This is a genomic window from Stenotrophomonas sp. ZAC14A_NAIMI4_1 (assembly GCF_003086915.1).
GTDB lineage: Bacteria > Pseudomonadota > Gammaproteobacteria > Xanthomonadales > Xanthomonadaceae > Stenotrophomonas.
This window is the reverse complement of sequence record NZ_CP026002.1, coordinates 4,108,635-4,162,666: the sequence shown is the minus strand read 5'-3', so window position 1 is coordinate 4,162,666 and position 54,032 is coordinate 4,108,635. Positions and strand designations below refer to the sequence as shown.

At 68.3% G+C, this 54,032-nt stretch carries 61 protein-coding genes (1 of these 61 only partly in view); 27 read left to right on the top strand and 34 right to left on the bottom strand.

Features of this window, described 5'->3' with window-relative positions; genetic code table 11:
• Window positions 1-79, bottom strand: the beginning of a protein-coding gene (locus C1926_RS19080; protein WP_108760284.1) for a PLP-dependent aminotransferase family protein. 1,301 nt of this gene lie to the left of the window's left edge; only the first 79 of its 1,380 coding nucleotides appear in the window; it begins with the start codon at window positions 77-79; the stop codon falls past the left edge of the window.
• A 133-nt stretch (window positions 80-212) separates the two neighbouring features.
• On the opposite strand from C1926_RS19080, the gene C1926_RS19075 reads away from it, so the two are divergent.
• The 6 genes from C1926_RS19075 to C1926_RS19050 all read left to right on the top strand — a co-directional run bounded on the left by C1926_RS19075 (window position 213) and on the right by C1926_RS19050 (window position 6,647).
• Window positions 213-1,076, top strand: coding sequence for a DMT family transporter (locus C1926_RS19075; RefSeq protein WP_079225111.1), 864 nt, complete (start codon window positions 213-215; stop codon window positions 1,074-1,076).
• Between the two features lie 105 nt (window positions 1,077-1,181).
• Window positions 1,182-1,784, top strand: coding sequence for an ECF-type sigma factor (locus C1926_RS19070; RefSeq protein WP_108760283.1), 603 nt, complete (start codon window positions 1,182-1,184; stop codon window positions 1,782-1,784).
• The gene (locus tag C1926_RS19065) at window positions 1,781-4,468 is read left to right on the top strand and encodes a serine/threonine-protein kinase (RefSeq protein ID WP_159095155.1); all 2,688 of its coding nucleotides are present in this window, start codon (window positions 1,781-1,783) and stop codon (window positions 4,466-4,468) included. The genes C1926_RS19070 and C1926_RS19065 overlap by 4 nt, the downstream gene beginning before the upstream one ends.
• Window positions 4,469-4,538: 70 nt before the next feature.
• On the top strand, window positions 4,539-4,757 hold the full coding sequence (locus C1926_RS19060) for a hypothetical protein (RefSeq protein WP_079220866.1): 219 nt from the start codon (window positions 4,539-4,541) through the stop codon (window positions 4,755-4,757).
• Window positions 4,758-4,842: 85 nt separating this feature from the next.
• A complete protein-coding gene (locus C1926_RS19055) occupies window positions 4,843-5,721 on the top strand; it encodes an SDR family NAD(P)-dependent oxidoreductase (RefSeq protein WP_108760281.1) in 879 nt (292 codons plus the stop codon).
• 38 nt (window positions 5,722-5,759) lie between these two features.
• Window positions 5,760-6,647 carry a LysR family transcriptional regulator gene (locus C1926_RS19050; RefSeq protein WP_108760280.1) on the top strand — a complete coding sequence of 296 codons (888 nt, stop codon included), beginning with the start codon at window positions 5,760-5,762 and terminating at the stop codon, window positions 6,645-6,647.
• 480 nt (window positions 6,648-7,127) lie between these two features.
• Here the strand turns inward: C1926_RS19050 and C1926_RS19045 are convergent, their stop codons facing one another.
• A complete protein-coding gene (locus C1926_RS19045; RefSeq protein ID WP_108760279.1) occupies window positions 7,128-7,922 on the bottom strand; it encodes a hypothetical protein in 795 nt (264 codons plus the stop codon).
• Between the two features lie 122 nt (window positions 7,923-8,044).
• On the opposite strand from C1926_RS19045, the gene C1926_RS19040 reads away from it, so the two are divergent.
• Complete coding sequence (locus C1926_RS19040; RefSeq protein WP_159095154.1) at window positions 8,045-8,878, top strand: hypothetical protein; 834 nt, start codon at window positions 8,045-8,047, stop codon at window positions 8,876-8,878.
• Window positions 8,879-8,934: 56 nt separating this feature from the next.
• Here C1926_RS19040 and C1926_RS19035 read toward each other — a convergent pair whose 3' ends face one another.
• Complete coding sequence (locus C1926_RS19035) at window positions 8,935-9,126, bottom strand: hypothetical protein (protein WP_108760277.1); 192 nt, start codon at window positions 9,124-9,126, stop codon at window positions 8,935-8,937.
• A 341-nt stretch (window positions 9,127-9,467) separates the two neighbouring features.
• Complete coding sequence (locus C1926_RS19030) at window positions 9,468-9,872, bottom strand: GFA family protein (RefSeq protein WP_108760276.1); 405 nt, start codon at window positions 9,870-9,872, stop codon at window positions 9,468-9,470.
• A gap of 172 nt (window positions 9,873-10,044) precedes the next feature.
• On the opposite strand from C1926_RS19030, the gene C1926_RS19025 reads away from it, so the two are divergent.
• Window positions 10,045-11,022, top strand: coding sequence for a DUF4105 domain-containing protein (locus C1926_RS19025; RefSeq protein WP_108760275.1), 978 nt, complete (start codon window positions 10,045-10,047; stop codon window positions 11,020-11,022).
• The gene (locus C1926_RS19020; RefSeq protein ID WP_108760274.1) at window positions 11,019-13,040 is read left to right on the top strand and encodes an alpha/beta hydrolase; all 2,022 of its coding nucleotides are present in this window, start codon (window positions 11,019-11,021) and stop codon (window positions 13,038-13,040) included. Before C1926_RS19025 ends, C1926_RS19020 begins: the two co-directional genes overlap by 4 nt.
• A gap of 54 nt (window positions 13,041-13,094) precedes the next feature.
• Here C1926_RS19020 and C1926_RS19015 read toward each other — a convergent pair whose 3' ends face one another.
• The gene (locus C1926_RS19015; protein WP_108760273.1) at window positions 13,095-14,516 is read right to left on the bottom strand and encodes an MFS transporter; all 1,422 of its coding nucleotides are present in this window, start codon (window positions 14,514-14,516) and stop codon (window positions 13,095-13,097) included.
• A gap of 29 nt (window positions 14,517-14,545) precedes the next feature.
• Here C1926_RS19015 and soxR point away from each other — a divergent pair, with 29 nt between their 5' ends.
• On the top strand, window positions 14,546-14,980 hold the full coding sequence (soxR, locus tag C1926_RS19010) for a redox-sensitive transcriptional activator SoxR (protein ID WP_079220874.1): 435 nt from the start codon (window positions 14,546-14,548) through the stop codon (window positions 14,978-14,980).
• Between the two features lie 46 nt (window positions 14,981-15,026).
• On the opposite strand, the gene C1926_RS19005 is transcribed toward soxR, so the two are convergent.
• Window positions 15,027-15,629: a short chain dehydrogenase gene (locus tag C1926_RS19005; RefSeq protein WP_108760272.1), complete on the bottom strand. Its 603-nt coding sequence runs from the start codon at window positions 15,627-15,629 to the stop codon at window positions 15,027-15,029.
• Between the two features lie 96 nt (window positions 15,630-15,725).
• Here C1926_RS19005 and C1926_RS19000 point away from each other — a divergent pair, with 96 nt between their 5' ends.
• Entirely contained in the window at window positions 15,726-16,598 is an 873-nt protein-coding gene (locus tag C1926_RS19000; RefSeq protein WP_108760271.1) for a LysR family transcriptional regulator, read from the top strand.
• A gap of 102 nt (window positions 16,599-16,700) precedes the next feature.
• On the opposite strand, the gene proC is transcribed toward C1926_RS19000, so the two are convergent.
• Window positions 16,701-17,522 carry a pyrroline-5-carboxylate reductase gene (gene proC / locus C1926_RS18995; protein ID WP_108746089.1) on the bottom strand — a complete coding sequence of 274 codons (822 nt, stop codon included), beginning with the start codon at window positions 17,520-17,522 and terminating at the stop codon, window positions 16,701-16,703.
• A gap of 15 nt (window positions 17,523-17,537) precedes the next feature.
• On the bottom strand, window positions 17,538-18,215 hold the full coding sequence (locus tag C1926_RS18990; RefSeq protein WP_108760270.1) for a YggS family pyridoxal phosphate-dependent enzyme: 678 nt from the start codon (window positions 18,213-18,215) through the stop codon (window positions 17,538-17,540).
• 87 nt (window positions 18,216-18,302) lie between these two features.
• Here C1926_RS18990 and C1926_RS18985 point away from each other — a divergent pair, with 87 nt between their 5' ends.
• From C1926_RS18985 to C1926_RS18970, 4 genes are all read left to right on the top strand, one after another.
• The gene (locus C1926_RS18985; RefSeq protein WP_004147099.1) at window positions 18,303-19,340 is read left to right on the top strand and encodes a type IV pilus twitching motility protein PilT; all 1,038 of its coding nucleotides are present in this window, start codon (window positions 18,303-18,305) and stop codon (window positions 19,338-19,340) included.
• A 96-nt stretch (window positions 19,341-19,436) separates the two neighbouring features.
• A complete protein-coding gene (locus C1926_RS18980; protein WP_079220879.1) occupies window positions 19,437-20,588 on the top strand; it encodes a PilT/PilU family type 4a pilus ATPase in 1,152 nt (383 codons plus the stop codon).
• Between the two features lie 66 nt (window positions 20,589-20,654).
• Window positions 20,655-21,353: a hypothetical protein gene (locus tag C1926_RS18975; protein ID WP_108760269.1), complete on the top strand. Its 699-nt coding sequence runs from the start codon at window positions 20,655-20,657 to the stop codon at window positions 21,351-21,353.
• A gap of 111 nt (window positions 21,354-21,464) precedes the next feature.
• Window positions 21,465-22,448 carry an aldo/keto reductase gene (locus tag C1926_RS18970; RefSeq protein ID WP_108760268.1) on the top strand — a complete coding sequence of 328 codons (984 nt, stop codon included), beginning with the start codon at window positions 21,465-21,467 and terminating at the stop codon, window positions 22,446-22,448.
• An 84-nt stretch (window positions 22,449-22,532) separates the two neighbouring features.
• On the opposite strand, the gene C1926_RS18965 is transcribed toward C1926_RS18970, so the two are convergent.
• The gene (locus C1926_RS18965) at window positions 22,533-23,429 is read right to left on the bottom strand and encodes a LysR family transcriptional regulator (RefSeq protein ID WP_108760267.1); all 897 of its coding nucleotides are present in this window, start codon (window positions 23,427-23,429) and stop codon (window positions 22,533-22,535) included.
• Window positions 23,430-23,778: 349 nt separating this feature from the next.
• Between C1926_RS18965 and C1926_RS18960 the strand changes: the two genes are divergently transcribed.
• Together C1926_RS18960 and C1926_RS18955 are read left to right on the top strand one after the other, a co-directional pair.
• Entirely contained in the window at window positions 23,779-23,991 is a 213-nt protein-coding gene (locus C1926_RS18960; RefSeq protein ID WP_108760266.1) for a DUF4287 domain-containing protein, read from the top strand.
• A gap of 317 nt (window positions 23,992-24,308) precedes the next feature.
• The gene (locus C1926_RS18955; protein ID WP_108760265.1) at window positions 24,309-25,016 is read left to right on the top strand and encodes a YitT family protein; all 708 of its coding nucleotides are present in this window, start codon (window positions 24,309-24,311) and stop codon (window positions 25,014-25,016) included.
• 85 nt (window positions 25,017-25,101) lie between these two features.
• Here C1926_RS18955 and C1926_RS18950 read toward each other — a convergent pair whose 3' ends face one another.
• Window positions 25,102-25,647 carry a DNA-3-methyladenine glycosylase I gene (locus tag C1926_RS18950; protein WP_079220885.1) on the bottom strand — a complete coding sequence of 182 codons (546 nt, stop codon included), beginning with the start codon at window positions 25,645-25,647 and terminating at the stop codon, window positions 25,102-25,104.
• Between the two features lie 78 nt (window positions 25,648-25,725).
• Between C1926_RS18950 and C1926_RS18945 the strand changes: the two genes are divergently transcribed.
• From C1926_RS18945 to C1926_RS18930, 4 genes are all read left to right on the top strand, one after another.
• Window positions 25,726-26,292 (top strand): YqgE/AlgH family protein, encoded by a 567-nt coding sequence (locus C1926_RS18945; protein ID WP_108760264.1) that lies wholly within the window; start codon window positions 25,726-25,728, stop codon window positions 26,290-26,292.
• Window positions 26,285-26,779, top strand: coding sequence for a Holliday junction resolvase RuvX (gene ruvX, locus C1926_RS18940; protein WP_108760263.1), 495 nt, complete (start codon window positions 26,285-26,287; stop codon window positions 26,777-26,779). The genes C1926_RS18945 and ruvX overlap by 8 nt, the downstream gene beginning before the upstream one ends.
• A gap of 16 nt (window positions 26,780-26,795) precedes the next feature.
• Window positions 26,796-27,746: an aspartate carbamoyltransferase catalytic subunit gene (locus C1926_RS18935; protein WP_108760262.1), complete on the top strand. Its 951-nt coding sequence runs from the start codon at window positions 26,796-26,798 to the stop codon at window positions 27,744-27,746.
• 518 nt (window positions 27,747-28,264) lie between these two features.
• Window positions 28,265-28,729 (top strand): transposase, encoded by a 465-nt coding sequence (locus C1926_RS18930; RefSeq protein ID WP_108760261.1) that lies wholly within the window; start codon window positions 28,265-28,267, stop codon window positions 28,727-28,729.
• A gap of 142 nt (window positions 28,730-28,871) precedes the next feature.
• Here C1926_RS18930 and C1926_RS18925 read toward each other — a convergent pair whose 3' ends face one another.
• The 16 genes from C1926_RS18925 to C1926_RS18850 form a co-directional block, all read right to left on the bottom strand.
• Entirely contained in the window at window positions 28,872-29,669 is a 798-nt protein-coding gene (locus C1926_RS18925; protein ID WP_108760260.1) for a prolyl oligopeptidase family serine peptidase, read from the bottom strand.
• A gap of 70 nt (window positions 29,670-29,739) precedes the next feature.
• Window positions 29,740-30,006: a hypothetical protein gene (locus C1926_RS18920; protein WP_108760259.1), complete on the bottom strand. Its 267-nt coding sequence runs from the start codon at window positions 30,004-30,006 to the stop codon at window positions 29,740-29,742.
• Between the two features lie 71 nt (window positions 30,007-30,077).
• Complete coding sequence (gene mgtE / locus C1926_RS18915; RefSeq protein WP_079220892.1) at window positions 30,078-31,439, bottom strand: magnesium transporter; 1,362 nt, start codon at window positions 31,437-31,439, stop codon at window positions 30,078-30,080.
• Between the two features lie 642 nt (window positions 31,440-32,081).
• The gene (ptsP, locus tag C1926_RS18910; protein WP_108760258.1) at window positions 32,082-33,851 is read right to left on the bottom strand and encodes a phosphoenolpyruvate--protein phosphotransferase; all 1,770 of its coding nucleotides are present in this window, start codon (window positions 33,849-33,851) and stop codon (window positions 32,082-32,084) included.
• A gap of 2 nt (window positions 33,852-33,853) precedes the next feature.
• Window positions 33,854-34,123: an HPr family phosphocarrier protein gene (locus C1926_RS18905; RefSeq protein WP_079220894.1), complete on the bottom strand. Its 270-nt coding sequence runs from the start codon at window positions 34,121-34,123 to the stop codon at window positions 33,854-33,856.
• The gene (locus C1926_RS18900) at window positions 34,116-34,508 is read right to left on the bottom strand and encodes a hypothetical protein (protein WP_005408386.1); all 393 of its coding nucleotides are present in this window, start codon (window positions 34,506-34,508) and stop codon (window positions 34,116-34,118) included. The genes C1926_RS18905 and C1926_RS18900 overlap by 8 nt, the downstream gene beginning before the upstream one ends.
• A 192-nt stretch (window positions 34,509-34,700) precedes the next feature.
• Complete coding sequence (gene rapZ, locus C1926_RS18895) at window positions 34,701-35,585, bottom strand: RNase adapter RapZ (protein WP_079220895.1); 885 nt, start codon at window positions 35,583-35,585, stop codon at window positions 34,701-34,703.
• A gap of 23 nt (window positions 35,586-35,608) precedes the next feature.
• Window positions 35,609-36,559 carry an HPr(Ser) kinase/phosphatase gene (gene hprK, locus C1926_RS18890; protein WP_108760257.1) on the bottom strand — a complete coding sequence of 317 codons (951 nt, stop codon included), beginning with the start codon at window positions 36,557-36,559 and terminating at the stop codon, window positions 35,609-35,611.
• Entirely contained in the window at window positions 36,556-37,008 is a 453-nt protein-coding gene (locus C1926_RS18885) for a PTS sugar transporter subunit IIA (protein ID WP_079220897.1), read from the bottom strand. Before C1926_RS18885 ends, hprK begins: the two co-directional genes overlap by 4 nt.
• Window positions 37,009-37,029: 21 nt before the next feature.
• Entirely contained in the window at window positions 37,030-37,347 is a 318-nt protein-coding gene (gene raiA / locus C1926_RS18880) for a ribosome-associated translation inhibitor RaiA (protein ID WP_079220898.1), read from the bottom strand.
• A gap of 58 nt (window positions 37,348-37,405) precedes the next feature.
• Complete coding sequence (locus C1926_RS18875) at window positions 37,406-38,842, bottom strand: RNA polymerase factor sigma-54 (protein WP_108760256.1); 1,437 nt, start codon at window positions 38,840-38,842, stop codon at window positions 37,406-37,408.
• A 40-nt stretch (window positions 38,843-38,882) separates the two neighbouring features.
• The gene (gene lptB / locus C1926_RS18870; RefSeq protein WP_079220900.1) at window positions 38,883-39,602 is read right to left on the bottom strand and encodes an LPS export ABC transporter ATP-binding protein; all 720 of its coding nucleotides are present in this window, start codon (window positions 39,600-39,602) and stop codon (window positions 38,883-38,885) included.
• Window positions 39,602-40,123: a lipopolysaccharide transport periplasmic protein LptA gene (gene lptA, locus C1926_RS18865; protein ID WP_108760255.1), complete on the bottom strand. Its 522-nt coding sequence runs from the start codon at window positions 40,121-40,123 to the stop codon at window positions 39,602-39,604. The genes lptB and lptA overlap by 1 nt, the downstream gene beginning before the upstream one ends.
• Window positions 40,124-40,227: 104 nt before the next feature.
• On the bottom strand, window positions 40,228-40,803 hold the full coding sequence (gene lptC, locus C1926_RS18860) for an LPS export ABC transporter periplasmic protein LptC (RefSeq protein WP_108760254.1): 576 nt from the start codon (window positions 40,801-40,803) through the stop codon (window positions 40,228-40,230).
• Window positions 40,800-41,348, bottom strand: coding sequence for an HAD hydrolase family protein (locus tag C1926_RS18855; RefSeq protein WP_108760253.1), 549 nt, complete (start codon window positions 41,346-41,348; stop codon window positions 40,800-40,802). The genes lptC and C1926_RS18855 overlap by 4 nt, the downstream gene beginning before the upstream one ends.
• Before the next feature lie 65 nt (window positions 41,349-41,413).
• Window positions 41,414-42,415: a KpsF/GutQ family sugar-phosphate isomerase gene (locus C1926_RS18850; RefSeq protein ID WP_108760252.1), complete on the bottom strand. Its 1,002-nt coding sequence runs from the start codon at window positions 42,413-42,415 to the stop codon at window positions 41,414-41,416.
• A 54-nt stretch (window positions 42,416-42,469) separates the two neighbouring features.
• Here C1926_RS18850 and C1926_RS18845 point away from each other — a divergent pair, with 54 nt between their 5' ends.
• The 3 genes from C1926_RS18845 to C1926_RS18835 are packed head-to-tail and all read left to right on the top strand — an operon-like array spanning window position 42,470 to window position 44,307.
• Window positions 42,470-42,700, top strand: coding sequence for a BolA family protein (locus C1926_RS18845; RefSeq protein ID WP_021202589.1), 231 nt, complete (start codon window positions 42,470-42,472; stop codon window positions 42,698-42,700).
• A 21-nt stretch (window positions 42,701-42,721) separates the two neighbouring features.
• Entirely contained in the window at window positions 42,722-43,993 is a 1,272-nt protein-coding gene (gene murA / locus C1926_RS18840; RefSeq protein WP_079220906.1) for a UDP-N-acetylglucosamine 1-carboxyvinyltransferase, read from the top strand.
• Complete coding sequence (locus tag C1926_RS18835; RefSeq protein WP_079220907.1) at window positions 43,990-44,307, top strand: hypothetical protein; 318 nt, start codon at window positions 43,990-43,992, stop codon at window positions 44,305-44,307. Before murA ends, C1926_RS18835 begins: the two co-directional genes overlap by 4 nt.
• 118 nt (window positions 44,308-44,425) lie before the next feature.
• On the opposite strand, the gene C1926_RS18830 is transcribed toward C1926_RS18835, so the two are convergent.
• From C1926_RS18830 to purM, 6 genes are all read right to left on the bottom strand, one after another.
• Window positions 44,426-45,109 (bottom strand): DUF3108 domain-containing protein, encoded by a 684-nt coding sequence (locus C1926_RS18830; RefSeq protein WP_079220909.1) that lies wholly within the window; start codon window positions 45,107-45,109, stop codon window positions 44,426-44,428.
• A 2-nt stretch (window positions 45,110-45,111) separates the two neighbouring features.
• The gene (locus C1926_RS18825) at window positions 45,112-45,924 is read right to left on the bottom strand and encodes a DUF3108 domain-containing protein (RefSeq protein WP_108760251.1); all 813 of its coding nucleotides are present in this window, start codon (window positions 45,922-45,924) and stop codon (window positions 45,112-45,114) included.
• A 67-nt stretch (window positions 45,925-45,991) separates the two neighbouring features.
• The gene (gene purN, locus C1926_RS18820; RefSeq protein ID WP_108746102.1) at window positions 45,992-46,645 is read right to left on the bottom strand and encodes a phosphoribosylglycinamide formyltransferase; all 654 of its coding nucleotides are present in this window, start codon (window positions 46,643-46,645) and stop codon (window positions 45,992-45,994) included.
• Window positions 46,642-47,079, bottom strand: a complete 438-nt coding sequence (locus tag C1926_RS18815) for a hypothetical protein (protein WP_079220915.1) — start codon at window positions 47,077-47,079, stop codon at window positions 46,642-46,644. Before C1926_RS18815 ends, purN begins: the two co-directional genes overlap by 4 nt.
• Before the next feature lie 7 nt (window positions 47,080-47,086).
• Window positions 47,087-47,578, bottom strand: a complete 492-nt coding sequence (locus C1926_RS18810) for a hypothetical protein (protein WP_108760250.1) — start codon at window positions 47,576-47,578, stop codon at window positions 47,087-47,089.
• A 19-nt stretch (window positions 47,579-47,597) separates the two neighbouring features.
• Window positions 47,598-48,656 (bottom strand): phosphoribosylformylglycinamidine cyclo-ligase, encoded by a 1,059-nt coding sequence (gene purM, locus C1926_RS18805; RefSeq protein ID WP_108760249.1) that lies wholly within the window; start codon window positions 48,654-48,656, stop codon window positions 47,598-47,600.
• 112 nt (window positions 48,657-48,768) lie between these two features.
• On the opposite strand from purM, the gene C1926_RS18800 reads away from it, so the two are divergent.
• The 3 genes from C1926_RS18800 to hda are packed head-to-tail and all read left to right on the top strand — an operon-like array spanning window position 48,769 to window position 51,772.
• Window positions 48,769-49,896, top strand: a complete 1,128-nt coding sequence (locus C1926_RS18800) for a DUF2066 domain-containing protein (protein ID WP_254057330.1) — start codon at window positions 48,769-48,771, stop codon at window positions 49,894-49,896.
• Window positions 49,893-51,065, top strand: coding sequence for an AI-2E family transporter (locus C1926_RS18795; protein WP_079220921.1), 1,173 nt, complete (start codon window positions 49,893-49,895; stop codon window positions 51,063-51,065). The genes C1926_RS18800 and C1926_RS18795 overlap by 4 nt, the downstream gene beginning before the upstream one ends.
• Window positions 51,065-51,772 (top strand): DnaA regulatory inactivator Hda, encoded by a 708-nt coding sequence (gene hda, locus C1926_RS18790; RefSeq protein ID WP_079225113.1) that lies wholly within the window; start codon window positions 51,065-51,067, stop codon window positions 51,770-51,772. Before C1926_RS18795 ends, hda begins: the two co-directional genes overlap by 1 nt.
• Before the next feature lie 522 nt (window positions 51,773-52,294).
• Here the strand turns inward: hda and murU are convergent.
• Complete coding sequence (gene murU, locus C1926_RS18785; protein WP_108760247.1) at window positions 52,295-53,005, bottom strand: N-acetylmuramate alpha-1-phosphate uridylyltransferase MurU; 711 nt, start codon at window positions 53,003-53,005, stop codon at window positions 52,295-52,297.
• Window positions 53,005-54,030 carry a phosphotransferase gene (locus tag C1926_RS18780; RefSeq protein WP_108760246.1) on the bottom strand — a complete coding sequence of 342 codons (1,026 nt, stop codon included), beginning with the start codon at window positions 54,028-54,030 and terminating at the stop codon, window positions 53,005-53,007. The genes murU and C1926_RS18780 overlap by 1 nt, the downstream gene beginning before the upstream one ends.
• Window positions 54,031-54,032: the final 2 nt, after the last annotated feature.

Genomic DNA, 54,032 nt, shown 5'->3' with positions numbered 1-54,032 from the left:
CGGGGCCATCCTGGCGGGCGGCGATGCGCGTGCGTACCACATGGATGACACTGTCGATACGGCTGGGAGATCGGGACATGGCGGCGACTGTGTGGGAAGTGTGACCAGTACAGTTACTTGCGACTGTACTGGATTGTAGCTGGGTGGCAGGGCGCGGTAATGGCCCAATGGCGGCCCGGGCCACGCGTGGCCCTTCGCAAACGGATGTCAGCGTGGAACGGTCGGCAAGCGGGTGGATCAACGGCTTCATCGGTGTGGTGATCTTTGCCGGCTCGCTGCCCGCCACGCGCCTGGCGGTGCTGGAGCTGGATGCCGGCTTTGTGACCGCCGCGCGCGCCAGCATCGCCGCACTGCTCGGCCTGGCCCTGCTGCTGGCCCTGCGCCAGCCCCGGCCGGCGCGCGCGGACCTGCCCGGCCTGGCCATGGTCAGCCTGGGCGTGGTGGTGGGCTTTCCGCTGCTGACCGCGCTGGCCCTGCGCCAGGCGTCGTCCGCGCACACCATCGTCTTCGTCGGCCTGTTGCCACTCAGTACTGCGCTGTTCGGCGTGCTGCGCGGCGGTGAGCGGCCGCGACCGGCGTTCTGGCTGTTCTCGCTGCTGGGCAGCGCCTGCGTGGTCGGTTACGCGGCACGCAACGGCATCGAAGCGTCGCTGCAGGCCGACCTGCTGATGCTGGCGGCGATCGTGGTGTGCGGCCTGGGCTACGCCGAGGGCGGGCGCCTGGCGCGGCACCTCGGCGGTTGGCAGGTGATCAGCTGGGCGCTGCTGCTGGCCCTGCCGGTGATGCTGCCGCTGACGGTGATGATGCGCCCGCCGTCGATGGCGGCCATCGGTGCACCGGCGTGGTGGGCACTGGGCTACGTGGCGGTATTCAGCATGCTGGTCGGCTTCCTGTTCTGGTACCGCGGCCTGGCCCAGGGCGGCATTGCCGCCGTCGGCCAGCTGCAGTTGCTGCAGCCATTCTTCGGCCTGGCGCTGGCGGCGCTGCTGCTGCATGAAACGGTCAGCGCCGGCATGCTGCTGGTGACCCTGGCCGCCGTGGCCTGCGTGGCAGGGGCACGCCGCTTCAGCCGCTGAAGGCAGCGCAAGCCCCGTGGCACGCTGTGTGCCGGCCTGCGATGTCGCCTGGCACCTGCCATGGGCAATAATGCGGTCTCTGCCTGAGCATGGATCGCGATGTAGATGACGGCCTCCGGATCGCCCGCTGACGATGGCGCCACCACGCTGCTGCGGCGCTGGAGCACGGGCAACGATCTGTCCGCGCGCGACCGCCTGCTGCAGATGCTGTACGCGCAGCTGCGCGGCATGGCGGCAGTCCGGCTGAGTGGCGATGCGCCCGGCCTGCTGCAACCCACCATGCTGGTGAACGAGGCGCTGATGCGCATGCTCGATCCCGGCACGGCCTACAACGATCGCGTGCACTTCCTGGCCCTGGCCGCATTGAAGATGCGCAGCGTGATGGTCGACCACGCACGTGCGATGGGCGCGGCCAAGCGTGGCGGCGATCAGCTGCATCTCACCCTGGGCCACGCCGACCGCGAAGGGGTGGAGGACCAGGACGCCGTGGACGTGCTGGCGCTGGATGCGGCGCTGCTGGCGTTGGCCGATGTGGATGCGCGCGCCAGTTCCACGGTCGAGTGGATGTACTTCGGCGGCATGCGCCGCGAGGAAATCGCCGCAGCACAGGGCGTGTCGGTGCCGACCGTCGATCGCGACCTGCGCTTCGCCAAGGCATGGCTCAAGCGTCACCTCGGTGGCACGCCTGCGGGGGATGCCGGCACATGAGCAGCGCGGTGGACTGGGGCGCGGTGCGCGCGCTGTTCGATTCGGTCTGCGAACTGCCCGAGCCGCAGTGGGAGCGCGAGCTGCATGCATTGACCGGCGACGCAACGCTGGTGCACGAGACGCTGGCCCTGCTGCGTGCACAGACCCAGGCGCTGGGCGGCATGCAGCGTTCGATCGATACGGTGCTCGCTTCGCTGGATGCAGGCGATACCCAGGTGGGGCAGCTGATCGGGCCATGGCGGCTGGTGCGCCTGCTCGCGGCCGGCGGCATGGGCCGGGTGTTCCTGGCCGAGCGCGCCGACCAGCTGTACCGCCGCCAGGTGGCGATCAAGGTGATGCGGCGCAGCTTCGATCCCGCGCTGGCGCAGCGGCTGCAAGCCGAAAGCCAGATCCTGGCCGACCTGCAGCATCCCAACATCGCCCGCCTGTATGACGTCGGCCGTGCGGCCGCCGACCAGCCCTACCTGGTGATGGAATTCATCGACGGGCAGCGCCTGGATGAAGCCTGCCGCGCGCCGGACATCACCCTGGCAAGGGTGCTCGGCCTGTTCTGCAAGGTCTGCCGCGCGGTGCAGGCCGCGCATGCGCAGGGCGTGATCCACTGCGACATCAAGCCGGCCAACGTGCTGGTGCGCAGCGATGACGAACCGGTACTGCTGGATTTCGGCATCTCGCGGCTGATGGATGACGGCAGCAGCGAGGCCGGTGCCTACGCCACGCCGCGCTATACCAGCCCGGAGCGGCGCTCGGGGCGCCCGGCGGCGGTGGCCGATGACATCTACAGCCTCGGGGTGATGCTCGACGAGCTGCTGGCGCTGGGTGGGCCGGCGGTGCGCCTGCACGCCGACCTGATGGCCGTGGCCGCCCGTGCACGCGCACCGGTTGCCGCCGATCGTTACGCATCGGTGGATGCGCTGGCCGAGGACGTGGTCCGGTTCCAGCAGCATCGTCCGGTGCGCGCGCGGCGGCCCAGCCGCGTGCAGCGCGCACGCCTGTTCCTGCGCCGGCAGTGGCGCGCCTCGGCGGTGGCGGGCTGTGCGCTGCTGGTGGCGGTGGGCTTCGTGCAGCGCATCGGCGATGCGCGGGCACGCGCGGAAGAAAACGCAGCGGCCGCGTCCAGCATCGCCGACGTGCTGGTGGCGGCCTTCGATTCGGCCGAGCCGGGCATCCGTGGCGACCGCCCGATGACCGCGCGGGAGGTACTCGATCTCGGTGCGTTGCGGATCGAGCAGGACCTGTCCGCCTCGCCGCTGGTACGCGCGCGCCTGCAGGCCGCGCTCGGCCGCGCCTACCGCAACCTGGGGCAGCCGCGCGAAGCCGGCGCGCTGCTGCAGGGCGCCGTGCAGGGCCTGCGCGAGGCCGGTGCACCGGCGCACGAGATTGCTGCGGTGGAAGCCGCACGGGCCCTGCTGCAGGTGGAGGACGGCCAGCAGGATGCCGCCCTGCAAGGGGCACGCCGCGGGCTGGCGTTGCTGGAACAGGATGACGACGTCGGCGTGCGTATCGACCTGCTCAATGCGATGGGGCGTGCCCACGCCAGCCGCGAGCACTTCGACGAGGCCAACACGGCCTATGCCGAAGCACTGGCCCTGGCCCGCAGTGGCACGGGCGCGGCGTTCGATGCGGGCCGGATGACCACGCTGTCCAACCTGGGCACGCTGTACCGGTCGCAGGGCAGGTTGCCGCTGTCCGAGGAGACGTTGCGCGAAGCGGCGGCCATCGGAGGTGATGCCTCGCCCCTGCACGGGCCGGCGCGCCTGCGCGTGCTGCGTTCGCTGGTCTACACGCTGCTGGCGCAGGGGCGTGCCGACGAGGCGATGCGGCTGGCCGAGCAGACCTTCGCCATCACCCGCCAGTTGTTCGGGATCGACAGCAGCTATACGGCCTCGGCCGAAGCTGCACTGGCCGGCCAGTATCTCGATCTTGGCCGCTATGGCGAATCGCAGCAGCACTTCGATGCGGCCATCGCCACCAGCGCGCGGGTGGATGGGGCCGACAGCCTGGCGTACGCCGGCATGGTGTACGGCCGGGCGATCATGGAAGAGGCGCGCGGCGACCTCGCGCTGGCCGAGCAGGGCTACCGGCAGACGCTGGCCCTGCACCAGCGCCTGCTGGGCACGCAGCACCCGCGAAGCCTGGACGTGCAGATGGTGCTGGCGCGCCTGTTGATGCGTGCGGACCGTACCGCCGAAGCCGAGCCGCTGCTGCGCGAAGTGGGCGTGGTGTGGCGGCGTACCCTGGCGGCCGATTCCCAGCAGCTGGTAACACTGGAACTGGTGGAACTGGAGTGGCTGACCCGTGCCGGCCGCATCGCCCAGGCGCGGGAAGCGCTGGCCGCATTCGATCGGCAGCATCCTGCGCCGGTGCCGAGCCTGGCGCTGCGCCAGCAGATGCAGTCCGCGCTGTTGGCACAGCGGAGTGGTGCCGGGGATGCCGCCGCGCGCTGGGCGACCGTCGTGGCTACCTTCGAGAGCTTCTACGGTGCCGACTCCACCGCCACGGCGAAGTGGCGCATTCCGTACGCGGAAAGCCTGCTGCAGTCCGGCAACGCGGCATCGGCCGCGGCCCAGCTGCAGCGCGCCCGCCCGCAGCTGGTCGGGCTGTCGCCGCATTCGGAGTTCCTGCTGCGCGCGGCGGCCCTGGACGCGCAGCTGGCCGACACACAGGTTGCCCGGGCGCGATAGGTTCCGCGCGGTTTCTCCGGTTGTTCCATGACAGGCATCCGCACTGCATGGACAACAGGGGAAACGCAACATGCGCAATGATCGACTGGCCCAGCGCCCGGAGAAAACCAACCGCGGGCTGCTGCACCGCTTTGCCAAGGCCTACGGCAAGGCGCGCGAGTGGCACTGCTCGCGCCTGCGCGCATCGGTGGTCGGGCTGCGTTTTGCGGTGTGGGGGGACAGCGGGCGCTTCACCTCGCATGGCGGCTGGCGCGTGTCGCGCATCAGCCGCAGCGATTCGGAAGCCTGAGCCCGTGGTTGATACGCAACGGCTATCGTGCGCGTGGACAATCGGTATTGGCCGCAGCGCGGGCGCATCGCCCATGCTGCGGCGGATGAAACCTTCCCTCGTATCCTTTGAAGGCCAGGTCGGCCTGGTGACCGGCGCGGCCGGCGGTCTTGGCCTGGCGTACAGCCGCCTGTTGGCACAGCGCGGCGCACACGTGGTGATGCATGACGTGGGCGCCGGCCTCGACGGCCGCGGCAGCGATCCCGGCCGCATCGGCGACGCCGTGGCCGCCCTGCAGGCACAGGGCCTGTCGGTGGAGGCGGCCTCGGGCGCGATCAATGCGCGCGTGTGCTGCCACGCGCTGGTGCGTGAACTGCTGCAACGGCATGGCCGCATCGATTTCATCGTGCACAACGCCGGCTGGGTAGCGTACGAACTGCTTGAGGCGGTGGATGACGATGCCTTGGAGCAGATGCTGCGGGTGGCCGCCAAGACGCCACTGTGGCTGGCCCAGGCCGCCTGGCCGGCGATGCGCGAGGCTGGCGGTGGCCGCATCGTGGTGACCACCTCCGACCGCGCGCTGTACCCGCAGTACGCGCAGAAAGGCCTGGCGGGCTACGCGATGGCGAAGATGGCCGCGCTGGGGCTGGCCAACGTGCTGGCACTGGAGGGCGCCGAGCACGGCATCGTGGTCAACGCCGTTTCGCCGGTGGCCAAGACGCGCATGTGGGGCATCGACGGCGAACCCGACGAGCTGCACCCCGATGCGGTAGCCAGCGGCGTGGCCTTCCTGGCATCGACGCGATGCCACGAAGGGGGCTGGGTGCTGCGCGCCAGCAACGGCCAGTTCCATGCCCTGCGCCTGCAGGAAGCCGAACATGTGGGCTACCCGCGCGACCTGCGCGCGGTGGCGGCCGACAGCATCGAAGCGGTGGCCCTGCAGTGGCCGGTGATCGCACGGCCGAGTGTCGACGCACGCGGCTGAGCGCGTACCCTAGGCAGCCCCCCGCTGCCCGTGCCGAGATGATCGATCTGCGCCTGCTCCGCCAGTTCGTGGCGGTGGCCGAAGAACTGCATTTCCATCGCGCCGCCGCGCGCCTGCACATGTCGCAGCCACCGCTGACGGCGGCCATGCGGCGGCTGGAGGAGGAGGTGGGCACGCGCCTGATCGTGCGCGGCAACCGCACGCTGGGGCTGACCGCCGCCGGGCAGACCCTGCTGGTGGAAGCCCGCGCCACGCTGCAGCAGGCCGGGCAGGCGCTGCAGCGTACCCGTGAAGCGGCGGCCGGGCAGATCGGCAGCCTGCGCGTGGGGTACGTCGGCAGCGCCCTGTACGGTCGCCTGCCGGGCCTGATCCGGCAGTTCCGCCAGGCGTTTCCGCAGGTGCAGCTGCACCTGCATGAGGCCACCTCGCGGCAACAGCAGCAGTGGCTGCGCGAAGAGCGCATCGACCTGGGCGTGCTGATCCCACCCATTCCGTCCACCGAGCTGGCGCTGCAGGGGTTCGACCAGGATCGCCTGGCCATCGCCCTGCCGCGCACGCACCCTCTGGCGGAGTGCCAGGCGCTTACCGTGGCGATGCTGGCCGAGCAGCCGTTCGTGTCCTGGCCGGCGGGCGAGGGCATTGGCTTCCACGCCCAGGTGCTGGGCCTTTGCACCACGGCAGGCTTCACCCCGCGCGTGGTGCAGGAGGCGCAGGGCATGCACGCGGTGCTGTCGCTGGTGGCGGTGGATGCGGGCGTGGCGATCGTGCCGGCCAGCATGGCCAGCTTCCGTCCGCAGGAAGTGATGTACCGCGTGATCGACGGCGCAGAGGCGGGCTTCGAGCTGCAGTTCTGCACGCGGCCGGGCGTGGCTGGGCCGGTGCTGCAGCACTTCCTGGCACTGGCCGCCCAGCAGGATCTGTCGTGATCGACATTGCGGTGTGTCTTTGCCGCGCCGGTGGTGCCTGAAATACCGGTCGCAACGCGTTGCGACGCCGGTGCGCGGGCACTGCAGGACAAGGGCTTCAGCGCGTCGCATTGGCGATCCGCACATTCCTGAGGGGTGGCTGCGGGTAACCCCTACAGCCAGCGTCGGCACGCGCCGTCAGCATCCCTTCGCCGGCCTTCGTGGCTGGCTGGGATTGGCGTCCCAAAAAACTCTGGCGCGTGTCCGGAAGCTGTCCAGGGAGGACGGCATCCGGATGACGCGGCCCGCTGGTCCGTGGCGGGTGATGCGTGGGGATCATCCCGATCCGCCGGTCCGCTCCAGAGTCTTCCGGTACGCCAACCCGCATCGCCCGCCGCCCATCTACGCCGCAGCGTGGGTGTGAGCGCTGCAGCTCTGTGCAGGCAGAGCGCACCTCATCTGGGGAGTGGCGGCGGGCGGTGCATTCTTCGCAGGCCTGGACTACGGCAGCAGCTCACGCGCCATGCGGAAGACATCGGTGACCGCGTACAGGCCGCTGTGCCGGGCAAGGTGGGCGTTGTCCGGCCCCTGCGCGATGCCGCTGGCCAGCAGGCGGAACTGGTGGGCGGGGTCGGGCTGGTACTGCAGCCCATACAGCGCATGCCGGTCCACGTACGCCCGGCCGTCGTTCAGCCGTTCGCCACGGGCGATGACGCCCTGCAGGTGTTCCCATGCCAGCGGCGTGTCCTGCACGATGTCGTAGAACTCGACGATGGGCGCACCCTGGCTGACCTCCCGTACATGGAAGGCATGGTGGCGGTCGCCCACCTGCATGCCGACCACGTCACCGGCGCGCCACGCGGTGTGCGCTTTCGCCTGCGAGGGGCGGCGTGCCGGCATCAACGCGGGGCTGCGCAGCAGGGTTTCGATGTCTGCACTGCGGCGATGGAACGTGTCATTCAATGCCACGGCGGCATTCAAGGCGGCGATCGCCGCAACCGCTGCGTCGGTGAGTTCCGCATCGGCGAAGCCCTGGCGATGCAGGCACACCGCCAGCGCCAACGCGGTCTTGTGGACATGCAGCGGCGCGACCTCGGCCGGGTCGGCCTGCAGGACGCAGTTCCAGCGCAGCAGTACGTCTCCCATCACCTCTGCACCGATCTGCGCAGGTTCGCGCTCGGCCGCCCCAGGGCCAAGTCGCGCCCAGTGCGCGCAGCGCTTGACGTCGCCGTCGATGGCCTCGACCAGCCCGGCGGCGGCAAGCAGCTTCAGTACGTCCAGGTGTTTGATCGCCATGTGCGCAACTGCTTCCAATACGGCCGCACAGTCTATCGCGCGCGGGTTGTCGCTTCTGGACCATGATTGTGTTGCAGCTGGATCAGTTGACTGTCTCAGAGACTGCTCGATGTACTTGCCGTATGGCCTCATCTGACTTCATCGCCATTGCAGCCAACATCTGCGGAATTGACGCATATGGATGTGGTGCAGCAACGTTGTTGCTTGTTGCCAATCTCGACAGGACCTCAATGAACAAGCCGACCACATTGGTACTTTGCATTCCGGGCCCGTGGAAGGATCACAACGAGCTGGTGCGTCGTGTCGCTACCACGCCAACGCCGGGCCGCTTCATGTTTTTGGGCGGGGTACTGATGGAGGTGGGGCAGGGGAGGCACGTCAGAATGGTTGTCGCACCAAGTTACGATCAAATGGCCGAAGCTTTCTCCATCGCCGGCCAGGGTCGATTGCATCCGGAGCTGCTCGATGAAGTCGGTCGACACGAGAGCGTCGTTTATCTGGAGTTCGACGGACTCATGCATGAGCAGGTTGAATGGATTGCCGCCACAACCCAGTTGCTGCGCGACCTGGGCGGATATGCCGTAAAGGTCGAATCCAGTGGAAACGCCCATGACTGGGAGGGCTGGGAACGCGGACTGCACGGCAACCTGTTCGATCTTTACTGTCTCGGTGTGGTTCTTACCGGAGATGCAGAATTCTTTGCGTCCTGCGGGATGCGCCATTTTGGGCTCGCCGATTGCAGGGTATCCAGCGAGATTCCCATGGATGCGGCGGCCGATGTAATGAATCGCTTCAATTTCTACCGCTTGGTGGAAGCTCCAACGTTGCTCGATGGGCACACCTTCAGTGTTGATGAAAGGGCGCAGGTGTTTCAACTGCGGCTGGGAGCAGATCAACGGGACGCCGATGACCTGTTCTTCAATCCCGAAGGTTGCTGGAATCTGGTGCCTGTTTGAATAGCCGTATGCGTGGCGGCAGGCGTTGACGGCTTCCGAAGTCGTCGCCATGCAATCTACGCTGACGGAGTTGACTCGCGGTCGAACACGTGTTCGGCCAGGCACTCGTTGACCCCCTGCACCCGCGCGTTGGGCCAGCGATTGCCCGGCCACAACAGCGGAAATCGGCCCTGCTGGTGTGGCATCGCCGGCGGCACTTTCTGCAGGCGGCCATCGGTCAGCGCATCGGCCTCGATTGATCGGGTCACCGGCGCCTGGACTTCGAGCGCATGTGGTTTCCGTATGCAACGTTGGCCGAACTGCAGCCGGGGGCGGGCCTGAGTCGCCCGGCATGTCATCGTCGTGTCGTCAGGGACTCACGCGGTCCATGCCGCCGCAGGCCTAGAGTCGATCATCCCCGTCCCCCACGGAGATCCGCCATGTGGCTGCTTGATCATCTCTGGCCCAGCCGCCGTCCGCTTCCGCCGCCGATGGCCGTCGATCCGCCGCCGCCGCCGCGCAGGCCCTGGTTGAAACGCCCCGTACGGGCAGGGCGCAGCGGCATGGCACCGTGGCAGAAGGTCACCCCGGCCATGCGCCGCACGCGCCACTAGGCAGTCTGGTCGGCCGGGTGGTTGACCCCGTCGTTGACCGGGATGATGCCCAGCGCGAAGGGATCGATGCCGTCCAGGCAGGCCACGTTGTAGCCGTACTGGTCTGGGTTGGAGCGGCGCCGGTGATGGGTGTAGATGCCGCAGACACCGCAGAAGTAATGCTCGGCCACGTGGGTGTTGAACTGGTAGAGGCGCAGGTGGTCCTGGCCGCGCACCACCTGCAGCCCCTCGCGGGTGACGCTGGCGGCGATGGCGCCACGGCGCCGGCACATCGAGCAGTCGCAGCGGCGCGGGTCGACGATGCCGTCGGGCAGGTCCAGCAGCAGCTCGACCGCGCCGCAATGGCAGGTGGCGCGGTGCCGGCGCTGTACCGCAACACCGGCTACAGAGGTGATTCCCATCGCTGTTCCTGAAGGTGGTGACCCGGCCAGTATGCGCTGCCCCGGCCGCCGGCGCCCGTTGCTGAATGGGCCGGTGATGCCAGCATCAGCTCGCTTGTGGCTAACTATGCCGCCCCCCGAACGCGACAGGATGCCCGTGAGAGCCGCAGGACGTTGGATGACAGGATGTGCCATGGCGCTGCTGGCGCTGTGGATGGCCGGCTTGTTTGCCTACCAGCTGCCCGGGCCGGGCTGGCTGTCGGCGGGCGTGGCCGGGCTGTGGCTGCTGGCGGCGCTGTGGACCAGCTGGACAGTGGCGCGCGGTATGCAGACCCGCCGCTGGAGCGGCTTCTACGTGGCCTCGGTGGTGCTGGCCGGCCTGTGGTGGCTGCTGCTGACCCCGCGCCAGGACCGCGACTGGGCCGACGATGTGGCGCAGCGCCTGCACGTAGCGTCCTTCGATGGCCGCCACGTGGTGCTGGACAATGTGCGCGACTTCACCTGGCGCAGCGAGACCGACTACGACGCGCGCTGGGTGCGCCGCGAGTACGACCTGGACCAGCTGCGCTCGGCCGATCTGGTGCTTTCCTACTGGATGGGCCCGGCCATCGCCCACACGCTGGTCTCGTTCGGTTTCGACGATGGCCGCCACCTGGTGTTCTCGCTGGAGATCCGCAAGGAGCGCGGTGAATCGTTCTCGGCGCTGGGAGGCTTCTTCCGCCGCTTCGAGATGACCCTGGTGGCCTCGGAAGAGACCGACATCCTGCGCACGCGCACCAATGCGCGGGGCGAGGATGTCTACCTGTACCGCCTGCATGGCCTGGACCGCGGCCAGCTGAAGGCGCTGTTCGCCGCCTACCTCGATGAGGCCAGGCAGCTGAATGCCGCGCCGGCCTTCTACAACACGGCCACCAGCAACTGCACCACGATCGTCTTCGACCTGGCCCGGCACATCGCCCCGGGCCTGCCGCTGGACTACCGCCTGCTGCTGTCCGGCTACCTGGCCGAGTACGCACAGGATGTCGGTGCGCTGGCGCCCGGCGTGCCGTATGCCGAACTGCAGGCCAAGGGCCGCATCACCGGCCGCGCGCTGCAGATGGCGCCGGGCGAAAACTTCTCCGCCGTGATCCGTCGCGGCATTCCCGGCACCGGGCAGGATCCGCAGCCATGACCTTTGTTTTCCCGATCCGCTGGCAGCGCGTGCTGCCGGCGCTGCTGGCGGCGTGCGTCCTGCTGGCAAGCAGCGGCTGTGCCATGGTCACCGTCAAGCAGGTGGCCTCCAGCGATTCGCTGGTGAACAAGCGCGCCGACGTGCTCAATACCGGCAAGCTCAGCCCGGCCTCGCGCGAAACGCTCAGCGCCGCCGGCCTGGATGAATCGCAGTGCGAGAAGGACTTCCTGGTCTGCCGCAGCACGCTGCTGATGACCGATGACCTCAATGTCGAGCAGCGGCTGTCGACGCTGTCCGAACTGTGGGTCAAGGCCGCACTGGCACTGACCCCGAAGAAGCACGCCGCCGGCGAGCCGCCGATGAGCGATGCCGCGCTCGACGCGTGGCTGGAGGCGGCGCGTTACGGCTACGCCTACCTGTTCTTCAGCGGTCGCTCGCCCTCCGACCGCGCGTTCGAAGACCGGCAGACGCAGGTACGCGACTACTACAACTACGCGGCGGAAAAGGCTGCGGTGGTGCTGTTCGCGCGTGCGCGTGCGGCGGCGCTGGCCGGCGAGGATTACACCCGGCCGATGTCTGCCGGCAGCTGGACGTTGGCCGCCAACTACCAGCAGCTGGCGCTGAAAAGCATCCCGTCGCAGCTGGTGCCGGCCGGTACGGTCAGCTTCGTCGGCCTGCGCAGCACCTACCGCCGCGATGGCTTCGGTGCCGAGCTGGTGATGGTGATGGACCCGCCGAAGCTGGTGGTGCCGGTGGTGGCAGCCGATGGCCCCAAGGCCGAGTCCGCGGTGGACGACGATGACGCGGCACGCGGCCGCCGCCATCGGCATGACGACGGCGTGCCCGAGTTCAGCGAGATGTCCTCGATCAACGTCACGGCGCTGCTGCGCTTCGAAGGTGACAGCCTGGACGACGTGATGCGCACGCGGCGGGTCGAACTGGATGCCTATTCGCCGGAAGCCACCGAACGTATCACCCTGCATGGCGAGCAGGTGCCGCTGGCCGGCAACTTCACCGCGGCCTACGGCCTGTGGCTGGCGCAGAGCGGGTTCGCCACGCAGTCGCTGCGCACGCTGTTCGGCCTGAGCGAAGGCATCGGCGAACCGCACATCTACCTGATGCAGCCGTGGGACCCGAACCGCCGCATCATCTTCATGCTGCACGGCCTGGCCAGCAGCCCGGAAGCCTGGGTGAACCTGGCCAACGAGATCATGGGCGACCCCGAGCTGCGCCGGCAGTTCCAGGTGTGGCAGGTCTATTACCCCACCAACGCGCCCATCGCCTTGAACCGCTACGAGATCGCCACTGCCTTCAACGATACGTTGAAGCACTTCGATCCCAACGGCAGCACGCGTGCGTCGAAGGACATGGTCTACATCGGCCACAGCATGGGCGGCGTGCTGGCGCGGCTGCTGGTGAGCGATTCGGGTGATGTGCTGTGGAACGACCTGCTGGCCAACTACGACCTGAAAGGGGAGCGCCTGAAACGCGTGCAGAGCAAGCTGGGGCCGCTGCTGCACTTCAAGGCGCAGCCGGAGGTGGAGCGCGCGATCTTCATCGCCGCCCCGCACCAGGGCACCGATATCGCCGGCAACAAGGTCGGCCGCCTGATCGGGCGGCTGGTGCGCCTGCCGCTGACCATCCTGGGCAAGTTCGAGGATGTGTTCCTGGCGCTGGCGCAGGCCGAGCAGCAGGTCGATGGCACCGCCAAGCCGAAGATCCCCAACAGCATCGACAACCTCAAGGCCAGCGATCCGTTCGTGAAGGCGGCCGCGCAGCTGCCGATCGAGCCGGGCCTGAAGTACCACTCGATCATCGCCCAGCGCAAACCGGAACTGCCGCTGGAGAAATCCGACGATGGCCTGGTGCCGTACTGGAGCGCGCACCTGCCGGGCGCGCAGTCGGAGAAGGTGATCATCTCCGGCCACAGCGTGCAGGAAAGCCCGCAGGCGGTGCTGGAAGTGCGGCGCATCCTGCACCGTGACATCGACGAAGTGGGTTCTGCTACCCCGCCGTGACACGCTGGGGTCGGAGCCGTTTTCTGCGAAAACGGATCCGACCCCGGGCAACCATCACACCCGCCGCGCCACCACGCTGGCCAGCACGGCCAGGCCGACGGTGATGGCCAGGCACAGCACATAGCCGGTATGGGGCGCCTGTTCGACAAACAACGCGAACAGCGCACCGGACAGCGCCAGCGCGGTGGCCACGCACAGCGCTTCGCTCAGCTGCAGGGCCGAACTGTTGCGGCCCTGTTCCTGCGGCGCGGACAGCGACAGGGTGAGCACCGACAGACTGGCGTAAATCATGCCCATGCCGAAGCCGGTGATGGTCCAGCCGAGCAGCGCGACCGGCAGCGGCACCGCGTTGAACAGCACCGCCAGGGTGGCCGTGATGCCGAGGGTCATCAGCACCGTGCCTACGCGCAGCAGCTGCTGCCGTGACCAGCCGCGCTGCTGGTGGCCCTGCAGCCAGGAGCCGCTGAACCAGCCCAGCGCGCCCAGGCTGAGCACCGCGCCGGCCCAGCTCGGCGACAGGCCGCGTTCGCGCTGCAGCAGCAGCGGCAGATAAGCTTCGCAGGCGAAGAACGCGGCGGCCGCCACGCCACGCAGTGCAATCACGCTGGGCAGCCCGCGGCGCAGGCGCAACGTGCCCGGTGGCAGCAGGCGGTGCCCGCACAGCAGCAGGCCGGCCACGGCCACGGCCATGCAGGCCAGCGCCGGCACGCCCTGTTGCTGCCCACCGAAGTACAGCAGCAGCGCCGCCAGCGATGCACCGGCGGCCCAGCGCACGACGTCGCCGCCAGCGTCCCCCTCGCGGGTTTCGACGGGGGCCTGCCGGGCCAGCGCCGGGCGCAGCATCAGCGCCGCCGGTATCGCCAGCAGGGGCACGACCAGGAACACCCAGCGCCAGCCCAGGTGCTGCACGATCATGCCGCTGAGGGCCGGTCCCACCATCGACGGCACGACCCAGCCGGCCGAGAACGCGGCGAACACCTTCGGCCGCAGCGCCTCGGGGTAGTTGCGTCCGACCATCACGTACAGCGCCACCGAAATCGCGCCGCTGCCCAGGCCCTGCAGCAGCCGCCCGGCCACCAGCATGCCCATGCGCGTGGCCAGGCCGGCCAGCAGCAGGCCCAGCACGAAGCAGGCAAGGCCCCACCACAGCGGTCGCGCCGGGCCGCTGCGGTCGGTCCAGCGCCCGGCCACGGTCATGCCCACCACGCTGGTGGCCAGGGTGCCGCCGAAGGCCAGCGCATACAGGCGCAGGCCATCGAGTGCCTCGGCCACGGTGGGCATCGCCGCGGCCACGGCCAGCGCTTCGAAGGCGAGCAGGGCGACCAGCACGACCATGCCGATGGTGGTGCCGCGGTGGGCGGGCGAGAGGATGGAGTCGGGCGCGGCGGTGGCCGTCGCCGGAGCGGTGGAGGGGGTGTTCATGCGGAGACGGATACTCGGGCCGCGCTTGTCATCCGGCGGCGAAGGACGCAGCATGACACCTGAACCATGGTTGAGGTCAAGCGATGCAGGAACAGGAACTGAGCGTGGGTGACGTGGCCCGCCGCAGCGGTGTCGCGGTATCGGCGCTGCACTTCTACGAGCGCAAGGGCCTGATCAGCAGCCTGCGCACGGCGGGCAACCAGCGCCGCTATGCGCGCGACGTGCTGCGCCGGCTGGCGGTGATCCGCGTGGCGCAGCGGGTCGGCATGCCGCTGGAGGCGGTGGCACGCGCGTTCGAGACCCTGCCGCAGGGCCGCGCACCAACAAAGGCCGACTGGGCGCGGCTGTCCGCGCGCTGGCAGCAGGAACTGGAAGAACGCATCCACATGCTGCAGCTGCTGCGCGATGAACTGACCGGCTGCATCGGCTGTGGTTGCCTGTCGCTGAAACGCTGCCGCCTGGCCAACCCCGACGACGTGCTTGGCGAGCGCGGCGACGGCCCCATGCGCTGGGGCTGAGCCGCGCCCGGTAGCGCCGGGCCATGCCCGGCGTCGGTTGCAGCAGTTACCAGACGGTGAGGGTTTCGCCGCTCTGGATGCCTTCCACCGAGCGCTGGAAGGCCAGTGCCGCGCGCTGCGCGGGTACCGCTTCAAAGCCGGGGAAATAAGGGCCGTAGGAATCCAGCGATTCGGCCAGCACGTTCGGGCTGACCGCGTTGATGCGCAGGCCGCGCGGCAGCAGTTCCAGCGCCGCAGCACGTACGAAACCTTCCAGCGCCTGGTTGACCGCCGTGGCATTGACGCCGTCGCGGATCGGCTGCGCGCTGATGATGCCGGTGGTGAGGGTGATCGACCCGCCCGGATTGAGGTGATGCTGGGCCGCCAGCGCCAGCCGCACCTGGCCGAGCAGCTTGTCCTGCAGGCCACTGTTGAACTGCGCGGCGGTCATCGTCTGCAGCGGGCCGAAATGCACGTTGCCGGTGGTGGAGATCACCGCATCGACCGGCCCGGTCTGGGCAAACAGCGCCGAGACGCTGGCATCGTCGGCCAGGTCCACGCGCAGCGCACCGCTGCGGCGGCCGGCGGCGAGGATCTCGTGGTGCTGGCCAAGGTGGCGGGCGACCGCTTGGCCGAGGGTGCCGCTGGCACCGACAAGCAGGATCTTCATGGTGGCGTCCTCAAGGGGAAGGGCTCCAGTCTGCGCCGCCGGTTGCGGGTTTGGTAAGCGGCGTATGATTCGCACATTCCTAACCCGGGGTTAGCAATGGATACGTTGCGCTGCATGCAGGCCTTCGTCGCCGTGGCCGAGCACGGCAGCTTCGCGGCCGCCGCCGTGCAGTTGCAGGTGTCGGCGGTGATGGTCGGCAAGTACATCCAGCAGCTGGAGGCACACCTGGGCACCGCACTGCTGCAGCGGAACACCCGCCACCAGCGCCTGACCGAAGCGGGCGCGGCTTACCTGGCCGGCTGCCGCCAGGTACTGGAACAGGTGCAGCAGGCCGAGGCTGACGTCGCCGGGCTGCAACGGCAGCCGCAGGGCCTGCTGCGCATCAGCGCGCCCACCACCTGGGGCAGCTGCGTACTGGCGCCGTTGCTGTCGGGGCTGTTGCGCGCGCAGCCGCTGCTCAACATCGAGCTGGACCTGAGCAACCGCCGCGTGGACCTGATCGAGGATGGCTTCGATGCGGCGATCCGGGTCGGGCCGCTGCCGTCGCAGGAACTGGTGGCGCGCCCGCTGCCGCCGTATGCGATGAGCCTGTGCGCATCACCGGCCTACCTGCGCCGGCGCGGCACGCCGCGCACGCCGGCCGACCTGGCCGGACATGACTGCCTGAGCCACCTGGCGTGGCGTGGCGGCCATGGCTGGCAGCTGGCCAATGGCGAACAGGTGGACTGGGAGGCGCGGCTGTCCAGCAACGATGGCTATGCGCTGCGCGAAGCGGCGGTGGCCGGGGCTGGCCTGATCCTGCAGCCGACCGCGCTGCTTGCGGCCGACATCGCAGCCGGGCGCCTGAAGCCGCTGTTGCGCGATTACGTGCCGGCGCCGCGGCCGATGCACCTGATCTACCTGCCGGACCGGCGCCCGCGCCCGCGGCTGCAGTGTTTCATCGAGTACGTGCTGCAGCACGTGGGGTGAACGGGGTCAGAGCCCTTTGCCACGGCAAAGGGATCTGACCCCAGCCACACGCCATCGGGGTCGGATCCCTTTGCGCAGGCAAAGGGCTCTGACCCCAACGGGTCAATCATTCGCCGCCGACAACTCCCGCCCGCGCTGCTGCGCCGCGCGCAGCGCCTTGGCCACCAGGGCCTCGAAACCATCGGCCTGGAAACTCTCGATGGCGGCCTGGGTGGTGCCGTTGGGCGAGGTCACCCGGCGCCGCAGTTCGGCCGGGCTTTCACCGGCTTCGTCCAGCATGCGGGAGGCGCCCAGCAGGGTCTGCACCGTCAGCGCGCGGGCCGCATCAGCCGGCAGGCCCTGGGCAATGCCGGCCGCTTCCATCGCTTCGGCCAGCAGGAACACATAGGCCGGGCCGCTGCCGGACACGGCCGTGACCGAATCCATCAGCGCTTCGTCCTCGATCCACACCGTGCGCCCGGCGCTGGCCAGCACGCGTTCGGCCTGCGCATGCTGCTGCGCATCCACGGCAGGCGTGGCGTACAGGCCGGTCACCCCGGCGCCCAGCAGGGCAGGGGTGTTGGGCATCGCGCGCACCACCGGCAGCGCACCGCCCAGCCAGCGTTGCAGCTGCGCGCTGGTGATGCCCGCAGCGATCGACACCACCAGCGGCGCCTGCGCCTGCGCCAGTGCCTGCAGCGATTGGCAGACCTCGCGCAGCACCTGCGGCTTCACCGCCAGCAGCCAGGTCTGGCCCTGGGCAGCGGCATCGGCGGCGTTGTCGTGGGTCTGCACGCCGAAATCGGCGGCCAGGGCCTCGCGCAGCACGGCCACCGGCTCGGCCACGTGGATCTGCGCCGGCGGCACGCCCTGGCGGACCAGTCCGGCAATGAGGCTGCGGGCCATGTTGCCGCCGCCGATGAAGGTGATCGATTCAACTGTCATGCGGGATTCCTTGGTTCAGGCCGGGCGCGGACGCGCACCGAACAGGGCGGTGCCGATGCGCACCAGGGTGGCACCTTCGGCAATGGCCTCGGCGTAATCGCTGCTCATGCCCATCGACAGGGTGTCCACCTGCGGATGGCGCGCGGCCAGCGTCTGGAAAAGGGCGTGCATGCGCACGAAGGCATCGCGGCGGCGCTCGGCCTCCGGCCACGGTGCCGGAATGGCCATCAGCCCGCGCAGGCACAGCGCAGGCTCGGCGCTGATGGCCGCGGCCAGCGCGTCCACGTCCTGCGGTGCGCAGCCGTGCTTGCTGCCTTCATCGTCGATGTTGACCTGGATGAGCACGTTCAGCGGCCCGCGGCCGGCCGGGCGGTACCGGGCCAGGGCGCTTACCAGCTTGGGCCGGTCCACGCTCTGCACCCAGTCGAAGTGGCTGGCCACGGCTTCGGCCTTGTTCGACTGCAGGTGGCCGATCAGGTGCCATTCCAGCCCCAGCGTCTGCAGCGCCTGCATCTTGGCCAGGGCTTCCTGCACGTAGTTTTCGCCGAAGGCGCGCTGGCCCTGCGCAGCCAGGGCCGCCACGGCCTCGGTCGGCTGGCTCTTGGAAACCGCCAGCAGGCGCGGCGGTGGCCGCCCGGCGGCCTCGGCGGCGTTGTGCAGATTGCTCAGGATCTCGGGCAGGGCAGTGGCCACGTAACGCGTTCCAGTGTGACAGGAGGCTATACTGCCGCCAGGGGAAAGATCCTTCCAGTCGAAGCCGTTATTGGGGAGTAGCCGCTCATGGATATCGCCGAGCTGTTGGCGTTTTCCGTAAAGAACAAAGCGTCCGACCTGCACCTGTCTGCAGGCCTGCCGCCGATGATCCGCGTGGACGGCGATGTTCGCCGGATCAACATCCCGGCCCTGGACCACAAGCAGGTCCATGCGCTGGTGTACGACATCATGTCCGACAAGCAGCGGCGCGATTACGAGGAATTCCTCGAAGTCGACTTCTCCTTCGAGATCCCGTCGCTGGCGCGCTTCCGTGTCAACGCCTTCAACCAGAACCGCGGCGCCGGTGCGGTGTTCCGTACCATTCCCTCCGAGGTGCTGACCCTGGAGGACCTGGCGTGCCCGCCGCTGTTCCGCGAGGTGATCCAGCAGCCGCAGGGCCTGATCCTGGTGACCGGCCCGACCGGTTCGGGCAAGTCGACCACGCTGGCAGCGATGATCGACTACATCAACAAGAACGAATACGGCCACATCCTCACCGTCGAGGATCCGATCGAATTCGTGCACACCTCGCAGAAGTGCCTGATCAACCAGCGCGAAGTGCACCGCGATACGCACGGCTTCAACGAAGCACTGCGCTCGGCGCTGCGTGAGGATCCGGACATCATCCTGGTGGGCGAACTGCGTGACCTGGAAACCATCCGCCTGGCGCTGACCGCCGCGGAAACCGGCCACCTGGTGTTCGGCACCCTGCACACCAGCTCGGCGGCCAAGACCATCGACCGCATCATCGACGTGTTCCCGGCCGGCGAAAAGCCGATGGTGCGCTCGATGCTGTCCGAATCGCTGCGCGCGGTCATTTCGCAGGCGCTGCTGAAGAAGGTGGGCGGCGGCCGTACGGCGGCGTGGGAAATCATGGTCGGCACCCCGGCCATCCGCAACCTGATCCGCGAAGACAAGGTCGCGCAGATGTACTCGGCCATCCAGACCGGCCAGCAGTACGGAATGATGACCCTGGACCAGCACCTGCAGGACCTGGTCAAGCGCAGCCTGATCACCCGCAACCAGGCGCGCGAGTACGCCAAGGACAAGCGTCTGTTCGAGTAAGGCGAGGCAACGGTGGGGCGGTGCGCATCCATGCCGCCGTCCCGCGATGTCCTGTCCACCGACCGATCTCTGGCACATGCCCATTGGGAGCCCGCCATGAACAGTACCGCCAGTACCGCCAGCACCATCGATTTCACCTCCTTCCTCAAGCTGATGGCGCACCAGCGCGCCTCGGACCTGTTCATCACCGCGGGCATGCCGCCGGCGATCAAGGTCAACGGCAAGATCTCGCCGATCACGCAGACGCCGCTGACCCCGCAGCAGAGCCGCGACCTGGTCCTCAACGTGATGACCCCGGCGCAGCGCGAGGAATTCGAGAAGACCCACGAGTGCAACTTCGCCATCGGCCTGGCCGGTGTCGGCCGTTTCCGCGTGAGCTGCTTCTACCAGCGCAACCAGGTGGGCATGGTGCTGCGTCGCATCGAGACGCGCATCCCGACCGTGGAAGAACTGAGCCTGCCGCCGATCATCAAGACGCTGGCGATGACCAAGCGCGGCATCATCCTCTTCGTCGGTGCCACCGGTACCGGCAAGTCGACCTCGCTGGCCGCGATGATCGGTTACCGCAACCAGAACTCGACCGGCCACATCATCACCATCGAAGACCCGATCGAGTTCGTGCACAAGCACGAGGGCTGCATCATCACCCAGCGCGAAGTCGGCATCGATACCGACAGCTGGGAAGCCGCCCTGAAGAACACCCTGCGCCAGGCGCCGGACGTGATCATGATCGGCGAGGTGCGTACCCGCGAGGGCATGGACCACGCCATCGCCTTCGCTGAAACCGGCCACCTGGTGCTGTGTACGCTGCACGCCAACAACGCCAACCAGGCGATGGACCGCATCATCAACTTCTTCCCGGAAGACCGCCGCAACCAGCTGCTGATGGATCTGTCGCTGAACCTCAAGGGCGTGGTCGCGCAGCAGCTGATTCCTTCGCCCGATGGGCGTTCGCGCAAGGTGGCGATGGAAATCCTGCTGGGCACGCCGCTGGTGCAGGATTACATCCGCGAAGGCGAGATCCACAAGCTCAAGGAGCTGATGAAGGAGTCCGTGCAGCTGGGCATGAAGACCTTCGACCAGAGCCTGTTCGAGCTGTACCAGGCCGGCGAGATCAGCTACGAGGACGCGCTGCGTTACGCCGATTCGCAGAACGAAGTGCGCCTGCGCATCAAGCTCAGCCAGGGCGGCGATGCCCGCACCCTGTCGCAGGGTTTGGATGGCGTGGAGATTTCCGAGGTCCGTTGACCGCTGGGCGCCTGCGGGCGCCCTCTGCTTCGGGATGACCGCCATGAATCGGCCAGGGAGGCCTGCATGCGTGTGACGACGAGCGTGGTAACGGCGAGCGTGGTGCTGGCAATCGTCGTGCTGCAGGCCGGGTGTGCCCGCACGTCCGGGCCCGCCGCGCCAGCCGCGGCCGAAAGCTGCGGCGATCCGCTGGCGCACGCCTGGTACCTGCTGCCTCCGCCTTCACAGGCGCAAAGCCGCGAGCCGCTGCCGTTCCATGATTTCACCGGCTTTGCGAGGGCTTCGTACGCTGTCCATCTGCGGGATCTGCCGGGCCTGCCTGAGCCGTCCTTCCGCTGTGGCCACGTTCCGGTCCAGGCCTATCGTTTCGTCTGGTCGCCCTCCTTCTTCCCGGGCGTGGTGATACGCGCGCAGCGCAACGCCGCCGGCCAGGCGTGGATTGTCGGCCGCAGTGCGCGCGCGTGGGAGATTCCCGGATCCTCGCCCGGGCACCCCTCCAGCATCATCATCAACGGTTGGACGTGCCCTCCGCCACGCGCGTTGAGTGCGCAGGAATGGAAGACCGTCACCGCTGCGTTCGCGCGCCTGCAGGGCGAAGATTCGAGCGCAGGGCTCGATGGTTCAACGTGGACGTTCGAGTCCGTGGTGGACGATGAGCAGCGCTGGTTCGCGCGGTGGGTGCCGCAGGATGTGACGTTCCGCACCGCCGGCAGGATGATGGTCGAACTGGCCGGATGCACCGACGCCCTGCAGGCCATGGAGTGACCGGTACGAGGGTGGATTGATGAAATCCAGTCATGACCGACTGCCATCCAGGTCGTTCAATCCAGCGGGGGGAGGGGCGTATCGTCGTCGTTCCCCCTCTGGAGCATGACGATGCAGACACGTGAACTCGGCCGCAGCGGCCTGAAGGTCTCCGCCCTTGGCCTGGGCTGCATGGGCCTGAGCCACAGCTACGGCCTGCCGGTCGAGCACAGCCAGGGCATCGCCCTGCTGCACGCCGCGGTCGAGCGCGGCGTAACGTTCTTCGATACCGCCGAGGTCTATGGCCCGTACACCAATGAAGCACTGGTCGGCGAGGCGCTTGCGCCGTACCGCGACAAGCTGGTGATCGCCACCAAGTTCGGCTTCAAGGACGCCCGCACCGATACCGGCCTGGACAGCCGCCCGGAAAACATCCGCGCAGTGGCCGAGGCCAGCCTCAAGCGCCTGCGCACCGACCACATCGACCTGTTCTACCAGCACCGCGTGGACCCGAACGTGCCGATCGAGGATGTGGCCGGCACCGTGCGTGACCTGATTGCCGAAGGCAAGGTCGGCCACTTCGGCCTGTCCGAGGCCAGTGCCGCGACGGTGCGCCGCGCGCATGCGGTGCAGCCGGTGGCCGCAGTGCAGAGCGAGTACTCGCTGTGGTGGCGCGAGCCGGAACGCGAGCTGCTGCCCACCCTGCAGGAACTGGGCATCGGCTTCGTGCCGTTCAGCCCGCTCGGCCGCGGTTTCCTCACCGGCACCATCACCGCCGATACCACCTTCAGCGACAACGATTTCCGCAACAGCGTGCCGCGCTTCGAGGTGGAAGCCCGCCGCGCCAACCAGGCGCTGGTGGATCGCATCGGCACCATTGCCGCGGCCCGTGGCGCCACCCCGGCGCAGGTGGCACTGGCCTGGCTGCTGGCGCAGGCACCGTGGATCGTGCCGATTCCGGGCACCACCAAGGTGCACCGCCTGGAGGAAAACCTGGCCGCGACCGAGCTGGTGCTGTCGGCCGACGAACTGCAGCGCATTGCCCAGGTGCTGGAAGAGGTATCGATCGTCGGCGAGCGCTACAACGCGCAGCGAGCAGCACAGGCCAAGGGCTGATCTGGCCTTTGTGGGTGCGGACCGTTGGTGGTGGGTGCGGAATGTTGGCGGTGGGTGCGGACCGTTGGTCCGCACTCCTTATGTTCACCCCATCGGCCCACGCAGTGCATCCAGCACCGTGCGCATCGCCACGCTGACATGGCGGCGCGAGGGGTAATACGCGTAGTAGCCATCAAAGGTCGGGCACCAGTCATCCAGCACCGACTGCAACCGCCCCTGTTCCAGCAGGGCCAGCACCTGGTCCTCGGGCAGCCAGGCCAGGCCGCTGCCGGCCAGCGCGGCTTCGCGGGTCATGCCCATGGTGTTGAAGGTCCACTGGCCGCTGACGCGCACGCTGAGCTCATTGCCATCCTGGCCGAAATCCCACGGCATCAGCCCGCCGTGGGTGGGCAGGCGCAGGGTGATGCAGTTGTGCGCGGCCAGCTCCTGCGGATGGCGGGGCATGGCGTGTTGGCGGAAGTAGCTGGGCGCCCCGACCACGCGCATGCGCAGCGGCGGGCTGATCGGCACCGCCACCATGTCCAGGGCCAGGCGTTCACCGAGGCGGATGCCGATGTCGTAGCGCTCGGCAACGATGTCGGCCAGCGCGTAGTCGGCGGTCAGTTCGACATTCAGGTCGGGGTATTGCTGCAGCAGCGGTGCCAGCCGTGGCCAGGCCAGGTACTCGGCGGCGTGGCCGGTGGCGTTGATGCGGATGGTGCCGGCGGGGCGTTCGCGGTACTCGGCCAGGGCAGCCAGTTCGTTCTCGATCTCGGCCAGGCGCGGGGCGAGGGTATCGAGCAGGCGGGCGCCGGCTTCGGTGGTGGATACGCTGCGGGTGGTGCGGGTCAGCAGGCGCACGCCGAGGCGCTCCTCCAGCCCGCGCATGGCGTGGCTGAGGGTCGACTGGGAGACGCCGAGCTGGGCGGCGGCCTTGGTGAAGCTGCCCTGGCGGGCAACGTGGACGAAGGCCTGCAGGTCGTTGAGGTTTTCGCGGGGCATGAGGGGATGATACGGCCGGGCTGCGCCCGGCACCTGCCGAATCCACGTCAACGTCAGCGTCAACGTCAAATGCGTGCATTCCGTGGGATGGCGGGGTGGGTCCGGTTGAGGGGGACGCCGTGAACCCATCCATGGGGGCTTGGTCGCCGCATCCATCCGGCTCACACCCCCTCAACCGGACCCACCCCGCCTTCGACAGTTTCCCGCGAGCTGTTGGAACGGCATTCTGCTTTGGTGGGTGCCGACCGTTGGTCGGCACGGCTCCGACCCCATTCTGTGTAGACGTGTGGGTATGTCGATTTCTGCGTCTGTGGTTCGTCGAATGAATGACTTTCAACGGGAGCTGCACATGAGCACTGACACCAAGCCGAAAGGCCCGGCCTCGTACTTTCCCTCCATCGAGAAGACCTACGGCCAGCCGGTGGTGCACTGGCTGGGCCTGCTGGCGAAGAAGCCGGGCCTGAAGCACATGGAACTGGTCAGCTACCTGAAGAGCGAACACGGCCTGGGCCACGGCCACGCCAACGCCCTGGTCGCCCACCACCTCAACGCCCAGCGCTGACCTACCGCAACCGAGCGAAGCGACCCGCTTTCGCTCTTGCTCTTCTTTTATCTTACGTGGCTGGACGCCCACGGAACCTGTCAGAGGCCGGGCGGGGTGGGGGCGCGGGGGTGTCCGCGGCATGGATGCCGCGGCCAAGCCCCCATGGAAGGGTTCACGGCGTCCCCCGCGCCCCCACCCCGCCCGGCCAAGCGCGGCTGTTGCTACCAACCCGCCCAGCCACGAGGGGCTGCGCCGTTCGCTGACTGAACGATTTCATCTGCAACTGTCACCCGGATCGTGTCTAATACCGCTCCCCACCTGCGGTCCCCACCCGAATGTCCCTCCAATCCCATGGCCCGGCGCCGTGCGACGACGCTGACGGCCACCTCGTCACTGCCGGTCCGCTCACCCCGCCCCCGGACAGCGCCGGCACCCCCGCCGACGAAAAAGCGCTGCGCCACTCGGTCGCCGAGGATGTGCAGGGCATGGTCCTGGCCACGCTGGTGGCCTCGCTGGGCCTGGCCATCTTCGCCAAGGGCGGGCTGATGATCGGCGGCATGGCCGGCGCGGCCTTCCTGCTGCACTACGCCATGGGCTGGAACTTCGGCCTGGTGTTCGTGCTGGTCAACCTGCCGTTCTACTGGGTGTCCGTGCGCCGCATGGGCTGGGAATTCACCCTCAAGACCTTTGCCGCGGTCACTGCCTGCGGCGTGCTCACCGACATCCTGCCGCGCTGGGCTGATTTTGCGCATATCGCGCCGCTGTACTCGGCGCTGGTCGGCGGCGCGCTGGCCGGCCTGGGCATCCTGTTCTTCATCCGCCACCGCGCCAGCCTGGGCGGCATCGGCATCCTGGCGGTGTACCTGCAGCGCACCCGTGGCTGGAGTGCCGGCAAGGTGCAGATGTCCTTCGATGCCTGCCTGATGGTGGCCGCTTTCTTCGTGCTGTCACCGTCGAAGGTGATGTACTCGGCGATCGGCGCGGTGGTGCTCAGCCTGGTGCTGATGTTCAACCACCGCCCCGGCCGCTACATGGGCGTGTAAACCCATACACCGCGTTCGCCGGGCATGGCCCGGCGCTACCGGAACCACCACGTGGTAGCGCCGGGCCATGCCCGGCGGATGTGCGTCAGCGGCCAGCCGTCTGCACCCACGGCGGCGCCAGCTTCAACAGCTGCGCATGCACCGGGCAGTCCTCGGCATGCGCGCCGGGCAGGTAGCCCAGGCTCATCAGAAACTCGCCGGTGATCTCGCCGCCGGTGAAGCGGAACGTCTTCTTGAACAGCTTCACCCAGTCGGCCTTGCTGCGCGGGTGGTGCGCGTCCAGCCACGCGGCGAAGCTGCCGTGGCTGGCCCGCAACTGCTGGATCACCTGCGCGTTGTGGATCGCGGCCAGCACCTTCAGCCGGTTGCGGATGATGCCGGCGTCGGACAGCAGGCGCTCGATGTCCTGCTCGGCGTAGGCCGCCACGCGGTCCACGTCGAAGCCATCGTAGGCCGCGCGGAAACCCTCGCGCTTCTTCAGGATGGTTTCCCAGCTCAGCCCGGCCTGGTTGATTTCCAGCACCAGCCGTTCGAACAGCTCGCGCTCGTCACGCTGCGGGAAGCCGTATTCATTGGCGTGGTAGAACTCATGCACCGGGTGGCCCGGGGCGATGCGGCAGTATCCGGACAAGCTGTTCTCCTGGCGGGCGGGCACCCCATTATGCGCGGCGTGCAGGCGCCGGAGGCGCCCACCGGCTAGAATGGCGCCATGTCTGTAACGCCTACCTCCCTTGCCGATCACCTGCTCGTCGCGCTGCCGTCGCTGATCGACGCGACCTTTGCCCGCAGCGTCGCGCTGATCTGCCAGCACGACGAGAACGGGGCGATGGGCGTGCTGGTCAACCAGCCCTCCGAATACACGCTGGGCGAAGTGCTTTCGCAGATGGACATCACCACCGGTGATGGCGAGCTGCAGGCGCGCACGGTGCTAAATGGCGGCCCGGTGCATCCCGAGCGCGGCTTCGTCATCCACGACGACGCGCGCGACTGGGATTCCAGCCTGCGCGTGGGCGAGGGCCTGTACCTGACCACTTCGCGCGACATCCTCGAGGCCATGGCCCGCGGTGAAGGCCCGGCCAATGCCGTGGTCACTCTGGGCTGTGCCGGCTGGGGCGCCGGGCAGCTGGAAAGCGAGCTGTCCGAGAACAGTTGGCTGACCGTGCCGGCCGATGCCGAACTGGTGTTCCAGCTGCCACTGGAGCAGCGTTGGCAGGGTGCGGCCTCGCGCATCGGCGTGGACCTGTTCCGGCTGACCGATTACAGCGGCCATGTCTGAGCCGGCCGCGCCCGCCACGACTCCTGCCGCCCCGGCCATCCGCCGCGATGGCACCGTGCTGGGGTTCGATGTCGGCTCGCGTCGTATCGGCGTGGCCATCGGCAGTGCCTTTGCGGCGCATGCGCGCGCGGTGGCCGTGGTCGATGTGCATGGCAACGGCCCGGACTGGACCGCGATCGAGCGCCTGCTGAAGGAATGGAAGCCCGACGGCCTGGTGGTGGGCGATCCGCTCACCCTGGATGGCCAGGACCAGCCCAACCGCAAGCGCGCGCAGGGCTTCGCCCGCCAGCTGCGGGAACGCTTCAAGCTGCCGGTGGCGATGATCGACGAGCGTTCCAGCTCGGTCGAGGCCGCCCGCCGCTTCGCCGTCGAGCGCGCCGAAGGGCGCAAGCGCCGCCGTGATGCGGCCGCCCTCGACGCCGTGGCCGCGGCGGTGATCATCGACCGCTGGCTGTCGTCCCCTGACGACGCCACCCCCATCCCCTGACTGCACGACTCCCGCCATGACTGCCCAGCAACTTGATGCTTCCGGACGCCTGCGCCACCTGCTGACCCTTGAGGGCCTGCCGCGCGAAACCCTGCTGCAGCTGCTCGACCGGGCAGGGCAGATCCGCGATGCCGCCGTCGGCCGCGTCGGCAACAAGCGCCAGGTGCTGGCCGGTTCGGCGGTGTGCACGCTGTTCTTCGAACCCTCCACTCGCACCCGCAGCTCGTTCCAGCTGGCCGCCCAGCGCCTGGGCGCGGACGTGCTGAACTTCGATGCCTCCACGTCGTCGACGCGCAAGGGCGAGACCGCCTGCGACACGCTGAAGAACCTGGAAGCGATGGGCGTGCGCGGCTTCGTCGTGCGCCACCCCGATGACGGCGCGGTCGCCGCGCTGGCCGCAGCGGCAGGCGAGGGCACTGCCCTGGTCAACGCCGGCGACGGCCGCAGCTCGCACCCGACACAGGGCTTGCTGGACATGCTGACCCTGCGCCAGGCCAAGGGCCCGGATTTCTCGAAGCTGAAGGTCGTGATCGTCGGCGACGTGAAGCACTCGCGCGTGGCCCGTACCGACCTGCATGCACTGCGCACGCTGGGCGTGGGCGAGATCCGCGTGTGCGGCCCGCAGTCGCTGCTGCCCGACGACGCGACCCTGAAGGGCTGCGTGGTCGGTGATGATTTCGACGCGATGCTGGAGGGCGTGGACGCGCTGATGATGCTGCGCCTGCAGCGCGAGCGCATGGAAGAAGGCCTGGTGCCGTCGCTGGAGCAGTACCACGCCCAGTACGGCCTGAACGCCGAACGCCTGGCCCGTGCCGGCAAGGATGCAGCGGTGCTGCACCCGGGCCCGATCAATCGTGGCGTGGAAGTGACCGACGACGTGGCCGATGGCCCGCAGTCGTGGGTGCTGCGCCAGGTCGCCAACGGCGTTGCCGTGCGCATGGCCGTGCTGGAAACCCTGCTGGGCTGATCTGCCTGAGGGGGGCCTGGTGGGTGCCGACCGTTGGTCGGCACTGAACTGCCCCGGTGGGTGCCAACCGTTGGTCGGCACTGAACTGCCCCGGTGGGTGCCAACCGTTGGTTGGCACTGAACTGCCTTGGTGGGTGCCGACCGATGGTCGGCACTGAACTGCCCTGGTGGGTGCCGGCCGTTGGTCGGCACTGAACTGCCCCGGTGGGTGCCAACCGTTGGTTGGCACTGAACTGCCCTGGTGGGTGCCAACCGTTGGTCGACACTGAACTGCCCCGGTGGGTGCCAACCGTTGGTTGGCACTGAACTGCCCCGGTGGGTGCCGACCGTTGGACGGCACTGAACTGCCCCGGTGGGTGCCGACCGTTGGACGGCACTGAACTGCCCCGGTGGGTGCCGACCGTTGGACGGCACTGAACTGCCCCGGTGGGTGCCGACCGTTGGTCGGCATTGCCCCTACCTGTATCGAAGTGCTAGCCCGATAGGAAAGGACAGTCTGCGGGCACAAGCTTGCTTTCATGAATCGTGCACGCCTACGCCTTGGCCGCCATTCCCGGACAGGGAACTCCTACATCCTGACCACCGTCACGCATGGGCGTCGACGCTACTTTGATGATCCCAATGCGGCGCAGTTGGTGATGGATGTTCTCCATCGCATCGACACTGAGGGCCTCACGCACTCGCTTGCCTACGTCGTCATGCCGGATCACATCCACTGGCTTGTGGAGCTTCGCGCATTCTCGCTGGACTACATCATGCAGCGCTTCAAATCGAGCAGTGCATTGCAGGTCAACCGCAGGCTCGGCCAGTCAGGAAGATTCTGGCAATCGAGTTATCACGATCATGCAATCCGATCTGATGAGTCGCTGTTTCGACATGCGATGTACGTGTTGGGGAACCCGATCAGGGCAGGATTGAGCACGCAGCTGGGTGAGTATCCCCATGCGTGGTGTCGATGGGAATTGGCTGGATCGGAGAGATAGTGCCGACCAACGGTCGGCACCCACCAACAGCAGCCCAGCAGCAGTCCACCAGCAGTCCACCAACAGCCTACCAACAGCCCACCAACAGCCCACCAACAGCCCACCAACAGCCCACCAACAGCCCACCAACAGGGTCTGGGGTTCAGCGCTTCTGCGCGAACAGCCACGCCCACATCGCCGGGTCGGCGTAGGTGGCGTCCCAGGCGTTGTGGTTGCCGTCGGGGTATTCGGTGTAGCGCACGTCGCCCGCGCCGACGGCCTCGAAAGCGGCATGCAGGCGGCGGTCATCGGCCGGGGGCACGACGTCATCCTGCGCGCCGTGGAAGATCCAGATCGGGGTCTGCCGCAGGCGCTGGGCGATGGCAGCGTAAGGATCAGCTTCGTGTGCCACCTGTTCGACGAACAGGGTGGGGCGCACCGCGCGCGGGGCCAGCACGGCGCCGCATACCGGCACGATCGCGGCGAAGCGCTGCGGTTCGTCCAGGGCGATGTTCCAGCTGCCGTAGCCGCCCATCGACATGCCGGTCAGGTACTGCCGCGCCGGGTCGGCACCAAACTCGGCGATCGCCGCATCCAGCGCGGCCAGTGCCACGCGGTTGTTGTGGCCGCTCCATTCCTCTTCGCCGGGCACCTGCGGGAACACCGCCAGCGCCGGGAAGTCGGTGGCATGCTCGCGCAGGTAGGGCCCCAGGCCGGCATGGGTCTGCTTGATGCCGTCGCTACCGCGCTCACCCGAACCGTGCAGGAACAGCACCACCGGCAGCGAGCCGGGCGTGCGCGCGGCCGTTGCCGGGATGAAGACCTGGTAGTAGGCGGTCTGCCCGTCCACTTTCACCGCACGGGATTCGAAGTGGCCGCGCGCGCTGTAGGGCGTGCTGGCGCAGGCGGCCAGCATCAACAGGGACAGCAGCGGCAGCCAGCGCAGCAACGGACGGACCATGACGTTTCCCCAAGGGTTGGAAGCGTTTTCATGGTAGACGCTCGGCGTGCGCCGGGCATCGTGCAGCGCGTCACCGCGGGGGCGGGAAACTGGCGATGATGTCCAGCTGTTCCTGCGCCTCGGCGTTGCCTTCGGCGGCCGCCGCCTGCACCTGTGCCATGTCCGGGTGCAGCACCACCAGCAGCGGGTTCTCGCACACCGGGCAGTCGTACTCGGTGGCGTCCTCGTCGAGCTCCATCACCATCGCGCGCGAGTTGCCTTTCCATTCGCAGGCGGCACAGGTGTGCATCTGGTCGCGCCAGCCGGGCTGGAAGTAGTTTTCAATCGTGGTGGCCATGATGGCGTCCGGAAGGTCATGCAGCTCGGGTCAGAGCCCTGCTGTGCAGGGATCCGACCCCGTGCGGGGAATCAGTGCAGCAGGATGAGGGTGGCCAGGCCGAGGAAGCTGAAGAAGCCCATCACGTCGGTCACCGCAGTCACCACCACGGTGCCGGCCACGGCCGGATCCACGTTCATGCGCTTGAGCAGCAGCGGCAACAGCACGCCGGCCAGTGCGGCGGCCAGGAAGTTGATGATCAGCGCGAGGGTGATCACCAGCGACAGCAGCAGGCTGTGGAACCACAGGAACGCAATCAGGCCGACCAGCAGGCCGATCAGCGTGCCGTTGATCAGCGCCACGCGCGCTTCCTTCCACAGCAGGATGCGCGCATTGCTCTGGCCCACCTGGCCCAGCGCGATGCCACGCACCATCAGGGTCAGTACCTGCACCGCCGCGTTGCCGCCGACGCCGGCGACGATCGGCATCAGCACCGCCAGCGCCACCACCTTCTGCAGGGTCAGTTCGAACTGGCCGATCACGCTGGCGGCGAGGAACGCCGTGCACAGGTTGATGCCCAGCCAGACCACGCGGCCGCGCACGGCACGCTTGATCGGCGAGAACAGATCCTCTTCCTCGTCCAGGCCGGCCGCGCCCAGTGCCTGGTGCTCGGCCTGCGAACGGATGATGTCCACCACGTCATCGATGGTGATGCGGCCGAGCAGGATGTTGTTGTCGTCCACCACCGGCGCGGACACCCAGTCATGGTCGGAGAACTGCCGGGCGACTTCCTGGTCGCTCTCGCCGACGTCGATGGCCGGCTGTTCGTCGTCGATCAGGCGATTGATCGGCGTGGTGTCTTCGTGGGTGACCAGCGCGGCCAGCGACACGCGGCCCAGGTACTGGTGGCGGCGGCTGACCACGAACAGGTGATCGGTGTGGTCGGGCAGTTCGCCGCGCAGGCGCAGGTAGCGCAGCACCACGTCGACGTTGACGTCGGCGCGCACGGTCACCACGTCCGGGTTCATCAGTCGGCCGGCGCTGTCCTCGGGATACGACAGCACCTGTTCCAGGCGCTCGCGGTTCTCGCGGTCCATCGACTTGAGGACCTCGTCGATGACCGTATCGGGCAGGTCCTCGACCAGGTCGGCCAGGTCATCGATGTCCAGGTCTTCGACCGCGGCGATGATTTCGTCCGGGTCCATGTCCGCGAGCAGGCTCTCGCGCACTTCCTCGCCGACGTGGACCAGCACCTCGCCATCGTCCTCGGGATCGACCAGCCCCCACACCACTTCGCGCTTGCCCGGGGGCAGCGATTCGAGCAGGTTGCCGATCTCGGCCGGCGCCAGCGTGTTGACGAGCCGACGTACTGGCCCCAGCCGGCCGCTGTCCAGTGCATCGGACAGCATCCGCAGCTGGCGTGCAGTCTTGTCGTGGCGTACGGCTTCAGCCATCACAGCTCCCGCGGGAAGAGAAAAGCCGCGATCCCGGCAAGGATGCGGCAACAGGGGTGTTCAGCGCGTCATTATCGCAAGCGGATGTTTCAACGCATAGCCGTCGGGTGCTGGTAATGCCGGCCGCTGGCCGGCAACCTCAAGGGCTTCGGTGGAGGTGTTTGCCGGCTCTTATGTTGGGGGCGACTCGAAGTAATGCAGCGCGGTCGCACGGAACGCCACCCCGCCGGGCACGTAGGCGTCACTCCGTTCGAGCTGTCCGCTGACTCGAACATGCAATGGAGGCAGTCCCTTCCGGGCCTGCATCCTGAAAGCAGTGGTCATGAATGAATCCACGTACGGATCCTTGTCCAAGCCATCTGCAAGCTCCAGCCAGACACCAGACCCAAAACCGCTGCTGCAGTCATGCAGGGAGAGTCCGTGCCGGGTGCCGCGGTAGCAGCCAGCGATGATGACCGGATGCTCCCGTTGAAGGCCAGATGTGAGCCGAAGGGCTGGCGTATCCGTAGTCTCCGCCGGGCAATCTTTTCCCCATGAGGGGAATGCCGCAAGGACCAGGAGCGCTGCGAGTGGTGCGGTTTTCATGGGGACACGTTGTGGTGGTAACGCCGGGCCGTGCCCGGCGAGCGCGCAGCGCCGCAGTCAGGGTGTCTCGGCCACCAGTGCCAACCAGCGTTCGATACCCCGCCGATCGCGCGCGGCCAGCAGCTTCGGCGCGCGTGCGCGCAGGGTGGCCAGGTCGGCATCGCGGATCGCGCGGCGGACTTCCAGCAACGTGCCCGGGTGCAGGCTGAACTCGGCCAAGCCCAGCGCCAGCAGCAGCGGGGTCATGCGCGCGTCGCCGGCCATCTCGCCACACACCGCCACCGGGATGCGATGGCGTGCGCCGGTATCGATGACCATCTGCAACAGGCGCAGCACCGCCGGGTGCAGCGGCGAATACAGCTCGCCCAGCGCCTCGTTGTTGCGGTCGGCGGCCAGCAGGTACTGCACCAGGTCGTTGGTGCCGATCGACAGGAAGTCGACCAGGTCGATGAAACTCTCCAGCGCCAGCGCAGCGGCAGGTACTTCGATCATCGCGCCCAGCGGCACGTGCTCGGCCACCACGTGGCCTTCGCCGCGCAGCTGCTCGGTCAGCTTGAGCATGCGCCGGCGCACGGCCAGCAGTTCCTCGCGGGTGCTGACCATCGGCACCAGCACGCGCAGCTTGCCGTAGGCCGAGGCGCGCAGGATCGCGCGCAGCTGGGTGTCGGACACCTTCGGCCGCGCCAGCGACAGGCGCACGCCACGCAGGCCCAGCGCCGGGTTTTCCTCGTTGCTCAGGGTCAGGCCGGTGCGGTCGGCCTTGTCCGCGCCCAGGTCGAGGGTGCGGATGGTCACCGGTCGCCCGCTCATGCCCAGGGCGGCATCGCGGTAGGTCTGGAACTGTTCTTCTTCGTCCGGCAGCTCGTTGCGCTGCAGGAACAGGAATTCGGTGCGGTACAGGCCCAGCCCCTGTGCACCCAGCGCATGCGCCTGGGTCACGTCTTCCAGCGATTCGGCGTTGGCCAGCAGGGCGATGTCGACCTGGTCGCGGGTACGGCTGGGCTTGCTGCGCAGGCGGCCGAGCTCACGCTGCTCGCGCGCGTGTTCCTTCAGCCGCACGCGGTAGTCGCGCAGGTTGTCGGCCTGCGGGTTGACCGTGATGCTGCCGTCGGCGCCGTCGATGATGAGCACATCGCCGTCGACGATGCGGCTGAGCACCTGCTGCACGTTGACGATGAGCGGCAGGTGCAGGCTGCGGGCGAGGATCGCGCTGTGCGACAGCGCGCTGCCGGCGGCGGTGACGATGCCGACCACGCCCTGCGACTGCAGCTGGGCCAGTTCGGACGGGGCGATGTTGTCGCAGACCAGGATCTCGCCGGCCAGGCCCTTCACCACGGGCGGGCGCTCTGGCTGCAGGAAGGCGTGGATGCGGCCGATCACATGGTCCAGGTCATCCATGCGGCTCTTCAGGTAGGCATCGTCCATGCCATCGAAGACCTTGGCCAGGCGGTCACGCTGCAGGCGCAGCGCATAGCCGGCACTGTACGGACCACTGCGTATCAGTTCGTCCAGGCCGTGCAGCAGCTCGGGGTCGTCCAGCAGCAGGGCATGCAGGTCGAGGAACTCGCCGACGTCCTGGCTCAGTGCGCCGTGCAGGCGCTGGCGCAGTTCGTGCATTTCCGCGCGGGCGGCATCCACCGCGCGATGCAGGCGGACCAGTTCGGCCTCCACCTGCTGTGGCGCGACGCGTTGTACGGCCACTTCCAGGGCGTGCGGCAGGCGAACCCGCGCGCGTCCCATCGCCGAACCGCGTGCAGCGCCGTGGCCGGCCAGCAGCTGTACCGGCCGTTGGCCGGTGGCAGGTTGGCCGGCGCGTGCGCGTGGCACGCTCAGCTGTCCTCGTCGAAGCGGCGCTCGAACAGGTCGACCACCGCGTCCATCGCCGCCGCTTCATCCTCGCCGTTGATGCGGATGGTGACCGGCGTGCCCTGGGCGGCGGCCAGCAGCATCACGCCCATGATGCTCTTGGCGTTGATCTCACGGCCCTTGGCGGCCATGGTCACGTTGCAGCGGAATGGGGCCAGCGTCTGCACCAGCTTGGCGGTGGCCCGGGCGTGCAGGCCCAGGCGGTTGCTCACGGTGAGTTCTCGTTCAAGCATCGTCGACTATCGCTCCATTACGGGTGCCCGCCGCGGCTGTGGCGGGCAGTTGATCCAGTCCCTGTTCCGGATAATTCATCACCCGCAGCAACATCGGCAGACTCAGCGCCGACACCCGGCGAACCGGGGTCCCCAACCGGGCCAGCTGCCCGGCAAGGTTGGCGGGGCTGGCGCCGTACAGGTCGGTCAGGATCAGCACGCCATCCCCACCGTCGACCCGGCGCAAGGCAGCCGAGGCGAGCGGGAGAAGAGCATCCAGGTCTGCGTCGAACGGTACTTCGAAAGCTTCGGTTTTCAGCGGCAATTGCCGCAGGAGCCGGGTCGCCACGTCAAGCAGGGCGGTCCCGACCCCAGGATGTGTTACGAGGAGAATGCCACAGGTCATTACTGCACGTTAACAGGTCAAGGTGAATCGGCGATAGCAGCAGGAGAGGGGCACTGTGTCCCGTATTCAGCGTTGCCGGTGTCAGAGCCATTTTTCGTTGAAAAAGGGATCCGACCCCATCGTGTCGACCAAGGTCGACACCTACCAACAGCACACGGAATCTGTCAGGTGCCGGGCGCAGCCCGGCTGCCCTCAATCCTGTTCGCGGTGGTACGTGGCCACGTCATCCCAGCCCATCTCGCGGGCGTGCCGCGCCATGCGCTCGGCCAGGTACACCGAGCGGTGCTTGCCGCCGGTGCAGCCGAAGGCCACGGTCACGTAGCTGCGGGTGCCATCGCCCAGCTTGGGCAGCCAGGTGTCGAGGAAATCCATCAGCTGGCCCAGGTAGCGCTGCACGTCCGGCTGCGCTTCCAGGTAATCGCGCACGCCCGGCTCGCGGCCGCTCAGCGCGCGCAGGTCCGGGTCCCAGTGCGGGTTGGGCAGCACGCGTGCATCGAACACGAAGTCGGCCTCGGCCGGCACGCCGCGCTTGTAGGCAAACGATTCGAACAGCAGCGACAGGCGCGTGGCGTGCCCCATCGCGAACTCGGTGATGATGCGCCGGCGCAGCTGGTGGACGTTCAACGCGCTGGTATCGATGACCACGTCGGCCTCGCGGCGCAGCGGTGCGATCAGCTCGCGCTCGCGGGCGATCGCTTCGGGCAGGGACAGGCCCAGCTGGCTCAGCGGATGCCGGCGACGGGTGTCGGCATAGCGCTTGAGCATCGTCTCGTCGCTCGCCTCGAAGTACAGCACCTTCGCTTCCACGCCGGCATCGGTGGCCAGCTTGCGCCAGTTGGACAGCTGGCTCAGGTCGGCCTGGCCGCGCACGTCGATGCCCACCGCCAGCCGGCGCGGCGCGCCACCGTCATGGTTTTCCAGCACGCTGCGCACGAAATCGGGCAGCAGCTGGATCGGCAGGTTGTCCGAACAGTAGTAGTCCTGATCCTCGAAGGTCTTCAGGGCGACGGATTTACCCGAGCCGGACAGGCCGCTGACGATGATCAGGGTCGGGGCGGTGGGGGTGACGGTACTCATGGACAGGCTCTTGGTGGTGGGGCTCAGGGTGTTCGTCGTTCCAGCAGGTTGCTGTGGCGGGCGATGAACATCGCCGCCGGGTCGATACCCTTGGTACGCAGAATGTGCAGCCGGGTGGCCGCCTCGGTCAGGACCGCCAGGTTGCGGCCGGGCATCACCGGCAGGGTGATCAGCGGCACGTCCAGGTCCAGCACGTGGCGGGTGCCCGAATCGCCGGTCAGGCGCTCGTAGCCGTGCGGGGTGGGTTCGGTCATCGGCTTGGTCAGGTGGACGATCAGCCGAAGGTACTTGTTCTTCTTTACCGCCGTATCACCAAACATCTCGCGCACGTTCAGCACGCCCAGGCCGCGCACTTCCAGCAGGTCCTGCAGCAGTTCGGGGCAGGTGCCGTCGAGCACGTCGGGGGCGATCTGGGTGAATTCGGGGGCGTCGTCGGCCACCAGGCGGTGACCGCGGCTGAGCAGTTCCAGCGCCAGCTCGCTCTTGCCCGAGCCGGCCTCGCCGGTGATGAGCACGCCGATGGAGTAGATCTCCATGAACACGCCATGCAGGATCACCCGCGGCGCCAGCGTGCGCGCCAGGTGGTAGGACAGGTGGTTGAGCAGTTCATGGCCGCGCTTGGGCGACAGCCACAGCGGCGTGCCGGATTCATCGGCAGCCGCGCGCAGGTCTTCCGGGCAGGACTGGTTGCGGGTCAGCACCAGCGCCAGCGGGTGCGACTGCATGATCTTCTCGATCGTTTCCCAGCGTTGGCGCGGTTCCAGCGCGTCCAGCCAGGACAGTTCCTCGGTTCCGAGGATCTGCACCTTGTTGGGGTAGATCGCGTTGAGGTAACCGGCCAGCGAGGGGCGGCGGGAGACCGTGTTGCCGGCTTCCAGCTCGCGTTTCTCACCGTCCTTGCCGGCGGCCCAGCGCAGCCCCAGCCGCTCGCGCTGCTGGTCGAACAGTTCGCGTGCGGTGATGCTGGTATTCATGCGGCGCTCGCCGATGGGGGAAGGTCCAGGGCCTCGCGCAGTGCCCGCGCATCGCCCGCCGCGCGCAGGGCGTCGCGGATCGAGGGCGTCGAGAACAGCTCGGCCAGTTCGGACAGCAGCATCAGGTGCTGGTGGGTGTAGTGGGCGGGGACGGCCATGGCGAACACCAGGTCCACCGGTTCATCGCCGCCGAAATCGACCGGGGTCTGCAACCGCAGCAGGGCGCCGCGGGGACGGTCCAGGGCAGGGGCCCGGCCATGGGGAATGGCGATGCCGCAACCGATCGCCGTACTGCCCAGGGCTTCGCGCTGGCACAGGTTGAGGTAGATCTGTTCGGCGTTGGCCTGGCGGCAGGCCAGCAACCCGGCGGCGGCCTGCAGGACGCTGTCGCGGTCGGTGGCCGTGCAGAGCTGGGTCTGCACGGCCGCCAGGAGGTCAGTCAGGGGCATGTCTGCGGGGAACGGTGGCGATCAGCCGCCATTGTCGCCCACCGGCAGTGGTGCGTGCTGCTGTTTTTTCTCCTTGTGCTTGATCACCAGGCGGTCGAGCTTGTCCGCCAGCACGTCGATGGCGGCATACATGGTCTGGCCGCCGGCTTCGGCATGCAGGGTCTGGCCGGGAATATTGAGGCTGGCGTCGACGTGGTGTTCGGTCTTCTGCAGCTTGAGGGTTACCCGCGCTTCGCAGTGCTGGTCGAAGTGCTTTCCGACCCGGGCCAGCTTTTCTTCAACATACGACTGCAGGGCCGGGGTGACTTCGACATCTTTGCCAAACGTTTCGATGCGCATCGGGTTTCTCCTGTGTTCGGATGTGCCAATGAACCTCTCCGCCGGGCGCGGCGGCGCGTCAAGCGATTCTGACCCTTTCGTGCGAGGCGGAGATGTTCATGGCCTCACGATACTTCGCCACGGTGCGCCGCGCTACTGGGATTCCCGACGTTTTGAGCAGGTCAGCCAGCTTGGCGTCAGAAAGCGGCTTGCGTGGGTTTTCGTCATCGATCAGGCGGCGGATCATCGCCTGGATGGCGGTACTGGATGCTTCGCCACCGCCTTCGGTGTCGATGCCCGATGCAAAGAACGCGCGCAGCGGCAGGGTGCCGCGCGGCGTGCGCACGTGCTTGCGGGCGATCGCCCGCGAGACGGTGGATTCGTGCAGGCCCAGTTCCGCGGCGATCTCGCGCAGGGTCAGCGGGCGCAGCGCCTGTTCACCGAATTCGAGGAAGCCGGCCTGCTGGTGGATCAGGCTGCGCACCACGCGCAGCAGGGTTTCCCCGCGCGCCTGCAGGCCCTTCAGCAGCCAGCGGGCTTCCTGCAGCTGGGCGCGCAGGTAACCGGCGTCGGCTTCGCCGCAGCGGCGGATCATCTGTTCGTAGCCGCGGTGGATGACCACCTTGGGCCCGGCGTGGGCGGCCAGCGCGGCGCGCCAGAGGCCGTTCTGCCGCCATACCACCACGTCCGGCACCACGTAGGTGTCCTGCGCCAGCGGCGCGATCTGGGTGCCCGGGCGCGGGTCGAGCGAGCGCAGCAGCGCGACGGCGGTCTCGACCTCGGCCAGCGGCTGCTTCAGTTCGTGGGCCAGGCCGGCCACGCCGCTGCGCGGCAGGCGCTCCAGCGGTCCGGCGGCGACCTGCCGGGCCAGCGCCAGGCCGGGGGTGTCGGTGGGCAGCACGTCCAGCTGCAGCCGCAGGCATTCGCCCAGGCAGCGGGCCGCCACGCCCACCGGGTCGAAGCGCTGCACCTGGTGCAGCACGGTCAGGATCTCGTCTTCACCGGCGTGGATGGCCGGCAGCAGGGTCTCGGCGATGGTCGCCAGCGGCTCGCGCAGGTAACCGTCTTCTTCCAGCGCATCGATCAGCGCGGCCCCGATGCTGCGGTCGCGCATCGACAGGTGCGACAGGTGCAGCTGCCACAGCAGGTGGTCGGCCAGGGTCTCGACCTCGGCCACGCGCTCGGCGGCGCTGCCGGTGTCTTCATCGTCGTCGAAACTGCCGCTGCTGCCCGGATTGCTCCAGTCCTGCTCGGCAGGGGCCCAGTCGTCGCCGCTGGCTTGTGCGGGCTCCGGCGGTGCATCGCTGTCGGCGCCGTGGTCATCGCCGGCATCGCTGCCCGCACCGGCGCCGTCATCGCTGCTGTCGGCCCAGTCCAGCAGGGGGTTGCTTTCCACCGCCTGGGCGATTTCCAGCTCCAGCTCGGTGGTGGACATCTGCAGCAGCTTGATCGCCTGCTGCAGCTGTGGTGTCAGCACCAGCTGCTGTCCCAACGATGTCTGCAGCCGAGTCTTCATGCCTGTGCCGAAACGGAGGGGAAGGGCCCGGCGGCCGCGGTCACAGCTTGAAGGAGTCTCCAAGGTAGACGCGACGGACGTCGGCGTTGTCCAGGATCGCTTCCGGCGAGCCCTGGGCCAGTACGGTGCCCTCAGCGAGGATATACGCGCGGTCGCAGATTCCCAAGGTTTCGCGCACGTTGTGGTCGGTGATGAGCACACCGATGCCGCGCTGCTTGAGGTGGGTGACGATGCGCTGGATCTCGCCGACCGAGATCGGATCGACGCCGGCGAAGGGTTCGTCCAGCAGGATCAGGCGCGGTTTGGCGGCCAGTGCGCGGGCGATCTCGCAGCGGCGCCGTTCACCACCGGACAGGCTGGCACCGAGCTGCTCGGACACATGGCCCAGTTGCAGTTCGTCCAGCAGGCTGTTGAGTTCGCGCTCGCGGCCGGCCGCATCCAGGTCGTCGCGCAGTTCCAGCACCAGGCGCAGGTTGTCGGCCACGGTCAGCTTGCGGAACACCGACGGTTCCTGCGGCAGGTAGCCCACGCCCTGCTTGGCGCGCGTGTACATCGGGTCGCCGGTGATGTCCTGGCCGTCGAGCACGATGCTGCCGGCATCGGCCTCCACCAGGCCCACGATCATGTAGAAGCAGGTGGTCTTGCCGGCGCCGTTGGGGCCGAGCAGGCCGACCACTTCACCGGCATCAAGGGTCAGCCCGAAGTCCTTGACGACTTCGCGCTGCTTGTACTTCTTGCGCAGGCCCTTGGCGACAAGCATTACTTCTTGCTCCCGGCCGCCGGCTGCGCCGCAGGCGTCTTGTTCTTGGGCGGAATGACGGTACGCACGCGGCTGCCGTCGCCACCGGAATTCATTTCGCCGGTACGGGTGTTGTAGACCATGCGCTGGCCGGCATTGGTACCGCGCGCGCTGGTCACCTTGTAGTTGCCGGTGAGGGTGATGATCTCGGTCTTGATGTCGTAGTCGATCTTGTCGGCCACCGCATCCATCCAGGTGCCGTCATCGAGCTGCTGCTTCATCTTGGCCTGCTTGCCGGTGAACACGGCACGCACGGCTTCGCCGTCCTTCATGTAGATCTCGGCCTCGGACGAGCGCAGGTCCAGCGTGCCCTGGGTGATGATCACGCCCTGCGACAGGGTGGTCTTGCCATCCCCGGTGAGGTTGCCGGCCTGTGCGCCGGCATCGATGTTCATGGGCTCGTTGCGGTCGGTGGACTTGGCCTGCGCGAAGGCAGGAACCAGCAGACCGAAGGCGAGCAGGGCAGCAAAGGGAATCTTCATCGGGGTCCGTTCTACCGGTGAGGCTGCCCGGTCATGCCGGGCGGCGGGTGGGGGCTGCGGCCTCGCGCCAGTCGCCATGGCGACGTCGCGGGCCAGCGGCGGAATCAGCGCTGGGGCGTGTAGCGGCCCTTGGACTGACTGAGGAAATGATACGTGTTGTTCTTCGAATCCACCTCGAACCCGACGCCGGACTGTTCCATGCCCGGTCGGGTCATGGTGACCCGGGCATCGGTACGGGCGCGGCTTTCCTTCGGGAACACGTCCAGGTGGTCGGTGCGGAAGGTGGTGGGCACCACGCCGGGGGCGGCCGGGCTGTCGCCTGAAACGTCGCCGCGCAGCTTCATCTGGTCGCCCTTGGCGCTCAGCCAGCCGGTCTGCGCGCGCAGGGTCCAGTGCTGGCCGTCCTTGTCGGGCATCTCGAACAGCGGGGTGGTGATGTTGATGGTCTGGTCGCCGCGCTGGCGCTCCAGCAGCGGTGCGCGCAGGGTGGTCGATTCCTTGCCCTGTTCGTCCAGCGCCACGATCTGGAAGTCGTGCAGGATGTAATCCACGCCCACGTCCTGGCCGGTCTGCGCCGGCCCCTTGTCGCGGTTGCGCAGGGCGGCCCAGCTGCTCAGCAGGGCCGCCAGCAGCAGGCCGACGCCGAGCACGGTGCGCCAGTTCAGCGACGGAGCATTCATGCGCCGAACCTCGTCAGCACGGCATCGATATGCCCCTGCGCGGCCAGCAGCACGTCGCACAGTTCGCGGGCGGCGCCACGGCCGCCGTCGCTGCGGGTGGTCCAGTGCACGCGTTCGGCGATCCACGGGTGCGCGTTGGCCGGGGCCACGGCCAGGCCGACCGCGCCCAGCGGCGCCAGGTCGGGCAGGTCATCGCCCATGAACGCCACCTGGTCCAGGCCGATGCCGTGCTGGGCACACAGTGCCTGCACGCTGGCCAGCTTGTCGCCCACCGCGATCTGGGTGTCGATGCCCAGGTCGGCGCCGCGCCGCAGCGCGGACTGGCTGTTGCGCGCGGTGATGAGCACGGGGTGGATACCGTGCTGCTGCAGCAGTTTCAGGCCCAGACCATCCTGCACGAAGTACGCCTTGCTCTCGTTGCCGTCCTTGTCGTAGTACAGCCGACCGTCGGTGAGGGTGCCGTCCACGTCGAAGCAGGCCAGGCGGATACGGGCCGCGGTGGCATGCAGGTGGGCGGGGAAGGCGGGCAGGGGGGACCAGGGCATCAGGGCATCAGGCTCGTTCGGGGCGGGTGCGGTTTACAGTCTGAATGGGGTCTACGGACTCTCGGTTAAACCACCCGGGCCCGCAACAGGTCATGAATGTTCAGCGCGCCTACCGCCCGGCCCTCGCCGTCGACCACGATCAGGCCGTTGATCTTGTGGGTTTCCATCAGCCGGGCGGCTTCCACCGCCAGCTGGTCGGCACCGATGGTGCGCGGGTTGCGGGTCATCACCTCGGCGATCTTCGCCGTGCGCACGTCCAGTTCGGTGTCCAGCGCACGGCGCAGGTCGCCGTCGGTGAACAGGCCGATCAGCACGCCCTGGGCGTCGACCACGGCGGTCATGCCCAGCCGCTTGCGGCTCATCTCCACCAGCGCCTGGCTGAGGCTGGCGCCGGCATCGACCTTGGGCAGGTCCTCGCCGCTGTGCATCACGTCGGTGATATGCAGCAGCAGGCGGCGGCCGAGGCTGCCGGCCGGGTGCGAGCGGGCGAAGTCGTCCGCGGTGAAGCCGCGCGCGTCGAGCAGGGCGACGGCCAGCGCATCGCCCATCGCCAGCGAGGCGGTGGTGCTGGAGGTCGGCGCCAGCGCCAGCGGGCAGGCCTCGGCCGGCACGCTCACGTCCAGATGCACGTCGGCGGCCTTGGCCAGGCTGGACTGCGGCCGTCCGGTCATGGAAATCAACACGTTGCCCTGGCGCTTGAGCACCGGCAGCAGCATCAGCACCTCGTCCGATTCGCCCGAATAGGACAGCGCCAGCACCACGTCGTCCTCGGTGATCATGCCCAGGTCGCCGTGGCCGGCCTCGCCCGGGTGCACGTAGAAGGCCGGGGTACCGGTGGAGGCCAGGGTGGCGGCGATCTTGCGGGCGACATGGCCGGACTTGCCCATGCCGGTGGCGACCACCCGGCCGCGGCTGCCCAGGATGGCCTGGCAGGCCTGCTGGAATGCCTCGCCCAGCCCGTTGGCGACGGCCTGCAGCGCCTGCTGCTCGATCTCGAACACGCGGCGGCCGCTGGCCACCAGGGCGGCAGGATCGACGGAACGGGGGGGCAGGGAGGACTCGGCCATGCGGACGCCACGCAGCGGAAGTAGAATGAGGGTTCATTTTATTAGGAAAGCCCGTTGGACGCCGACACCATCCGCAACCTGATCGAAACCGGCCTGCCGGGCGCCCGCGCCGACGTGCGCGGTGACGATGGCGTGCACTTCGAAGCGACCGTGGTCTGTGAGGCCTTTGCCGGCAAGATGCCGCTGGCCCGCCACCGGATGGTCTATGCCACCCTGGGCGACCTGATGGGCGGCGCGATCCACGCGCTGGCGCTGAAAACCGTGACCCCGGCCGAAGCCGGCTGAACCGCAGAAGATTCCCAATACATGGCCAAGATCGTTGTGACCGGCGGCGCTGCGCTGCACGGTGAAGTGAGCATCTCCGGCGCGAAGAACGCCGTCCTCCCCATCCTCTGCGCGACCCTGCTGGCCGACGCGCCGGTGGAGATCACCAACGTGCCGCACCTGCACGACGTGGTCACCACGGTGAAGCTGCTGGGCGAACTGGGCGCCAAGGTCACCATCGACCAGGGCACCCTGTCGCGCGGCAGCGCGATCGTGGTCGACCCGCGCCCGGTCAACCAGCACGTGGCCCCCTACGAGCTGGTCAAGACCATGCGCGCCTCGATCCTGGTGCTGGGCCCGCTGCTGGCCCGCTTCGGCGCGGCCGAAGTATCGCTGCCCGGCGGCTGCGCCATCGGTTCGCGCCCCGTTGACCAGCACATCAAGGGCCTGCAGGCGCTGGGTGCGGACATCGTGGTCGAGAACGGCTTCATCAAGGCCACCGCCAAGCGCCTGAAGGGTGGCCATTTCACCTTCGACATGGTCAGCGTCACCGGCACCGAGAACGTGCTGATGGCGGCCGTGCTGGCCGAGGGCACCACCATCCTCGACAACGCCGCGATGGAACCGGAAGTGACCGATCTGGCGCACTGCCTGATCGCGCTGGGCGCGAAGATCGAGGGCCTGGGTACCGCCCGCCTGGTCATCGAAGGCGTCGAGCGCTTGTCCGGTGGCCGCCACGAAGTGCTGCCCGACCGCATCGAGACCGGCACCTTCCTGGTGGCCGCGGCGATGACCGGCGGCAAGGTGACCGTGAACCGCGCGCGCCCGAACACCATGGACGCCGTGCTGTCCAAGCTGGTCGAAGCCGGTGCGACGATCGAGACCACCGAAGACAGCATCACCCTGGACATGCACGGCAAGCGGCCGAAGGCGGTCAACCTGACCACCGCGCCGTACCCGGCGTTCCCGACCGACATGCAGGCGCAGTTCATGGCGCTCAACTGCGTGGCCGATGGCGTGGGCGTGATCAACGAAACGATCTTCGAGAACCGTTTCATGCACGTCAACGAACTGCTGCGCCTCGGTGCGGACATCCAGGTGGAAGGCCACACCGCCATTGCCCGCGGCCACGAGCGCCTGAGCGGTGCGCCGGTGATGGCCACCGACCTGCGCGCATCGGCGTCGCTGATCCTGGCCGGCCTGATGGCCGACGGCGAGACCACCATCGACCGCATCTACCACCTCGACCGTGGCTACGAGAACATCGAAGAGAAGCTGTCTTCGCTCGGTGCCACCATCCGGCGCGTGCCATGATCCTGCGCGGCCGCTTCAGCCCCCGCCGCAAGGCGCTGCTGGCGCTGGTGCTGATCGTGCTGGCGTGGCTGGGCTATGCCTGGTACGCCAACCTGGCCATCACCAAGGGCATCGAGCAGAAGGACATGGACTGGAATGGCGATGGCACGGTCAGCCGTGACGAGATCATCCAGTCGTTCTATGCCGTTGCGGTGAACGACAGCCAGGAAGGCAACCGCCATTGCCGCACGTTCGTCTGGCGCAGCAGTGGCCAGCAGATCCGGGTGGACTGCCGCACGGAGTTCAAGCCGGCCGAAGCGGAAGAGAAGAAATAAGAAAACGCCCGCGCAAGCGGGCGTTTTCTTTACGGTAGCGCCGGGCCATGCCCGGCGAGCGCGCAGCGCGGAAGCCGAAGCCGCCGGGCATGGCCCGGCGCTACCGCGGCAGGGTGGGTCAGTTCAGCGCCTTGATGGTCAGGTCCAGCGCATCGCGGCCGCCTTCGCGCTGCAGGATGCGGGTCGGCACCGGGAACTCGGGCACGATCCAGGCGATCTGCTCCTTGTCGCCATCCACGCGCGACACCTTGGTGGCCTGGTAGCTCTTGCCGCCCACGGTTACCGCTTCCTTGCCCACGACCTTGTAGGTCATGTTCTTGATACGGCCCTCGTCGACCATGCGGTAGGTCAGCGGCTTGCCGGCGGCCAGGTCGCGGGCGATGGCCAGGTTGATCAGCAGCGCATCCATGTCACCGGCCTTAAGCGCGACCGGGCCGGCGCGGTCCGGCTTGATGTCGCCGGTCCAGGTGGCCTGGTTGCTGGTCCAGTTGTAGTTGGCCTGCACGTTGCGCTTCTTCACCAGCAGCGCCGAGCGGTCCTGGCTGCTGAGCGGGCGCAGCTGGCCACGCACTTCCTCGAACACGGTGCTCTGGCTGAGGTCGGCCAGCTGGTTCTTCACCTGCAGGTTGTAGCGCCACTTGCCGGTGCCTTCGCTGGCCAGGGTCATGGTGCCGTTGGCCTGCATGCCCATGTAGCTGGCCAGGTAATCGGCCTTGAACGGCTGCAGGGCCATGGCCGGCAGGCTGGCCACCGACAGTGCGGCAGCGGCGATCCAGGTCAGCGGGCGGGTCAGGGTCGTCATGCTCATACTCCTTGGTATTCGATCAGGCGCAGGTCGACACGGTCCTCGCCATCTTCGCGTTGCAGGATGCGCACCGGCGTGGGAACGCCGTTGGCGATCCACAGAATGGTTTCGTTGTTGCCGCCGTTGGTGCGGTACACCTTCAGCGCGTTGTAGGACAGGTCGCCGACCTCCACGTTCTCGGTCTGCGCGGCCGCCTGGTAATCGTGCTGGCGCACCTTGCCCAGTTCAACGTAGCGGTAGTGCATGGCCACGCCGGGGCGGGCATCGCGCATCAGCGACAGGTTCAGCAGCAGCGCGCTCTGGTCGCCGGGCTGCAGCGGAATGGGTTTGGCGCGGTCCTTCTTCACATCGCCGGTCCACTGCGCGGTGCCGGTTTCCCAGTTGTAGGTGCCCACCGCCTTCTTGCCCAGGAACAGGCCCTTGCGCACGGTGCTCTGGCTCAACGGCGCGTAGATGCCATTGCGCACGTCGAACACGGTGCTCTGCTCCAGGTTGAGGCCGAGCACGCTGGCAAAGCCGCGGCGGCCGACCACCTGCATGTCCACCCGCCACTGGTTGCCGCCGGTGTGGGTCACCTGCATGGTTGCGTCACCGGCCTCCTTGCCCTTGTAGAAGGCCTGGTAGGTGGCACTGAACGGCTGCAGTGGCGGCGGTTCCCAGGCCATGGCCGGCAGCGCGGGCAGGGGCGGTTCGGCCGGTGCCTCCACCACGGGCGCCGGTTCGGCCGACGGCGGGGTCTGCGCCCAGGCGGCACAGGCGAGCACGGCGAACGGCAGCAGCAGGAATTTGCGCAACGGGGGCGTGTTCTTCATGGCAGGCAGGAACCGCAGGAGGTGGCAGGATGCCAGCCCCGCAGTCAGCGGGGCGTGTGCACGGGCGTTACCGGTTCAGGTTCCCGGCGGAATCTAGAGCCAATGGGCTAAACAGGGGGTGACCGTCGAGTGTCGGCCGGCCCTCCCGTTCAGCCAGGCGGCCATCGCACAGCAGCTGCAGGGTGGCGATCAGCAGGGGATGCTCGACCGCCAGCACGCGATCGGCCAGGCGGGTTGCGTCATCGCCAGGCAGCACCGGGACGCGCACCTGGGCCAGCACGGTGCCGGCATCCAGCTCCGGCACCACCAGGTGCACGCTGGCCCCATGCTCGGCGTCGCCGGCATCCAGGGCGCGGGCGTGGGTGTGCAGGCCCTTGTGCAGCGGCAGCAGCGACGGATGGATGTTGACCAGGCGGCCGTTGAAGCGCTGCACGAAGTCGGCACCGAGGATGCGCATGTAGCCGGCGCAGACGATCCAGTCCGGGGCCACAGCGTGGACGGCATCGCCGAGTGCCTGTTCGTAGGCAGCGCGGTCGCTGAAGGTCTTCGGCGCGTGCGCCCAGCGCTGTCCGGGCCCGACCCGCTGCAGCGCGGCTGCATCGGGGCGGTCGGAGAACACGCCCACCACCTCGGCCGGCAGGCGGCCGGCCGCGATCGCATCGAGGATGGCCTGCAGGTTGCTGCCACGGCCGGAAGCCAGTACGGCGATACGGGCGGTCATGCGACGACGGCGCTGCCCGGTTCGCTGAAGCTGGCCACGACTTCGGCACGCAGCAGCACGACCAGCGCGTAGACGCCCAGCGCGATGCCCAGCGCACCGCCCAGGCAGGCCGCGCCGGCGGCGACCATGCACAGCGTGCGCTGGCGGCGCTGGGACAGGCGGCGGGCCGCAGTCAGGCTGAGGCTGCCCAGCGCGGCGAAGACCAGGCTGGCACCGACGAAGAGCGCGGCCAGCAGGGCCGGCGATGCTTCGGGATCGGTGCTGTGGCTCTCGCTGACATAACCGCCGGCGGCCGCGAGCAGCAGCAGGACGGCCAGCACCAGCTGCAGGCCGCCGTAGATGTAGAACAGGATCTTCAGCGAATGCAGGTGGCTGTTGACCTGCAGGTCGGTCCAGCCGCGTGGCCGGTTCAGCGGGGGCGGGGCGACGGCCATCGGCAACTCAGCTTCGGGTAGGGACGTTGGCGGCAAAGGCGGCCTTCACCTGCGGCCGCAGCAGCACGATCAGGGTGAACACGCCCAGCACGGTGCCGAACGGGGTGAACAGGCACGACAGGCCGGCCACGACCAGGCACAGCAGGTAGCGCCGCCGCTGCTTCAGGCAGCGCCCGGCATAGGCGATGAAGCCGGCCATCACCAGGCCAAGCGAGACGACGCCGCTGCCCATGATGATGAACAACCAGCCCGCGAACTGCTGTTCCTGCGCCGAGCTGGGCTGGCCGTTGGAGCTCATCGGCAGGGCGCCGTTGAGCATGGCGATGCCCATCACGATGTGGAACACGAAGATCAGGGCGAACACCGCCGCCAGCCCGGCCACCACGTAGTGGAAGATCGAGAGCAGGCGCAGGTGGTCGTTGTCCTGCGAGGTCAGCCCGGGCACGGCCGGTGCCGGGGGCGGCACCGGTGCGGTGGGCAGGGGGGGCGTAGCGTCCATGCGGGCTCCTGGGTGCGTATCAGGCAATGCGGACGCGCTCGGCGCCGCTGGCGGTGACCACCTGGCCGATCGGCCAGTGAGCCAGGCCCTGCGCCTGCACGGCTTCGGACACGGCAGCGACCTGCTCCGGGGCGACGATCAGCACGAAGCCGATGCCGCAGTTGAAGGTGCGCCACATTTCGCTGTCGACGACGGCGCCTTCCTTCTGCAGCCACTGGAACACCGGCGGCAGCGGCCAGGCCGACGCCTGGATGTCCAGGCCCAGGCCTTCGGGCACCACGCGGATGATGTTCTCGGTCAGGCCGCCACCGGTGATGTGGGCCATGCCGTGGATGGCCGTGCCATGCGACTTCAGCAGCGACAGGATCGGCTTGACGTACAGGCGGGTCGGGGCCATCAGCGCATCGACCAGCTTCACTCCGTCTTCCAGCTCCAGGTCGGCCGGCTGGCCGGCGCGGTCGTAGATGCGGCGCACCAGCGAGTAGCCGTTGGAATGCGGGCCGGAGGAGGCGATGCCGATCAGCACGTCGCCGGCGGCCACGCTGGCGCCGTCCTTCAGTTCGCTCTTCTCGACCGCAGCGACGGTGAAGCCGGCCAGGTCGTATTCGCCCGGGGCGTACATGTCGGGCATTTCAGCGGTTTCGCCGCCGATCAGCGCGCAGCCTGCCTCGGTGCAGCCGTTGGCGATGCCGCCCACGACCGCCGCGGCGGTGTCGATGTCCAGCTTGCCGGTGGCGAAATAGTCCAGGAAGAACAGCGGCTCGGCGCCCTGCACCAGCACGTCGTTGACGCACATGGCGACCAGGTCGATGCCGATCGTATCGTGGCGGTTCAGCTGGTGGGCCAGCTTCAGCTTGGTGCCCACGCCGTCGGTGCCCGACACCAGCACCGGCTCGCGGTACTTGTTGGACAGGTCGAACAGGGCGCCGAAGCCGCCCAGGCCGCCCATCACTTCCGGGCGGAAGCTGCGCTTGACCAGGGGCTTGATCCGCTCGACCAGTTCGTTGCCGGCGTCGATGTCGACGCCCGCATCACGGTAGGTGAGGGGGGAGGGGGCGGAAGACGGGGTGTTGGTCACGGGCGTCGGCGCTGGCAGGGGTTGAACGGGCGATTTTAACAGGCCGCATTGGCGCAAAGTCCGTATTCGGGCAACAATTCCCCCCGGATACGTCGAGCCAATGGATGTCCTGATGCGCCGCAGCCTTATTCTCACCCTGCTCCTTGCGCTGTGCCTGCCGGTGGCCACGATGGCCCAGAGCGGCCTTCGCACCGAGGGAGATGTCGCCACCGCCAGTGGTGCCTACGAGGCCGAAGTGCCCGTCAACAGCCAGGCCGAGGCCGACCGCAACGGTGGCCTGGCCCGTGCCCTGAGCGTGGTCCTGGGCAAGCTGTCCGGTGACCGCAGCGTCATGTCGCGCCCCGGCGTCGCGCAGGCCCTGCGCAACGCCAAGGACTACGTGGCCAGCTATGACTTCAAGCAGGACCAGAGCGTGGGCGCCAGTGGCGCGCCCAGCTACCGGACCCTGCTGGTGGCCCGTTTCCGCGAAGATGACGTCGATGCGCTGGTGTCGGCCCTGGGCCTGCCGCTGTGGCCGCAGCCGCGGCCGAAGCCGGTGGTCTGGCTGGCGGTGGACGACGGCAGTGGCCCGCGGCTGGTCAGCGTGCAGCAGGCCAATGCCGCGCGCCCGTTGCTGAACCGGGCCATCGAGCGCGGCTACAAGCTGGGCCTGCCCAGTGGCGGCGCCGCCGAACAGGCCCTGGCCGGCGCGATCTGGCGCCAGGACAGCGCTGCGGTGGCCCGCGCGTCGTCACGCTACTCGCCGCCGATGCAGCTGATCGGCAAGCTGTACCGCGCCAATGGCGGCTGGCAGGCTGACTGGGTGTTCGTCGACAACGGCCGCGAGCTGAACAAGTGGACCACCAAGGACGCCAACGCCATGCGCGCGATGGCGGCCGGTGCCGACGGCGCCGCCGATGCCCTGGTCAAGCGCTACGCCAAGGCCGGCGCGGCCACCGGTGCAGCCGGTGCCTACCGCGTGGTGGTGACCGGCATCAACAGCGCCGACGAGTACCTGCGCCTGGCCGCCGGCCTGCGCGAGGTGCCGGTGGTGCGCAATGTCACCCCGCTGCGGGCGACGGGCGACCGCCTGGAGCTGAACCTGGAAATGACCACCGGCCTGGCCGGCTTCAACCGCATGCTGGGCGACAACGGCGTGCTGGTGCCTTCGGCGGCCCTGCCGGCCCTGCCGGCGCCGATCGATGACAGCACCGGCGCACCGCAGCCGGCCCCGGTCAGCAACGAGTACCGACTGCGATGATCCAGGCCCCGGAAGCGGAAATCGCGCAGTTCCTGCGACGGCTGAAGTACGTGGCCGTCGCCCTGCTGATCGGCTGGGTGGTGTGGCTGCTGGCCCCCATCCTGACCCCGTTCGTGCTGGCCCTGGCGCTGGCCTGGCTGGGCGACCCGCTGGTCGACCGCATCGAGGCCACCGGCCGTTCGCGCAATACCGGCGTGGTGCTGGTGTTCGTGGCCATGGTGCTGGTCATCACCGCACTGCTGCTGGTGCTGGTGCCGATGATCGAGCGCCAGATCACCACGCTGATGGCCGCCGTGCCGCAGGCCCAGGCCTGGCTGATGCAGACCGGCATCCCCTGGTTCGAGCAGAAGACCGGCCTGGAAGTGATGCAGTGGATGGACCCGGACCGCCTGATCGAGTGGGTGCGCAGCCATTGGCAGCAGGCCGGCGGCTTCGCCACGACCTTCATGGGCTATGTCTCGCGCTCGGGCTTCACGGTGGTGACCTGGATGGTCAACCTGGCGCTGCTGCCGATCCTGGCGTTTTACTTCCTGCGTGACTGGGACAAGCTGGTCGAGCGCGTGGCCTCGGTGATCCCGCGCAACCACATCGGCACGATCACCAACCTGGCCCGCGAATCCAACGAGGTGCTGGGCGCGTTCATCCGTGGCCAGTTCCTGGTGATGGTGGCGCTGGGCGTGATCTACGCCGCCGGCCTGTCGATGGTCGGCCTGAAGCTGGGCCTGCTGATCGGCCTGGTGGCTGGCCTGATCAGCTTCATCCCTTACCTGGGCGCGACCACCGGCATCGTGATGGCGGTGGTGGCAGCGCTGGTGCAGGCACAGGGCATCGACCTGAAGCTGCTGCTCCTGGTCGGCGTGGTGTTCACCGTGGGCCAGCTGCTCGAGAGCTACGTGCTGACCCCGCGCATCGTCGGCGACAAGATCGGTCTGCACCCGGTGGCGGTGATCTTTGCGGTGATGGCCGGTGGCCAGCTGTTCGGTTTCCTCGGCATGCTGCTGGCGCTGCCGGTGGCGGCGGTCAGCAACGTGCTGCTGCGCTATGCGCACCAGCGTTACCGCCAGAGCGAGCTGTACGTCGGCGAAAAGCCGGCGATCGTGCTTGATGGCGTGATCGACGCGCCCCATATCATCCTCGACCCCTACGAGAACGGCCCGGACCCGAAGTGATTGGTGTGCCGCAACTTCCGCTGGCCCTGCATTACCCGCGGGACCAGCGCCTGGAGACCTTCATCGGCGCGCCGGATGGCGCGCTGGCGCAGCTGCGTGCGATCGCGGTGGGTGCCAGCCACGACTGGGTCTACCTGGAAGGTGCGGCGGGCACGGGCAAGACCCACCAGGCGCTGGCGATGTGTTCCAGCGCGCAGCAGGCCGGGCGCCTGCCGACCTACGTGCCGCTGGCCGGTGCAGTCGGCCGGGTGGCGGCGGCGCTGGATGGCCTGGAGCAGCGCGAACTGGTCGCGCTGGATGGCCTGGATGCGGTGGCGGGCCATCGTGAGGACGAGATCGCGCTGTTCGACTTCCACAACCGCGCGCGCGCGGCGGGGGTGACGGTGCTGTACACGGCGCAGCGTGCGCCCGGGGAGCTGGGGCTGGTGCTGCCGGACCTGCGTTCGCGGCTGGGCCAGTGCGTGCGCGTGCTGTTGCAGCCGCTGGACGAGGAAGGCCGCGCGGCCGTGTTGCGCGAGCGCGCGCTGCGGCGCGGGCTGGCGATCGACGAGGCGGCCATCGAGTGGCTGCTGTCGCACACCGGGCGCGAGCTGGGTGGGTTGATCACGCTGCTGGACTGGCTGGACCGGGAATCGCTGGCGGCCAAGCGGCGGATCACGGTGCCGTTCCTGCGCCAGGTACTGGAAGAAGGCCGCCCTCGCTACTGAGGGGTGTGTTTTCTTTGCAGGGCTGCGGCCCTGCACCCGCTAGAGCAACGTCAAGATCAAGTGCTGGCTTCCTGAGGGAGGCGGGGCGCTGTGGGCTTGCGGGGACGCCGTAAACCCATCCATGGGGGCTTGGTCGCCGCATCCATGCGGCTCACACCCCGCAAGCCCACAGCGCCCCGCCTTCGACAGTTTCCCGCGATCTGCCGGGACTGCGTACTGCACTGCTCTTGGTAGGTGTCGACCGTTGGTCGACACGTGTCTTGATTGTGGTGGGTGTCGACCGTTGGTCGACACAGGAGCGAGCGCAGCGAAGCGATCCGCTTTTGCTTTTCTTTTTCTTTTCCGTGGCTGGACGCGCACGGAAATTGTCCGTGGCCGGGCGGATGGGTTGCGCAGGGGCGTGAGCCGCATGGATGCGGCGACCGAGCTTACAGGGACGTACTTGCAGCGTCCCCTGCGCAGCCCATCCGCCCGGCCAGACATCAGTGATCCCAACGCACCACGCGTCCAGCCACGAGGGGCTCAGCCGTTCGCTGCCAACTCCGCGTCCAGCGCACGCAGCCGATCCACCGTCCCGACATCGGTCCAGCGCCCGCGATGGTGCTGCCCGGTCATCAACCCCTGCGCCATGAAATGCTTCTGCAGCGGCACCACCGAGAATTTCGGGGGGACCCGCTCGCTGCCCGGCGCATCGCCGATCACTGCGCGCCAGTCCGCCACGATCGACGGGCGGTACACGCCGATGCCGGCATAGGTCAGGCACGGACCTGCGCGGTCGTGGCGCAGCAGGCCCTGCGCATCCAGGCGGTAGTCGCCCTCGGGGTGCTGCGCCGGGTTGTCCACCAGTACCAGGTGCGCCTGGCCCTGCGGCTCGCGGGGCAGGGTGGCGAAATCGAAATCGGTCCAGATATCGCCGTTGACCACCAGGAACGGCGCATCGCCCAGCCGCGGCAGGGCGTTGAGGATGCCGCCGCCGGTTTCCAGCGGGGTCTCGCCTTCGTGCACGAAGTGCAGCTGCAGGCCCCAGTGGCTGCCATCGCCCAGCGTGGCCGGGAACTGCTCGGCCAGCCATGCGGTGTTGATGACCACCTCGCGCACGCCCAGCGCGGCCAGTCGTTCCAGGTGCCAGACGATCAGCGGCTTGCCGGCCACCGCCAACAACGGCTTGGGCGTGTGCAGGGTCAGCGGGCGCATGCGCTCGCCCAGGCCGGCGGCGAAGATCAGGGCTTTCATCAGCGCACCACGCGCATCGGTGCGGCCAGTTCGGCCAGGGCCGGCTTGATGCGCATGTCCAGCAGCTGCTGCAGCGTGGCCAGTGCGGGGGAGCGCGGCAGCACTTCGTCCAGGTAGCCGATGAAGCGCGGCACGTCGTCCAGGTAGTGGCCCTTGTTGTCGCGGTAACGCAGGCGGCTGAAGATGCCCAGGCACTTCAGGTGGCGCTGGATGCCCATCCAGTCGGCGTCGCGCAGGAAGGTCGCGCGGTCAGGCACCGGCAGGCCAGCGTCGAGCGCGCGCTGGTGGTACTGCGCCAGCCATGCGTCCACGCGCGGCAGCGGCCAGCTCAGGAACGCGTCCTTGAACAGGCTCACCGCGTCGTAGGCGATCGGGCCACGCACCAGGTCCTGGAAATCGAGGATGGCCGGACCATCGTCGACCGGCATCAGGTTACGCGGCATGTAGTCGCGATGGGTCATCAACTGGGCCTGGCCCAGCGCGTTGTCCATCAGCAGGCGCTGTGCCTGCCGCAGGCCTTCGGCCTCGGCGGCGTCCAGGGTGATGCCCAGGTGGCGCTGCAGGAACCATTCGTCGAACAGGCCGGCGTCGCGCTGCAGCAGGGCTTCGCCGAAGCGGCCGAAATCATCCGGCACGGGGATCGCCTGCAGGCGCAGCAGCTGGTCGATGGCGCGGCCGAACCACGCATCGGCATTGCGTTCGTCCAGCACCTTGGCCAGGGTCGGGCCACCGAGGTCCTCCAGCAGCAGGAAGCCGGAGTCGAGATCCTGGGCGAGCAGGGCGGGCACGCGCAGGCCGTGGTCGTGCAGCAGGCCGCGCATGCGCAGCCACGGCTGCGGATCTTCCAGGCCGGGCGGGGCATCCATCACGATGTGGCTGCCGCCACGGCTGGTGGTACGCCAATAGCTGCGCAGGCCGGCGTCGACCGAGGCGCGCTCGACCACCGCGTTGGCATCGTCCAGCTGGGTGCGGGCCCACTGCAGGCGCTGCGCGCTGCGCTGGGGATCGGAAGCAGGTTCGGTCATGC

Coding starts and splice junctions, on each gene's coding strand:
- C1926_RS19030 (WP_108760276.1), bottom strand. CDS start 9,872: ATGGGAATCACCTCTGTAGCCGGTGTTGCGGTACAGCGCCGGCACCGC.
- C1926_RS19070 (WP_108760283.1), top strand. CDS start 1,182: ATGACGGCCTCCGGATCGCCCGCTGACGATGGCGCCACCACGCTGCTG.
- C1926_RS19055 (WP_108760281.1), top strand. CDS start 4,843: ATGAAACCTTCCCTCGTATCCTTTGAAGGCCAGGTCGGCCTGGTGACC.
- C1926_RS18900 (WP_005408386.1), bottom strand. CDS start 34,508: ATGACCTGTGGCATTCTCCTCGTAACACATCCTGGGGTCGGGACCGCC.
- C1926_RS18815 (WP_079220915.1), bottom strand. CDS start 47,079: ATGGCCGTCGCCCCGCCCCCGCTGAACCGGCCACGCGGCTGGACCGAC.
- C1926_RS19060 (WP_079220866.1), top strand. CDS start 4,539: ATGCGCAATGATCGACTGGCCCAGCGCCCGGAGAAAACCAACCGCGGG.
- C1926_RS19045 (WP_108760279.1), bottom strand. CDS start 7,922: ATGGCGATCAAACACCTGGACGTACTGAAGCTGCTTGCCGCCGCCGGG.
- C1926_RS18795 (WP_079220921.1), top strand. CDS start 49,893: ATGATCCAGGCCCCGGAAGCGGAAATCGCGCAGTTCCTGCGACGGCTG.
- C1926_RS18955 (WP_108760265.1), top strand. CDS start 24,309: ATGTCCCTCCAATCCCATGGCCCGGCGCCGTGCGACGACGCTGACGGC.
- C1926_RS18830 (WP_079220909.1), bottom strand. CDS start 45,109: ATGACGACCCTGACCCGCCCGCTGACCTGGATCGCCGCTGCCGCACTG.
- C1926_RS19050 (WP_108760280.1), top strand. CDS start 5,760: ATGATCGATCTGCGCCTGCTCCGCCAGTTCGTGGCGGTGGCCGAAGAA.
- C1926_RS19000 (WP_108760271.1), top strand. CDS start 15,726: ATGGATACGTTGCGCTGCATGCAGGCCTTCGTCGCCGTGGCCGAGCAC.
- proC (WP_108746089.1), bottom strand. CDS start 17,522: ATGACAGTTGAATCGATCACCTTCATCGGCGGCGGCAACATGGCCCGC.
- ruvX (WP_108760263.1), top strand. CDS start 26,285: ATGTCTGAGCCGGCCGCGCCCGCCACGACTCCTGCCGCCCCGGCCATC.
- C1926_RS18970 (WP_108760268.1), top strand. CDS start 21,465: ATGCAGACACGTGAACTCGGCCGCAGCGGCCTGAAGGTCTCCGCCCTT.
- soxR (WP_079220874.1), top strand. CDS start 14,546: ATGCAGGAACAGGAACTGAGCGTGGGTGACGTGGCCCGCCGCAGCGGT.
- C1926_RS19015 (WP_108760273.1), bottom strand. CDS start 14,516: ATGCTGCGTCCTTCGCCGCCGGATGACAAGCGCGGCCCGAGTATCCGT.
- C1926_RS18835 (WP_079220907.1), top strand. CDS start 43,990: ATGATCCTGCGCGGCCGCTTCAGCCCCCGCCGCAAGGCGCTGCTGGCG.
- C1926_RS18810 (WP_108760250.1), bottom strand. CDS start 47,578: ATGGACGCTACGCCCCCCCTGCCCACCGCACCGGTGCCGCCCCCGGCA.
- C1926_RS19020 (WP_108760274.1), top strand. CDS start 11,019: ATGACCTTTGTTTTCCCGATCCGCTGGCAGCGCGTGCTGCCGGCGCTG.
- C1926_RS18920 (WP_108760259.1), bottom strand. CDS start 30,006: ATGGCCACCACGATTGAAAACTACTTCCAGCCCGGCTGGCGCGACCAG.
- C1926_RS18980 (WP_079220879.1), top strand. CDS start 19,437: ATGAACAGTACCGCCAGTACCGCCAGCACCATCGATTTCACCTCCTTC.
- C1926_RS18985 (WP_004147099.1), top strand. CDS start 18,303: ATGGATATCGCCGAGCTGTTGGCGTTTTCCGTAAAGAACAAAGCGTCC.
- C1926_RS18960 (WP_108760266.1), top strand. CDS start 23,779: ATGAGCACTGACACCAAGCCGAAAGGCCCGGCCTCGTACTTTCCCTCC.
- C1926_RS18925 (WP_108760260.1), bottom strand. CDS start 29,669: ATGGTCCGTCCGTTGCTGCGCTGGCTGCCGCTGCTGTCCCTGTTGATG.
- murU (WP_108760247.1), bottom strand. CDS start 53,005: ATGAAAGCCCTGATCTTCGCCGCCGGCCTGGGCGAGCGCATGCGCCCG.
- C1926_RS18905 (WP_079220894.1), bottom strand. CDS start 34,123: ATGCTTGAACGAGAACTCACCGTGAGCAACCGCCTGGGCCTGCACGCC.
- lptB (WP_079220900.1), bottom strand. CDS start 39,602: ATGCTTGTCGCCAAGGGCCTGCGCAAGAAGTACAAGCAGCGCGAAGTC.
- C1926_RS18885 (WP_079220897.1), bottom strand. CDS start 37,008: ATGCCCCTGACTGACCTCCTGGCGGCCGTGCAGACCCAGCTCTGCACG.
- C1926_RS18945 (WP_108760264.1), top strand. CDS start 25,726: ATGTCTGTAACGCCTACCTCCCTTGCCGATCACCTGCTCGTCGCGCTG.
- rapZ (WP_079220895.1), bottom strand. CDS start 35,585: ATGAGTACCGTCACCCCCACCGCCCCGACCCTGATCATCGTCAGCGGC.
- C1926_RS18850 (WP_108760252.1), bottom strand. CDS start 42,415: ATGGCCGAGTCCTCCCTGCCCCCCCGTTCCGTCGATCCTGCCGCCCTG.
- C1926_RS18825 (WP_108760251.1), bottom strand. CDS start 45,924: ATGAAGAACACGCCCCCGTTGCGCAAATTCCTGCTGCTGCCGTTCGCC.
- lptA (WP_108760255.1), bottom strand. CDS start 40,123: ATGAAGATTCCCTTTGCTGCCCTGCTCGCCTTCGGTCTGCTGGTTCCT.
- C1926_RS18930 (WP_108760261.1), top strand. CDS start 28,265: ATGAATCGTGCACGCCTACGCCTTGGCCGCCATTCCCGGACAGGGAAC.
- purN (WP_108746102.1), bottom strand. CDS start 46,645: ATGACCGCCCGTATCGCCGTACTGGCTTCCGGCCGTGGCAGCAACCTG.
- C1926_RS19065 (WP_159095155.1), top strand. CDS start 1,781: ATGAGCAGCGCGGTGGACTGGGGCGCGGTGCGCGCGCTGTTCGATTCG.
- C1926_RS18935 (WP_108760262.1), top strand. CDS start 26,796: ATGACTGCCCAGCAACTTGATGCTTCCGGACGCCTGCGCCACCTGCTG.
- C1926_RS18975 (WP_108760269.1), top strand. CDS start 20,655: ATGCGTGTGACGACGAGCGTGGTAACGGCGAGCGTGGTGCTGGCAATC.
- C1926_RS18780 (WP_108760246.1), bottom strand. CDS start 54,030: ATGACCGAACCTGCTTCCGATCCCCAGCGCAGCGCGCAGCGCCTGCAG.
- C1926_RS18875 (WP_108760256.1), bottom strand. CDS start 38,842: ATGAAGACTCGGCTGCAGACATCGTTGGGACAGCAGCTGGTGCTGACA.
- lptC (WP_108760254.1), bottom strand. CDS start 40,803: ATGAATGCTCCGTCGCTGAACTGGCGCACCGTGCTCGGCGTCGGCCTG.
- raiA (WP_079220898.1), bottom strand. CDS start 37,347: ATGCGCATCGAAACGTTTGGCAAAGATGTCGAAGTCACCCCGGCCCTG.
- C1926_RS18855 (WP_108760253.1), bottom strand. CDS start 41,348: ATGCCCTGGTCCCCCCTGCCCGCCTTCCCCGCCCACCTGCATGCCACC.
- C1926_RS18800 (WP_254057330.1), top strand. CDS start 48,769: ATGCGCCGCAGCCTTATTCTCACCCTGCTCCTTGCGCTGTGCCTGCCG.
- C1926_RS19040 (WP_159095154.1), top strand. CDS start 8,045: ATGGCCTCATCTGACTTCATCGCCATTGCAGCCAACATCTGCGGAATT.
- murA (WP_079220906.1), top strand. CDS start 42,722: ATGGCCAAGATCGTTGTGACCGGCGGCGCTGCGCTGCACGGTGAAGTG.
- hprK (WP_108760257.1), bottom strand. CDS start 36,559: ATGAATACCAGCATCACCGCACGCGAACTGTTCGACCAGCAGCGCGAG.
- C1926_RS18965 (WP_108760267.1), bottom strand. CDS start 23,429: ATGCCCCGCGAAAACCTCAACGACCTGCAGGCCTTCGTCCACGTTGCC.
- C1926_RS19025 (WP_108760275.1), top strand. CDS start 10,045: ATGGCGCTGCTGGCGCTGTGGATGGCCGGCTTGTTTGCCTACCAGCTG.
- C1926_RS19005 (WP_108760272.1), bottom strand. CDS start 15,629: ATGAAGATCCTGCTTGTCGGTGCCAGCGGCACCCTCGGCCAAGCGGTC.
- mgtE (WP_079220892.1), bottom strand. CDS start 31,439: ATGGCTGAAGCCGTACGCCACGACAAGACTGCACGCCAGCTGCGGATG.